Source organism: Flavobacterium sp. GW823-FHT04A11, assembly GCF_058796535.1.
This window is the reverse complement of sequence record NZ_CM179503.1, coordinates 4729060-4786730: the sequence shown is the minus strand read 5'-3', so window position 1 is coordinate 4786730 and position 57671 is coordinate 4729060. Positions and strand designations below refer to the sequence as shown.

Below are 57671 nucleotides of genomic sequence, written 5' to 3'. Positions count from 1 at the left end.
CTGATTTTGAAGGAGATCAGGCATTTATTCAAAATGATGGAAGCAATTCATTTTCATTCTTATTCGATATAATTAATCATATTCAGTTAGGAGCGGTAGTAATTTCATTAGTATCGTTTATAATCTTGATTGCCTGGGAAAAAGTTCCTTTTTTAAAGCGATTAAAATTAGTTCCGGGTGCTCTTATTGCCGTTATTTTGGGAGTAGTTCTAAACGAAATTTTTATTGCAACCGCAAGCCCATTAGCAATTGCAAAAGAACATTTGGTTTCTTTACCCGTACCAAAATCTTTTGATGAATTTAAATCGATCATTATTACACCCAATTTTAGTGCGGTAACAAATCCTCAGGTTTGGGTTGTGGCGATTACGATTGCTATTGTTGCTTCTATCGAAACATTATTATGTATAGAAGCTTCAGACAGAATGGACGTTCAAAAACGTTATACTGATACCAATGTTGAGCTTAGAGCTCAGGGAGTTGGTAATATTGTAAGTTCACTTTTAGGAGGTTTGCCAATGACATCTGTTGTAGTTAGATCTTCTGCGAATAATAATGCAGGAGCAAAATCTAAAATGTCGGCCATTATTCACGGTATACTTTTATTAGTAAGTGTTTTGGCAATTCCGGCACTGTTAAACAAAATTCCGTTGGCAACTCTGGCAACTGTTTTGATTTTAGTGGGATATAAATTGGCAAAACCGGCAACATTTTTACATTTCTGGGAAAAAGGAAAATATCAGTTTGTGCCTTTTATTGCGACTTTAGTATTTGTTGTAGCAACAGATTTACTTAAAGGTGTGGCTTTGGGAATCATCATCAGTATTATTTTTGTATTGAGAGGAAACCTGAAAAGAGCTTACAGTTTCAAAAAAGAAGAGTATGAAGACGGAGATGTTATCCATATAGATTTGGCGCAGGAGGTTTCATTTTTGAATAAAGCCGCAATCAAATTAACCTTGAGTGAAATTCCGGAAAACTCAAAAGTAATCATCAATGCACATGATACAGAATATATTGCGCATGATGTGCTGGATTTAATTCGTGAGTTTAAAGAAACGCGTGCGATTGATGAAAACATTAAGGTAAAACTTAAAGGGTTCAAAAAAGCGTATGATTTAGAAAATACGCCGGATAATAATAACCACGTTTCGATAGAACATTATTACGATGTTGCAAAAAGAGCGCTGGTTAAGAAAGAAGTTACAAAAGAAGAATTTTAAAACAATTACATAAATTTTAGGTATTTCTAAAGTGAAGAAGTATCAGAATTTAGGTAACTTTACAACAAAAGTCCTTATTGATATTTTTACACGTTAAAAATACCACTATAAATAATAATAAATTATGAGAGAATTTTATCAAAAATTATTAGACAACAACAAAGAGTGGGTTGAAAAGTCATTAGCATTAGACCCAAATTATTTCGCAGATTTAGCAAAAGGACAAACTCCGCCATTATTATGGATTGGATGTTCTGACAGCCGTGTTCCTGCAAATGAAATTATTGGTGCTAAACCGGGTGAAGTTTTTGTTCACAGGAATATTGCCAATATGGTTGTGCATTCAGATATGAATATGCTAAGCGTTTTGGATTATGCAGTAAACGTTTTAAAAGTAAAACACGTAATTGTTTGCGGACATTATGGTTGTGGTGGTGTAAAAGCTGCAATGGGAAATATGTCTGTTGGAATTATCGACAACTGGATTCGCCATATTAAAGATGAATACCGTTTGCATGATAAATACTTAAATTCAATTGAAGATGAAACGGAACGTTTTAATGCTTTTGTTGAAATTAACGCTAAAGAACAAGTTTATAACTTAGCAAAAACATCCATTGTACAGGGTGCCTGGAAAAATGGTCAGGATTTAATGCTTCACGGATGGGTTTACGGTTTAAATTCTGGTTTTGTAACCGATTTAAATGTAAACATCGCTTCGAATGATGAATTAGATGAAGTTTATCAGTTGAGTAATTTGTAAGATCAAGAATATATAAATAAAAAATCGCCTCAAAAGGGCGATTTTTTTTATTCGTTTTCGTCTAGATTTTCATTAAAAGCCGATGGCAGCATCGTTGGAATAAACTTAATTAAAATGGGTAATAATAAACTTCCGCCGGGAAGTAAAAATATAGTGAGTGACGGAATCGTTTTGCAAATATCCAAAAGCTGTTTTTTTACTTTTTTCTTTTCTTTTGCATCCAGATCTCTAGTTGTAGAATAAGCCAGCAGCACCATTAATTCTTTACTCTGAACAATTTCCTTAACCAGTCTGTTTTTATTTCTTACAATCAGTTTTACAACCGTATGCGTCATTTGATCATAAAAATGTTTCACCGGATTTGAATAATTAAAATACGGAATTTTATGTTTATGAGTCGTAATAAAATCATGCGTTGTATCGATACTTTGGGTAACAAAATCATCAGAAACACGCATCATCGATCCTAACGAATATAGAAAATAAGCTTCTTCGTTTTCGACAACACCATCGCTCCACAAAGCCATTCCGGCCATATCGATCAAATAATACTGCTCCAATTTATTACTGAAATAATCCAATTGCAAAGTTTCTAAAGTATCAACAGTAACTTTTGAAAATTTTGAATAGCGAATAGAAGCTTCAAAAAGTTTAATCAGTAAATCGTCGTGCTGTGATTTGGATGTTTTTGTTTTTAATGCTAAACCAACAATACCCAAAACCGTTTCTTCAATTCGTTTTAAATATTTTTCAGGAATTTCGCCATGTTGCAGATATTGTCTAAAAGCCAAAACATCAATAAACAACAAAGCATTGGTTACCAGATGCGAAAAGTTTTTACTAATAATACTGTCATTAGTCTGAACTCTTTCATCAATAATATTTTCTAAAGAATGGGAAGGCGTATCTTTTGGAAGTAAAATTTTAAATAAATTAAAACCTTCCGGATTCATTTTTTTATAAAACTTTAAAACTTCAGCAATAAAAATCTTCGGTTCTGAATTTCTTTTTTCCAGACAAAAAACACCATATAAAGTATTTAGTAAGGCAATTTTAGAAATTTCGGTTTTAAACCAGCCTTTTATCGGAATAGGAATTTGGGAATCAATCGAAATAATATGCCCGTAGATAAAGCCAGTTTCTCTAACTTTATAGTAAAAAGAATCTACAGTCTCAAAAGGAATTGCTTCTGAAAACTTTTGTTCGCTAAAAAATTTATCGATCCAGCCTGATGCCGATGGGTTAATCATTATTAACTTTGGTTTGAGGCTACAAAGCTATATCTTTTTCTTGTGGTATGTTTAAAATTTAAATGAAATAACCACTAAATTTTGTGAAAAAATAGTGGTTATTGTATTTTTACTTGATAATTCCCGCACAAGCAACTCTTCCGCCGGCATTTCCGGTTGGCTGTGTGGTAAAATCATCCGTTCCCTGATGTACGATTAAACCTTTTCCTAATACATTTTTGGTTTCATCTTCACAGCCTATACACCATTCGTCTGTAGTAAGCGTGATAGTTCCGTTACCGCTCGCGTCTGCAGTAAAGTTTCCAATATCACCCTTATGATATTCGCCAACTCCCCATTTTCCGTGTTTTTTAAAAGTCGGATTCCAGTGTCCACCAGCAGAACTTCCGTCAGCAGCGGTACAATCTGATTTTTCATGAATATGGATGGCGTGAACTCCAGGCTGTAAACCTGCTACTTTTGCAACAAAAGTTACTTTACCATTTTTTTCTGTAAAAGTAGCTGTTCCGGTAACGGTACTGTTACTTTTTGGTTCTAATGCAACAGTTAAAGTTTTAGCGTCATTTGATTTTGTACTTGTCTTACAACCAACAACTACGGCTGTAATTATAGCGAAAGAAACGATTATCTTTTTCATTTGAAAGGCTTTTAAATTAATTAATAAGTAAATTTAACATAAAATTACTGAAATTGTCTGAAGCCAAAAGTTAAAAAAAACCAAAACTATCGCTTATAATTGAAGGTTGCTGTAGTAAAAATAGCTAACTTTATTGTACAATTTCATGCTTTAGCAACATGAATATATTAATTAAATCTACGATATTATGATAAAAAAAGCTTTAATATTACTTGTTTTGGGAGTTGTATTAACTTCATGTAAATGCACAAAAAATGACTCAGTTTCTAAACTTGACGGAACATGGGAACTTAATTATATTTCAGGACCAAGAATTGCTTTTGATGGTTTGTACCCAAATAAAAAACCAACTATAGTTTTTGATTCTAAAGAAAATCGTGTTTCAGGCAATAGCAGCTGTAATTCTTATAACGGAAAACTGAGCGTTGACGGCAATAAAATTGATTTTACAGAACCAATGATGATGACCAAAATGATGTGTCTGGACGGACAGGGAGAGCAAACTTATATGAGTACGCTTCAAAAAATAACTTCATATGATATTACGGATGATGGCAAAACGCTGAATTTAATTTCCGGTGACGTTGCCATGATGCGATTCACAAAAAAATAGAAATCATGAAAAACAGGGTAGCGATTTTAGTATTGCTATTTTCTTTTTTTAGTTTTGATGGTTTTGCACAGGAAAAAACAAAAAAAGAATTAAAGCAGGAGAGAGAACTTCAAAAACAAAAAGAAACACAAGCATTAATTGATGCAAAGAATTTTGTTTTTGATGCCGAGAAAATTTATCCGCAAGGAGCGAGAATGATTAATCTGGATTATAATACGTATTCTTTAAAATTTAATTCGGAAAATGTAGTCTGCGATTTGCCGTTTTTCGGACGTGGTTATAATATAGGTTACGGATCTGATGGCGGAATAAAGTTTGAAGGTAAGCCGGAGAAAATTACGGTAGAACAAAAAGGGAAAAAATATACAATCAAAACAACCGTAAAAGGGGAGAACGATGTTTATGACCTTTTGTTTACTATTTTTTATGATGGCGGAACAACACTAAACGTTAATAGCAATAACAGATCTTCGATTTCGTACGATGGTCAGATTAGAGCTCCAAAAGAGAATAAGAATTAAAAAAAACGGCAGTTATTTCTAAGAAGTAACTGCCGTTTTTTTATTTTAAAATGAATTTATTTAGCTGTTTTAACTTCATAAATAGCATTTACCATTCCGTTTTTTGGACTGTCTAATGTAAGTTCCCAGAACATAATTCCGCCTAATTTTTTAGCTTTTACATATTCTGTTTTAGCTTTGATAGATTTAATATCATCTGATGTTGCAAATGTTTTTGTGCCGGCATTATACCAATATGGAGCTTGTGCTTTTTCATCATAAAAATATTTCCAGCCGTTTGCTTCGGTATAAGTTGCAGCAAAGTTTTTGAAATCAGCGCCAGGAATATGTTCTCCGGCTTGATATAAACCGTTATTGACATTCTCTACATTTTTCCATGTTCTGGAATAAAACGCTCCGCCAATAATCAGTTTTTCAGCAGGAACTCCTTGTTTTAATAAAAAAGTAACCGCTCTGTCTGTAGATTCTTCGTTTGGATTTGTACTGTATAACGGAGTATGATGTCCTGTAACTTTAGAATAACCGTTTACTAAATCATAACTCATAATATTGATGCGGTTTACCAAAGGCGCAACAGTTTTCCAGTCGATAGATTCGTCAAGATATTTTTGGAATCCACCGGCAGCAAAACTCAATTCGTATTTTTTGCCTAAAGTAGAACGTAATATTTTGATTAATTCCGTAAAATTTGCTTTATCAGCCGGTTGGTATAAATGACCCGGAAGACCTTCGATAGCAGGATATTCCCAATCAAGATCTAAACCATCCACTTTAAAATAAGTACTCACTTCTTTTACAGATTTTGCAAAAGTCAATCTTCCTTCAGCAGTAGAAAATGCAGCAGAACAAGGTTCGCAGCCGCCCCAGCCACCAAGTGATAAAACAATTTTAAGTTGTGGATTTGATGCTTTTAAAGAAACTAAGTGCTTAATTGTAGTAGAATCTTTAGATGAATCTACACTTAGTTTTCCTTCTTTTAAGTGACAAAAACTAAAGATAATCTGGTCTAGTTTTTTTACTTCGTATTCGTTAATTATTTTGTCATCGCCTGTGTAATAAGCGATAACGTCCATTTTTTTATTCTTTTGTGCGAAGATGTTTGTAGTAAGAGCACAAAATAATAAAAGGGCAATCAGGTTAATTTGTTTCATTTTTAAGCTTTTTGTTTTTTGAAATGCTAAATATAAAACATTAGAATTGAAAATTCACTATAGAAAATGTAACAGAAAAGCAATTTTAATAAAGATTTGTGAAATGATTCTTTTTAACCATATAAGTTATATAAGAAATATAGCACTATGTATAATGCTTTTCTAGTAACAATATAAGGCAATCTGTATTAGTTACTAATATCATTCAGATCGAATATTTATAAACTTATATGTGCTTAAAAAATAACCCAAACACAAAGTATATTTAATGAACTTATATAACTTATATGGTAAAAAAAAATCATGGTAAAAATAAAAAAAATAAACCCGCACTGTTTCGGATTAGTGCGGGTTTAAACAAATTAAAAGCTAAAAACTATTTTTATATTAGAAGCAGTATTCGTTTTCTGCAACTAATTTAGATGTGATAACCTCTCTTAAAGCTACCACATTTGGATTGTTTGTGTATTTTGTAAAACGTTTTAATCCCATTAACATCATACGTTGTTCGTCACCTTCGGCAAAAGAGATAATTCCTTCTTTTCCTCTTGAGTTTACAATATCAACTGCTTTGTACAAGTATAATTTTGCCATTGCAATTTGCTCCTGAACTTTATCTTCACCTTGATTTTTGGCTAATTTTTCAGTTCTAAGGATAGTACTTTCAGCCATATAGATTTCGATTAAGATATCAGAAGCAGCCATTAATAACTGTTGGTGAGAATCTAAATCCGGACCATATTTTTGAACAGCGCTTCCGGCAACCATTAAGAAAACTTTTTTCAGGTTTGCGATAATTCCTTTTTCTTCAGCAAATAGTTCAGAGAAATCAGGAGTATCAAAAGATGGAATTCCCATTAATTCTTCCTGAACTTTCATAGCAGGTCCTAATAAATCAACATGACCTTTCATAGCCTTTTTGATCAACATTCCCACAGAAAGCATTCTGTTGATTTCGTTTGTTCCTTCGTAGATACGAGCGATACGGGCATCTCTCCAGGCACTTTCCATTGGAGTGTCTTCAGAGAATCCCATTCCACCAAAAATCTGAATTCCCTCATCAGCACAAGATTGTACGTCTTCAGAAACAGCCACTTTCAGGATAGAACATTCGATAGCATATTCTTCAACACCTTTTAATTCAGCTTCCTGATGCGTAGTTCCTTCTGCTTCACGAGCAGCAATTCTGTCTTCGATATCTTTTGCAGCACGGTAAGAAGCACTTTCTCCTGCGTATGCATTAGTAGCCATTTCAGCCAATTTAGAACGAATCGCACCAAAAGATGAAATTGCAGTATTAAACTGAATTCTTTCGTTAGCATATTTCACTGCATTTGAAGTAACTCTACGTTGTGCATCCAAACAAGCCGCAGCCAATTTAATACGACCAACATTCAAGGCATTCATTGCAATTTTGAAACCGTTTCCTCTTTCAGACAACATGTTTTCAACAGGAACTTTTGTATCGTTGAAGAAAACCTGACGCGTAGAAGAAGCACGAATTCCTAATTTATGCTCTTCTTCATTCATAGAAATTCCGTTTGACGGATCGTTTTCTACGATGAAACCTGTAATGTTTTTGTCATCTCCAATACGGGCAAAAACGATGAAAACGCTACAGAAACCTGCATTCGAAATCCACATTTTTTGTCCTGTAATTTTATAATGAGTTCCATCTTCAGATAAAACAGCTTTAGTTTTTCCTGAGTTAGCATCAGATCCAGCGCCTGGTTCAGTTAAGCAATACGCACCAAACCATTCTCCGGAAGCTAATTTAGGAACATATTTTTTCTTTTGTTCTTCAGATCCATAAAGTGTAATTGGCATAGTTCCAATTCCGGTATGCGCACCAAAAGCAGTTGAGAAAGAACCTGTTGCACCAGAAATGTAATCGCAAACCAACATAGTAGATACGAATCCCATTCCTAATCCGCCGTATTCTTCAGGAACCGCAACTCCAAGAAGTCCCAATTCACCAGCTTTACGCATAGATGATTCTGTATAAGCATAATCTTTTTTCTCAAAACGATCTTTATGTGCCCATAATTCTTTGTTAACGAACTCCTTAACAGAGTCACGCATCATTAACTGCTCTTCCGAAAAATCTTCTGGTGTAAAGACATCTTCGCACTTTGTTTCTTTAACTAAAAACTGACCACCACGGGTTACGTTTTTTTCGATTGTATCTGCCATTTTTATTTTTTTTAGGTAAAAGATGAAAGAAGCAAGAAGCAAGATTTAATTTAACTTGCTTATGAAGCCTGTGGTCATCTTTTGAAATTCAATTATTTTGTTTTCTAATTTTTCTGTTTTTTCTTTGTTACATAGTCATTTTGACAAGCTATTAACAATTGTGTTTGTAATTCAAATGACGAACCTAAACTAATATTCAAATAATGTTGAAAGTGTTTATTTCCTCTGTTTGATCCTTCAGCAATATTTGAAGGCATTGAAACAGAACATCTATTCATTTGATTTACCAAACTATAAATTTCTGATTTTGGAAAAGTGGCGGTTATCTATAGATATCATTTGTAATTTCCATAGCTAAAATCCAAATCTTCAAATTCTTAAAATTGTGTCTCATGTTTTTTGAGGCAAGTTAAGAAAGAAAAATTAAAAGTAAGTTTTTTACTACTTTATAAATCTTGTTTTCAGAATTTGTATTCCATTCCAAAATTAAGTCTTGCTTCTTGCTTCTTTCCTCTTAAAAAGTCTACAATACCTCGTAAATCCCCGCAGAACCTTGTCCAGTCCCCACACACATACTCACAATTCCGTATTTACTTCCTCTGCGTTTCATCTCGTCGAATAACTGAACAGAAAGTTTAGCACCAGTACATCCCAGAGGGTGTCCTAAGGCGATAGCTCCACCGTTTACGTTTACGATATCAGGATTTAAGCCTAGTTCGCGAATTACAGCCAAAGACTGAGAAGCAAAAGCCTCGTTTAATTCAACCAAGTCAATATCTTTCAATTCTAAACCAGCTTGTTTCAAGGCTTTGGGAATTGCTTTTACAGGACCAATACCCATGATTCTTGGTTCAACACCAGACGAAGCAAAGTTTACAAGTCTTGCAATTGGTTCAAGGTTTAATTCTTTAACCATATCCTCGCTCATGATTAAAACAAAAGCAGCACCATCACTCATTTGAGAAGAGTTTCCGGCAGTTACACTTCCGTCAGCAGCAAAAACTGGTTTTAAACCTGCTAAAGCAGCAACAGAAGTTCCGGCTCTTGGACCTTCGTCTTGTTTTACAACATAAGATTTAGTTTCTTTTTTACCATTTTCATTGATGAAAGTCTGATCAACAGTAATCGGAACGATTTGTTTGTCGAATTTTCCTTCTGCCTGAGCTTTTAAGGCTTTCATGTGAGAGTTGTAAGCAAACTCATCCTGATCTTCTCTTGAAATTTTATATTGGTTGGCAACCGCCTCAGCAGTTAAACCCATTCCCCAGTAATAATCTTCGTGACCTGCAGCAGCCACTTTATAATCCGGAGTTGGTTTGTAACCTCCCATCGGAATAAAACTCATACTTTCTGCACCACCGGCGATAATACAATCTGCCATTCCTGATTGGATTTTAGCAGTTGCCATTCCGATAGTTTCAAGTCCGGATGCGCAATAACGGTTTACAGTAACTCCGGGAACATCTTCCACTTTTAATCCCATAAGAGAAATTAAACGTCCTACGTTCAAACCTTGTTCTGCCTCCGGCATGGCGTTTCCTACCATAACGTCATCGATACGTTTTTTGTCAAAATCAGGCAGTTCATCCATCATAAACTGAATGGTTTCTGCAGCTAATTCATCAGGTCTTTTAAATCTAAAAACCCCTTTTGGTGCTTTTCCTACCGCTGTACGGTAAGCTTTTACTATATATGCTGTTTTCATTTGTTTTTATTTTTTAAGATTTTAGGAAGAAGCAAGAGGCAAGAAACAAGAGAAAAGACAAAATTTTTAATTTTGAAATCTTGCTTCTTGCTTCTTTCATCTTATTATCTAGTTACGAAGTGGTTTCCCTTTAGTTAACATATACTGAATTCTCTCCAATGTCTTACGTTCTGTACAAAGAGATAAGAAAGCTTCACGTTCGATATCTAATAAATATTGTTCAGATACTAAAGTCGCTTCAGATAAATCACCACCGGCCATTACGTAAGCCAGTTTGTTAGCGATTTTTTTATCGTGCTCAGAAATGTATTTTCCGGCTTCCATTTGGTCAGTTCCAACTAAGAACATTCCAAGAGCTTGTTTTCCTAATACTTTCACATCAGTTCTTCTGATTGGTTGCGTATAACCCGCTTCTGCTAATAACAAAGCATGTTTTTTAGCTTCAGCGATCTGACGGTCTTTGTTGACTACGATAACATCTTTTCCATGTTGAAGAAGTCCGGTATCAAAAGCTTCATAACCAGAAGTAGATACTTTTGCCATAGCGATAGTTAAGAAATATTCCTGAAGAACATTCAATTCCACGTCATTTTTGCGGAATAAATCAGACGCTCTCAAAGCCATTTCTTTAGATCCACCACCACCAGGAAGTACACCAACACCAAATTCAACTAATCCCATATAAGTTTCAGCCGCAGCAACTACTTTATCAGCATGTAAGCTCATTTCGCATCCACCGCCAAAAGTCATTCCGTGAGGAGCAACCACAACTGGAATTCCAGAGTAACGAACGCGCATCATTGTGTCCTGGAACATTTTGATTGCCATGTTCAATTCGTCGTATTCCTGCTCAACTGCCATCATGAAAATCATTCCGATATTAGCACCAACAGAGAAATTCGCTGCTTGATTACCAATAACTAAACCTTGATATTCTTTTTCAGATAAGTCGATTGCTTTATTGATAGCAGCAAGAACGTCGCCACCAATAGTATTCATTTTAGACTGGAATTCTAAGTTCAAAATTCCGTCTCCTAAATCCTGAATGATTGCACCACTATTGCTCCAAACTTTTTTGCTTTCGCGAATGTTATTCAGAATAATGAATGAATCTTGTCCAGGAACTTTTACTTGTGATTTTGTTGGAATGTTATAGAAATAAGTAGCTCCTTCTTTTACAGAATAGAAACTTTCACTTCCCGAAGCCAACATTTCAGTAACCCATGCAGCAGGTTCTAAACCTTCTGCTTTCATGATTTCGATTCCGTTTGCAACACCAATCGCATCCCAAATTTCAAATGGACCATTTTCCCATCCAAAACCGGCTTTCATCGCATCATCAATTTTGTATAATTCGTCTGAGATTTCAGGAATTCTGTTTGACACATAAGCAAACATTCCAGAGAAACTCTTACGGTAGAATTCACCCGCTTTATCTTTTCCTTTCACCAAAACTTTAAAACGGTTGATAGGTTTATCAATAGTTTTTGTTAGTTCAAGCGTAGCAAAATTTGCTTTTTTGGCAGCGCGGTATTCTAATGTATCTAAGTCTAAAGAAAGAATATCTTTATCTACTTTTTTATAAAAACCTTGTCCTGTTTTGCTTCCTAACCATTTATTTTCCATCATTTTGTTGACGAAATCCGGAAGTTTAAACAATTCGTGTTGTTCGTCTGTCGGGCAGTTTTCATAAATACCATTGGCAACGTGCACCAAAGTATCCAAACCAACAACATCAACAGTACGGAAAGTAGCCGATTTTGGACGACCAATAACCGGACCTGTCAATTTATCCACTTCTTCAATCGTTAATCCCATTTCTTTCACTAAATGGAACAAACTCTGAATACCGTAAATACCAATTCTGTTTCCAATAAACGCCGGAGTATCTTTAGCAACAACAGATGTTTTTCCTAAGAATTTAGATCCGTATTCGTTTAAGAAATCCAATACTTCAGTTGAAGTTTTCGGACCAGGAATAATTTCAAATAATTTTAAGTAACGCGCAGGGTTAAAAAAGTGAGTTCCGCAGAAGTGTTGTTGAAAATCTTCGCTTCTTCCTTCACTCATAAAATGAATTGGAATACCAGAAGTATTAGAAGTAACCAAAGTTCCCGGTTTACGGAATTTTTCAATTTGTTCAAATACCAGTTTTTTAATATCCAAACGTTCCACAACAACCTCAATAATCCAGTCTACATTGGCAATTTTTGCCATATCATCAGTCGTATTTCCGGTAGTAATTCTACTTGCAAATTTCTGACTGTAAATAGGAGACGGTTTTGATTTTAATGAATTCGCCAAGTGCTCATTTACAACACGGTTGCGAACAGCTTTACTTTCAAGCGTTAATCCTTTTTTAGTTTCAGCTTCTGTCAACTCGCGTGGTACGATGTCAAGCAGTAAAACTTCAACACCAATATTGGCAAAATGGCAAGCTATTCCTGAACCCATAATTCCGGATCCAATTACAGCGACTTTTTTAATTGTGCGTTTCATAATTTGTTACTATTTGTTTTTTGTATTTTGAATTGAAATAAGCAATCTTCGTTTCTGAATTCTGTTTATTCCTTTTCTTTGTTTTCTGTTTGCTTCGCCAGTTCGCTAGCGCTCGTGTGATTAAATATGTTCTTGTCCTGAATCAATTCATTGATGATTTCAGAAACTTCGATAAAATGTTTTAGCTTTTCATCAGAAACATGTTTTCTAACTGTTTCATTAAATTTCAGAACCGTATTTTTAGATAAATCTCTTTTTTCTTTTCCAAACTCGGTCAGGTAAATTAAAACACCGCGACCATCAGTTGGGTTTTTTTTGCGAACAATCAAACCTTTGTCTTCCATCGATTTTAAAGTTCTGGTGAGGCTCGTAGCTTCCATTCCCATTCTTGGGCCTAAGGCAGTCGACGGAGTACCTTCCTCTTTGTCAATACTTAAAAGTGCAAATCCGGTCGCCATAGTAGCATCGTATTTTGCAGCTTCTTCGTTATACATTCTTGATACAGCTTGCCACGTGGCTCTTAAAATGTAATCTATCGTTTTGTCTTTCATATGTAACTATATCGATTTCAAATATAATCAAAAAATACTATGCATGCATATAATTTTTTAATAAATTTTTGGTTAGTAAAAAAATATCTCTGAAATAGAGCGGTTTAGGGTTAGTTTTTGAATTGAAATATACTATTCTTTTTTGAGATTTATACAAATTTAAGATTCTAAAAAAAGATTGTGCCTCTTAAATTCCTCTTTTATTATTCTTTATGTAAAAAAATAAGAGTTTAAATGCGAATAAATTTTACTCATCATAACGGGCTAATGCTTTTTGAAGTATTTTTTTCATTCGGTTTCGAAGATTTTCCGGACGCAGAATTTCGATTCCGTCACCAAAACCCAATAGCAAACGTTCCATTTCATAATTGGGAGAAATAAACAAATGCACAATAATACTTTTGTCCTCATTTTCCTGAATCACCCGCTGACTTTGATGCAGCGGTTTCGTTAATACATAAGGCGCATTTTCCGGATTTATCCAAAGTTCAATGCGTCTGGGCTGTAAACCAGAATTTACTGTAACCCCAATTACATTCTTGTAAAAAGAATCAGCATCAAAATCTTCTTCTAAATAAGGAAAATTAAAATCATAATCAATGGCGATAATCCTGTCCAAAGCCAAATTGCTAACAGGAGCAGAGCCTTTTCGCTTTCCAATCAAAAACCAGCGATTATTAAATTCCTTCAGTATAAAAGGATGAAAATGAAATTTTGTTTCTTCTCTTGATTTAAACGATTTATAAGTAATTACAAGCGTCACTTTTTTGATAATCGCCTGATAAATTTCATCCAGATAATGCAAACCTTTCAGATTGTCGTTTTTATCCAGATAAATAACCGGTTTTGTATGCGACTTTTCGGAGTAGATTTTATCCTCCAAACGCTGCAGTATATCAGATACATCATTAAACAAAGAAAAATCCTTAAACTGTTTCAGCATCGAAACCGTTTCCGTCAAAACATTCATATCCGTCTCCGTCAGCGGAATATCCGTAATCGTAAACTCTTCGTCTTCATACTTATAATACTTTTTATCATAGACCACAATGGGCGCATTATAACCCAGCTTTTCACTTCGCATCAACTGAATATCCATCTGAATCGTTCGTTTGCTAATGGGGTTTTCACGGCCTTCATATTCAAATAAAGCTTCAGAACAACATTCAATCAAGTCCTCCAAAGTCCATTGGCGGTATCTATTTTGTAGACATTTGTCGATCGTCTTGTACCTGATTAAGGCGTTTTTATTTTGTGACATAGTATGTTTTTTTTGGGCGTGTCCCTCCGGGTCGGGCTTTCGGCTTTATCTTTTGTTCCGTTCCACTTCACAAAAGGATATCGCCTCTATCCCTCACGCAATTTTCGTTAACAAGAAATCTCGTTTGATATTGTTATAATCTATTTTTCGTTTCCAATATTCCGTCCAGAAACCCGACAGGTTTTTAAAACCTGTCGGGTTTACCGTTGCGGACAGGTTAAAATATCTGCAATGTTTGCATTAATAATGAAATCACGTTTCTTATTAAATGAACATATTTCCATTCCAATTTTCGTTGTGAATATTAGTTGCGTAGATGCACTGCTGTGCGTCTCTACAATATACTCTCAGGTTATTATTGTCTTCAAGCAAACCCGACAGGTTTTTAAAACCTGTCGGGTTTATCGTTGCGGACAGATTTAAAATATCTGCAATGTTTGCATTAATAATGAAATCACGGTTCTTATTAAATGAACGTATTTCCATTCCAATTTTCGTTGTGGATATTCGTTGCGTAGACGCACTGCTGTGCGTCTCTACAATATACTCTGAGGTTATTATTGTCTTCAAGCAAACCCGACAGGTTTAAAAAACCTGTCGGGTTTATCGTTGCAATATGTAACCGTTAAAATGAATCAATAAAATCTGCCCGATCTGTAAAATCTGCGAGAGAAAAACTTTGCGCAATTCAATTTTTAGCTTAATAATTTTATTTCTTTCTCAATATTAAATCTCGCCTTATCTTCATATAAACCCCTGAATTCCTCCGTCTGAAAAATAAATTCATTCTCCAAAAAATGTTTCAAAGCTTTCGCCCTTCCGGGTTTGTATAAAAAATCAGGATAAATGCGGTACTCTTTCCGAATCTGTTCAAAATAGGTTTTATAATCTTCCCAATCTCTGGCGAGAATCTTCAAATCAAAATCAATCAGCCAGTTAATATCCTCATTTGCATTATGCTGATGTAATTGTGTAGCGCAAATTGCATCAAAAACCAATTGTTTATCCAGTTTGGGATTTTCGGGTAAAATCGACAAAGCAAATTCAGCACTTTTGAGTTCATTATCTTTTTTACTGCTCACATATATATAATCGTGATAAAAAATAGAAAATAATATTTCGTTAGGAAATTGAAGCCTATCAAAGTAAGTATCAAAACATTCAATCATATCTTTAATATGCGTAAGATTATGATAATGTCTTGATTTCTTGGAATATGCCTTTTCTAAATTCAACCAATTCTGCTGAATTTCCTTTTCTTCAAAACCAATATTGACAAGTAATTGAGTAAATTTTTCCTTTAGATTCATAACCTTTTTTACTCAAATATAGAATTCTTTTTTTACTGCGCAAAATAATTGCGCAGTACTTAAGAAATCTTTGTAATGTCAAAAGGGAACAACGATAGATTGTTTAATTTTAAGCTAAAAAAGAAAATTAAACCATTCCTAACATTACATCTTTTAAATTAATAACTAAAAATATATATATTAAAATGCATAAAGTAGTAAAAGCATAGTTTATCATTTCGATCACGAAGCTTTGGGAGAGAAATGACATAAAATGAGGAAAAAATCTACGTAAAATAACTGCGTACTAATACAAAACCTTTGCACCTATGAACCTTTGTCCCGATAGCTATCGGGATTGTCCCTTAAAAACAAAAAAAATGAAAACACAAATAAACGGTACAGACATAATAGAATTAGGATTCCCGGAAGGAAAAATAATCGGGATTGCCTTAAAAATAAACAGCAAAAGACACGGATTGAAACGTGATGAAATGATCGCCAATTTCAAAAACGTCTTAGAAACTCCGGAGCATTATATCGACGATAAAATCTTCAGCAAATTGGCAATTGCTTTGATCGAAAAAGCAAATGAAAAACCGGAAGATTTCATTGCTTTAAATCAAAACCCAAACGAATATTCTGCTTACGGATTAGATCAGATCGAAGACGGAGCGAGAAAACAAATGGAAGTTGCAATGAAATTGCCTGTTACCGTTGCCGGAGCATTAATGCCGGACGCTCATCAGGGTTACGGATTACCAATTGGCGGCGTTTTAGCGACCAAAAACGCCATTATTCCGTATGGTGTGGGAGTTGATATTGGTTGTCGAATGGCATTGTCGGTTTATGATATTGCGGAGGATTTTTACTTTGAAAACGAAGCCAAATTCAAAAAAGAATTAATCGCGAATTCTATTTTTGGAGCCGGACACGGATTTCACGGACAATACAAATCAGATCATGCGGTTTTAGAAAACGACGCTTTTAATATGACTCCGTTTGTGAAGAATTTGAAAGATAAAGCCTGGTCGCAATTAGGATCTTCAGGTGGTGGAAATCACTTTGTCGAATTCGGAATCATGGAATTTGCAAAAGACGATGCGGTATTGAATATCCCGAAAGGTAAATATGTCGCTTTGTTAACACATTCAGGTTCACGCGGAATGGGTGCCACAATTGCCGGACATTATACTAAAATGGCCAAAGACGTTTGTAAACTTCCTGAAGTGGCCAAGAATTTGGCTTATCTGGATATGAACTCACAATTGGGTCAGGAATACTGGATGGCGATGAACCTTGCGGGAGATTACGCTTCGGCTTGTCATGAGATTATCCACAACAAAATGGAACGCGCTTTGGGCGCAACGATTTTAGCCAAAGTCGAAAACCACCATAATTTTGCCTGGAAAGAAATCTGGAACGGCGAAGAAGTAATCGTGCATAGAAAAGGAGCCACTCCGGCAGGAAAAGGCGTGATGGGAATCATTCCGGGAAGTATGACCGCACCGGGATTTTTGGTGAGAGGAAAAGGCGAGGAGAACGCCATTAATTCGGCTTCACACGGAGCAGGAAGACAAATGAGCCGAACACAAGCCATAAAAAACATCACCAAAACCGAGATGAAATCAATCTTGCAGCATCATGGCGTAACGCTTATTGGCGCAGGTCTGGACGAAGCACCAATGGCCTACAAAGACATCAATCAGGTTATGGAAGCACAACAGGATTTGGTCGACGTAGTGGCGAAGTTTACGCCGAAGCTGGTGAGAATGGCGGATGATGGAAGCCGTGAGGATTAGTTTTCAGTCGGAGTCGCAGTTTTCAGTGTAGGGGGGGCGCTTTTAGTGCTCAGTCTCAGTGGCAGTTTTCATTGTAGAGGCGCACAGCAGTGCGTTTAACGCAAAGTATCCTCATTTTATGTCATTTCGACGGAGGAGAAATCTCCGCAAGTAGCTCCGCAACGTGAGTCCAATCTTTGTAGAGTTTCTCGGGGAGATTTCTCCCTTCGGTCGAAATGACAAATATTACGCTTAAAAAATAATAATAACCAGACCAAAGAATAGAAAACTTTGTGTCTTAATGCCTTCGTGGCAAAATAAAAAATAATTAAAAAACAGAAAGACTCAAAGAGAGAGAACCTCTGAACATTTGCCTCTTTGAGCCTTTGTAACTTTAAAAAACAATGAAACAATACATAGATATCGGAATTAATTTAACCAATAAACAATTCCACAACGACATAGAAGATGTCGTACAAAACGCTTTAGATGCCGATGTATCGCAAATGATACTTACCGGAACAAGCGTAAAAAACAGCGAAGCTTCGGCTGAAATAGCAAAAGAATATCCCGGAATATTATATGCTACAGCCGGAATTCATCCGCATGATGCGAAGAGTTTTGATGCGCAAAGCATTTCGAAACTGCGAAATTTATTAAAACACAAACAAGTCGTTTCGGTAGGCGAGTGCGGACTCGATTTTGATCGTGACTTTTCGCCCAGAAATGTACAGGAAACCTGTTACAAAGCGCAATTAGAATTGGCGATCGAAGTTCAGAAACCTTTGTTTTTGCACGAAAGAGCTGCTTTTGCAAAGTTTATGGGCATTACAAAAGACTATTTGCCACAATTGCCAAAAGCGGTCGTGCATTGTTTTACCGGAAGTTTGCCCGAAGCCAAAACCTATCTCGATAACGGATTCTATCTTGGTTTTACTGGGGCAATATCCGACAGTAAACGTTTTAATCATTTAAAAGAAGTGATTCAATACGTTCCGCTGGACCGAATGATGATCGAAACCGATGCGCCATTCATGCTCCCGAAAAACACACCAAACAATCTCCTGAAAAAATACCACGAACGCCGTTGCGAACCTGCTTTTCTGCCTTTTGTTGCAGCGACGGTTGCGCAGTTTAAAGGAGTTTCTGGGATTGTTGTTGCGGAGGAAACGACGAAGAATGCTAAAGAGTTTTTTGGGATTTAGTTAGATTTTATAAAAGATTATTTGTTGGCTTTTAAATCAGGTATATTTACTGAGTTTAAAGGCTTTTTGTTTATTTATATTTGACGATGAAGATTTTTAACTTACGGAAATCCGTAGAAGTATTATCAAAAATTAATACATCTTTGATAAAAAGTTCCTTTGTCAATTAAATAAGAACAGAAGTGAAGAATTAGATTTCTTTTAGGTACCATATAAATCTAATTTTTGGATTATATTTTAAAAAAAAAATGTATTATGATAAATCAAAATGAGAACCAGGACATTGAAGAAGAAGTAATTTCCTCAGAAGCAAATAATCTCAATCAAAATACAGAGATTGAATTGGAAATATTATCTCCGTTGGATAAAAAAGATGATCCACGAATACAAAAGTATCTTAGACATATTAAAAATGCAATCGACAATAAAGATATTAAGAATCTAGCACTATCTGGTGTTTATGGATCTGGGAAAAGTACAATAATAAAATCTTTTAAATCTCAATATTCTAATTTTGAAATTTTAAATATTTCACTTGCTTCATTTAATGAAACTAATGATTATACTACATTTAAAGATCAGATTCAACTAAATATTTTACAACAAATTATATATAGTCAAAAGGCGGAAAAACTACCTGAATCAAGAATAAGTAGAATAAGTGAATTAAATGTTTTGGATTTTAAAAATTGGATTAAAGTTAGTGCATTTTTATCACTTGCAATATCAACATATTTATTATTAAATTTTTACAGTTACCAATTGAATCCTAATAATTGGAAGCTAGCTGATAATTTTAATTTGAGTTGTTTTGTTTTAATTATTATTTCTATTGCATCTATGGCTATAATAGGTCAAATTTTCATTGAGCTATTAAAAAATTTAAGAATAAATAAAATTAGTCTTAAAGATGCTGAGTTTGGAAATAAAAGTGAAAATAAGGATTTACTAAATAAACATATTGATGAAATTTTATATTTTTTCGAGAAGATCTCAATTAATATTGTTGTTATAGAAGATTTAGATAGATTTAATACTACAGAAATATATAGAACATTAAGAGAGGTTAATTTTATTATTAACACCTATCTGTTCAATATTAATCCCAATGATCCTCGTAAAATTACATTCTTATACGCTATTAAAGATGATTTGTTTCTAGATGAATTAGATAGAACCAAATTTTTTGATTTAATTATTCCTGCCATACCATTTGTTAATTATAGTAATTCAAAAAATGTTTTAAATGAGAAATTAGATAAAATTTTTATAGACGATAAAGTTTTTAGTAAGCCTACGAAAGAATTTATAAATACAGTTTCATCTTTTATAACTGATAATAGAACTCTTGTAAATATTATTAATGAATTTATAATTTATAAAGAACAACAAAAGCTAGAAAATGAAGAGTTAAATCCAGAAAAGTTATTAGCTCTAATAATTTACAAAAATTTAAGGCCGAAAGATTTTTCTAGATTACATATAAGCAAAAGTAATATTGACTTAATGTTTTTTAATAAAGAAGAATTAATTAAAGGCTCTATTACAAGTCTGAATGATAAAATAGATTTAATTCAAGATGACATAAAAAAGATAAAAAGTGATAATATTAAGAAAATAAGCGATTTGAATACAATTTATTTGTACCATATAAAAGAGCATATTAATGAATTAAATTGTAAAGGATTGATATATAATTCGGAACGTAAAACTTTTAAAATTCTCATTAATAATGGTTTTGATCTAAATCTATTCTATAATAATGAAATAAGATATTTTAATAATACTTCCGATTATGCGGTTGGTGTAAAACTTAGTGATATTGATGGTATTACTGGCTATTCATATTCTGAGAAGTATGATTTGATTGTAAATCTAGATAAAAGAATTCTAGAAAAGGAAGATGAAATCAAAGAAAATCGCGATAAACAAAACGATTTAAATAATTGGACATTAAAGGAAATTCTTGAAAATAAAAATCTATCAAAAAAAGATTTACAAAAAGAAATTCATGTTTTTTATGAGGAAAGTGAAATACAAGAAAAAGATCGAATATATTATGATCAGCTATTGATCTTTTTATTGTTAAACGGGTATATTGATGAACATTATAAAGAATATATTTCTATCTTTCAAAAAGGAGGAATAAATGAAGCTGATCAAGAATTTAAAATTAATATTATTTCTAGAATAAGTGAGCCTAAGCCATATAATTATGAATTAACTAACATTGATGATATTATCGATGAACTCCCAATTAATTATTTTAAAAATGACCGGATTTTAAATGTTGATTTAATAAATCATATAACAGTTTTTAAATTTAATTATAAGGACAAATTCCAAGCTTTATTAGATACAATTGCAAATTGGAGTAGTAGAAGAACTAAACTTTTTTTAAGTTCTTATATATACGATGGCAGCCAAAGTAAACCATTTATTATTGAGTTAGCTAAAAGCTGGGATAAATTTTGGAATACTATAGAAAAAGACCCTAATTTTATTGAACAAGATAAAAAGAATATACTCTATATATTATTAAGTGTTGCTGATGATGCCACTCTTTTATATGTCAATAAAAATAAAGAATTAAGCTCATACATAGCTAATGATGTTAGTATGTTGTATGACTTTAATGAACAAAATTCTCTGGATAGAATTCAAGATATTTTATCCGAGAAAGTTCTAGATGTTAAGTTTAAAGCAATATTACCTTTCAATGATAAATTAAATAAGGTGTTTGATATTATTTATCAAAAAAATAGATACGAAATCACATATAACAATCTAGCAACAATTACAGAATACAAGTTGGGTATTAAATTCAATTTAGAAACTTTTAATAAATCAAATTTAACTTATATCTACGAAAGTAAGCTTACAGATATTATTAACTATTTAGAATTTGAGAATTATAATTCTTATATTAAAAATCTTTATTTAAAATTAGAAAATGATCAAAATGAAGAATCTATTTATGTTTTAAAAGTTCTTAACGATGAAAAATTACAAATTGATAATGCTGAAATATTTATTAAAAAACAAATAAATAAAGTACCAAATATTGATGACCTTGAAATTTTGGATATATATGATTTGGTAATGAAGAATAATAAAGTTGTAGCAGATTGGGAGAATGTTTATCAGTACTATAAGCAAACTGATGAGCTCTTTAATGAAATATTAACTAATTTTTTAAATGAAACGGATAATTATTTACAATTAGAGAAAGAAACAAAAATTAAAATTAGTAGTGAAAAAGTCATTCAAGATGAATTTGTTTTAAAACTACTTAGTAACGACAAATTAACAATTGACTCATATACTGTTCTTGCAAAATGCTTTTTTCAAGATTTTAATTTTGACGAAGATTTTGATTATAATTTAATAAATAAAAATAAGGTTGAAAAACTTATTGAATTTAATTTTATTCTTCTTAATGAATCCAATTTTGAAGCACTTAAAGCAATACATCCAGGATTACAAATAGATCTCTTAATCAAAGATTGGAATAATTATTTAAGCTTTACAAAAAATCACGAACTCGAAATAGAAGATATTGTTTTACTTTTAAAAGATGATTTTTTAAAAGAAGAATCAAAAGTGTATATAGTTAATAATCAGATAAATGAAGGAGATTTAATTAATAAGGAACTAGCGTTTGAGGTCTCTAGTTTTTTATTGAAGATTGAAGATACTGCTAAGAATATCAGTTCGACTTTGTCTTTTGGTAAACTTGAAGCAATTATGAAGCATAAATTTGATGATAATATTAAAGTTAGATTAATAAATAAAATGGCAAATAAATTGACTAAAATTGATATTATAAAATTAATAAAATCATTGCAAAAACCATATAATGATATTCATTTTAAATCTCAAATAATGTTAGAAGATAATGAAGTTAATTGGGAATTTATTAAAGTTTTGCAAGATAAAAAGATTGCGGGTGAAGCTAAATCAAATAAAAAAAATAAAATCCGAGTTTGGTTAAATAATTTTGTTAAGTGAATACTCTAAACTACTTAATAATAATGTAAAGAATAAAACAAAAGACAAAACAATTTAAAAAGAAACGGTATTTTAAAAGTTTTAAAAACAAAAAAAATGCGCAATTCCCATTGCGCATTTTATATATAATAAAAAAAATCCTATTTCAATTTCATCAACTTCTCTAAATACTCAACCTTTTCTTTTTCAGACTGAACCAAACGTTCATAAAGCTCCACAACCTTATCAAGAGGATTAAAAGTACAAGCATTGTGATTAGTGTTTCCATTTCCCTGACCATTATTAGCACTATTATCGTAAAAATTATTAAAGAAATTAAAAACAGATTCTTCCGAAAAGTTTTCAATAGCTTCAACCGTAACACCAAGTGCTTTTGCAATTTCTACAAGTTTTTTAGAATCAACTTCTTCGCTTCCTTCAATTCCGGAAATAGCTTGCTGGTTTGAACCAATTGCCTGGGCAAGTGCTTCTTGTTTCATACCTCGAAGTTCTCTTATTCGGCTAATATTTCTGCCAATATGTTTTGGTTTTGTTGCTGTGCTCATAATTCAAAGGTATTTAAAATTTTTATAAAAAACAGTGATCCGTAAAAAACACGGTTGATTCGGTAAAGTACGGTTTTAGTTTTTTTTGCGAAATGTAAATATACGCTTTTTCTTACTTAATTAAAGTATGTTTTTTCGCTTTAGTTAAATTTTATAAAGCATAAACAGCAGATAAAACCTTAATCAAAATTAGCGAGAAATAACATTCTCAACAGTTTTTAGTTCGCTTGCATCAGCTTCTTTAGTCTTTACAAACTTCAAATAAATCAAATATTCAACAAACGGAATAATCAGGAAAAGCGCGAAAAACAATAATTCGTGTTGCATGATTCCTTTATAGATATAATCTAAAAAAGTTTGCAGTTTATGGCTCATTTCTAACTGAATAGAGTCTTCAATTCTTTTAGGTTCGATCTTGTCGAGTTTCTGCAAAAGCAATTTAAATTCCGCATACTTTATTTTTTTGAAAGAAGCAAGATCAGCTTTATCATCAACAACTTTCATAAAGCCGTAAATAATAGCGCTGTAAACTTCAGGTTCGTATTTTTTGAGCAAATAAGCACTCGACGAATTTTTAAAATTATCAACAGAACTCATTCCGGTATTCTTATTTTTAATGTACAAAGCAATTGCTTCGGTCGTCGATTTGCTTACATTTTCAGATGAATTGGATAATTGCTGAAGCGTCGCCAAAAATGCTTTTTTATCTTTTTCTGAGGCAAATGTATTTCCAATTGTTTTCGTATAAATACTTGCCGTCAAACTTTTATTTTCTTTGGATAAAATAGAATGTGTGCCATAAAATAAACCCAGCATTCCGAAGAAATACAAACAGATTATTACGATATACGGAATCCAGAGTTTGGCAATCCAGTTGTAGTATTTTTTATCTCTCGTAAAAAAGTTTTTTCTATACAAGTACACATTTAGAACAATGCTGATAATGAGTCCCAAAACAACAAATAAAATAGTCCAGAATATAAACCAACCCATGTTTGGTAATAATATATGTTTTGAAAATTCCCAAACTTCCGACCAATTAATGGAATCAATATATTCTTTCATAATGTGTTTTTGAAGTGATAAAAATATTAAAAAAAGTATTGCTTTTACATTTTAAAAGAAAATGAAAGACAAGAATTGTAGAATTTTATATCAATTAGACTCAATATTTGTTAAAAACAATTACTTTTGCCCACGAAATGAAAATGAAATATATACATATCAATCTGTCAAAAAGACAAAATAGCGACCGTTTAGCAGGATTTGTTCCGGCTAAAGGTATCGGATGCGATATGTATTTTATAGAAGAGAAATGTAATTTGTAGTTTCAAACTCAACATACAATATATAAAAGCGTCCTAATCGGGGCGCTTTTTTTGTTTTAAGAAGTAAAAAAACACTTCAAATTCGATCAGAATAACCAAAAAATAACCCTTAACTAAAAATAATTAAAAAAATAATTGACCAAATGTTTAATGATTAGACTAAATAGCGAAATATAATCTTGAAAAGTAATCTGATGAGAGACAGTCATTTGATTAAAAAAGAGATCTGCACTAGTATGCGGACAGGGATTTTTATGGTTTTTATTTAAATATAACTAATTGATAATCAGTAAAATAATTTTAAAAATGATTTGGATAATTAATTTTTTCGACATTATCTTTGCCGAAGAAAATTTCAAAAGAGAATTTTAAAAAACGAGAATGATTTCAAAATATAATACAACATATAAAATGGCTTTTAATAATAACACACATAACAAACAACTGCTAAACCCGAGCTCAGATCTTGGATGTTTAACAATACAGGTGCATGAATACAGGCAATAGGATAATTATATCGTATTAAATCTCATGAAGCACCTTTAACCGGGTGCTTTTTTTGTGCCCAAAAATAAATGATTTCGTAGCTCAATTGGCAGAGCGCTTGACTGTTAATCAATAGGTTGAAGGTTCGATTCCTTCCGAAATCGCTCGTTCTCTAGAAAGAACTGGCTCATTGGGGTTACTGGCTAACCTTCCCGACTGTCTCTCGGGAGAAACGGGTTCAACTCCCGTATGAGCCGCTTGTTTAAGGTGCTGAGTTGCTGAGGGACTAAGGCTCTGAGGGAAGGTGCAAAGGTTAAAAAGGTAAAAATAAGCCTCTTAGTAACTCGGAACCTTAGAACCTATAAAAAAAAATCTGGGAAGATAACGGTGGTTGTTTACCCGCCTTGGACGCGGGAGGTCGCAGGTTCGAATCCTGCTTCCCAGACAAAATACAGAAATGGCGGAATGGTATACGCGGCTGACTTAGAATCAGTATTTTGAGAGTTCGTCCCGATAGCTATCGGGACTCTTCCTGAACAAAAAATAATGTTTTTATTTCTACGCAAAATAGTTGCGCAGTAAAATTTGAATATTTGCTCAGGAAATAAAACAAGTTCTTTTATAAACTGAAATTCATCAAAGGAAACTTTGATTTACAATATCAAACAAGTCCTGTTGCGTGTTTCTGTATAGCACCATTGTAGGGAACTTTTCGCGAAAGCGTATTATGTTTTTCTATGCAACTTGATTTGGAGGTTTTTGGTTGTTTTCCAAAAAACGACTTCCTCTATGGGTCATGGGTTCGATTCCCATTCGCAGCAATGCGATAGCTCAGTTCGGTTAGAGCAATAGAAATTTGCAGGTTCGAATCCTGCATCGATTTTAATCGATTGGATGAATGGTAAATCGCCAACAGACTATAAATCTGTTTGAACAGAGCGCATCACTCTTAAAAAGATGCCCATTGAAAAAACTGATTTGTCTTTGTCAGTGAAACCAGGATTTTAGAATCCAAAATTTCACACTCATGATAAAACCAGTGCAAACATAAATGTATTTTGAAACGCTCATTTTCTTTTCGGTTTGATTGTTTAAGTGATTTTTTTAGAATTTAGAATCGCTTTCACAAAACAGAATCGCAAAACAATTTGAGCAGACAAACTACAACTGTTCGTCCGTTTTTCTCAGAGGAGAGAGGCAAAGAGGTTTTTTTATTATAGATTTTAGATGCAAGAATATAGAAGCAAGAGTATAGACTGGAGAGTATAGACTGGAGAGAATTGACTTAGAGAAAAGATAAAAAACATAGTTTTTCAACGGCTTCATAACTTGAAACTTGAAACAAAGAAAACTAAAAAAACAAAAGAAAACATGATTAAGAGAATTAAAATCGAAGCGTACCAAGTAGGTTTGGTATTCGAAAACAGAAAATTAGTTAACGTATTAGAAGAAGGTTTACACTGGATTTTTGGAAACAAAAATGTAATGATTTACGATATGAATGCAGCATTTCAGGCGCCATATGAGTTGAATATTTTGTTGGAAAACGAAGTATTGGCTTCTATTCTGGAAGTTGTTGAGGTTGCCGATAATGAAATTGTTTTGCAGTTTGTAAACGGTAATTTTAAAGAAGTTTTAACTGCAGGAAGATATGCTTTTTGGAGAGGAGTTGTAAAAAATGAATTTGTAAAAGCAGATCTTTCTAAAATTGATATCACCGAAAAGATTTCGGTAAATCTATTGGAAAATGCAAGAATGAGACTTTTTACAAGAAAATTTATGGTGTCAAGCAACGACAAAGCTTTGTTGTTTGTAAACGGAACTTTTGTAAAAGAATTAAAAGCCGGAACTCATTATTTTTGGAACAATTCGATTACAATCGAAGTTAAAACGGTTGATGCCAGACAACAACAAGTAGAAATTTCAGGTCAGGAATTGTTGACCAAAGATAAAGCCGGATTGAGGATCAACTTTTTTGTAAGATACCAGGTTGTTGATATTATGAAAGCGGTGGTGGATAACAAAGACTTTGAAAAACAATTGTATGTTGCCATGCAACTGGCTTTAAGAGCTTTTGTAGGCGGATTGACTTTAGACGAATTGCTGGCTAAAAAAGACGCTATTGCCGAAGCTGTTTTGGCAGAAGTAACAACTAAGATCAACGAGTTAGGTTTAGTGATTTCTGATGCCGGAATTCGTGACGTGATCTTGCCTGGAGATATGAAAGAAATCATGAATCAGGTTTTGGTTGCCGAGAAAAAAGCGCAGGCCAACAGCATTATGAGAAGAGAAGAAACCGCTGCAACAAGAAGTTTGCTAAACACAGCAAAGCTGATGGAAGAAAACGAAATGTTGTGGAAATTGAAAGAAATGGAATACGTGGAGAAAATCGCTGACAAAATTGGAGAAATCACAATTTCAGGCGGTGGAAACGTCATTACACAATTGAAGGAAATCTTCGTGAAGTAATTAAAAAAAAACGGCTGTCAATTGACAGCCGTTTTCCGTTGGTTTGTATTATTTTGATTTATTTAATTTTGACCATATATTTTAGCGTAAAGATCTTTGTAAATTTCTTTAACGATCTTACGTTTCAATTTTAAAGTAGGAGTCAATTGTCCGCCATCGATAGACCAAACATCCGGAGTAAGTTCAAAACGTTTGATTTGTTCCCAGTGTCCAAATTTTTTGTTGATTTCCTCAATTTCAGTATCAATACGTTTAATGACTTCAGGATTTTCAGCAATTTCTTTGTTAGAACTTCCCAAAGTAATTTTATGAAGTTTTGCCCATTCTTTTACAAAATCAAAATTTGGCTGAATAAAAGCGGCCGGCATTTTTTCGCCCTCACCAATTACCATAATCTGCTCAATAAAACGAGATTGTTTCATGGCGTTTTCAATAAGCTGAGGTGCAATATATTTTCCGCCCGAAGTCTTGAACATTTCTTTCTTACGGTCGGTAATTTTAAGGAAACCTTCGCTGTCAATTTCACCAATATCTCCCGTGTGGAAATAACCGTCCTGTAAAGCTTCTGCAGTTTTTTCAGGATCTTTATAATAACCCAACATTACGTTTGGTCCTTTACAAAGAATTTCGCCATCCTGAGCAATTTTTACTTCAACATTGCGGATAACTTTTCCAACAGTTCCTATTTTGAAACCTTTATTTCTCTGATCGTTTACGGCAATTACCGGCGATGTTTCAGATAATCCGTAACCTTCCATAACCGGAATTTCTGCAGCAGCAAAAACCCTTGTTAAACGTGGCTGTAAAGCAGCACTTCCGGAAACCATTAAATCTAATTTTCCACCCAAACCTTCTTTCCATTTACTGAAAATAAGTTTGCGGGCAATTTTCAGCTGAAATTCATACCAGAAACCATTGGCTCCGTAAGGCTCATATTTCAATCCTAAATCGATAGCCCAGAAAAATAGTTTTTTCTTAATGCCGGTTAATTCGCCGCCTTTTGCATAAATTTTATCATACACTTTTTCAAGAAGCCTTGGTACCGCTGTAATTACAGTTGGCTGCACTTCTTTTAAGTTATCACTAATTTTATCAATAGATTCTCCAAAATAAACCGAAACACCATAATATTGATAGATGTACAAAATCATTCTTTCAAAAATATGGCAAATAGGCAAGAAGCTCAAAGCGGTACTTTTTCCTGCATCAAACGGAATTCTTGGTGCGCTGTCCAAAACATTCGAAACGATGTTTTTGTGAGACAGCATAACTCCTTTTGGTTTTCCGGTAGTTCCGGATGTGTAGATTATTGTCGCTAAATCATCTTCTTTGATAGCGTCTTTTTTAGCTTCAATTTCAGCCTGATTGCTTTCGTCCTGGCCTAAAGTCAATAATTCTGTCCAGTGTTTGCAGCCTGCGATTTCATCAAAAGAATAGACTTCTTTTAAAGTGGGTACATTCGCTTTTATAGCGTTTACTTTTTGCAATACTTCGCTATCCGAAACAAAACAGTAAATACTGCCGCTGTGGTTTAATATATATTCGTAATCTTCTTCGGCAATTGTTGGATAAATAGGAACGTTTTGCGCCCCGGTTTGCAGAATACCAATATCCATGATATTCCACTCTGTACGATTATTAGAAGTAATTAAAGCAATTTTGTCATCTTTCTGAACGCCCATACGCAGTAATGCTCTTGAAACGGCATTAGCTTTTGCAATATATTCCTGGCTGGATGTTTTTTCCCAAACTCCGTTTTTTTTCGTTGCCAAAGCAACCGGAAGATTGTAAGTTTCTTGTTGATAATAAGGAAAATCAAAAAGGCGTGTGATTGAAACCATGTTTAATATATTGAATTTTACTGCAAATTAAATAAAAATAAGGTACAATTTTTATTTTTATGAAATTTTATGGGAAAAATTATAGGTACTATTGAAAATCAACGAAAACGTTTTCTTTTTTGTAGTAAAATTTAGAAAAAAGCAAGAAATGTTTATTTTGATTCACTATTATTGCACGTTGTAATCTTCGTATTCCTTAACTCTTTCTCCCATCAGGAACATTCTTTTCTTGGCAAAATGGATGGAAAGCTGTGTGTAATTCCATTCTTCGCTATCGGTAACTCTGTACCAAAAAGTATACGAAGCGCTGTTAAAACCTTCTTTAAAGATCGGCACACCTTCTTCGGTACATTCAATTCCCCAGTTGATTTTGCTTTTGCTTAAATCATCATTCTGGATAACGCCCGATCCATCAGGGTTTAATACCGTACTTGGCGCCTTTTGACCTATTGGCAAATACGTTCCCTGAATAGGATAATTAAGCGTCGTAGTAATGTAACGCTCTTTATTTTTATAATTAATTATATCAATCTGATTTTGTGAATGTGATTGGGTTGCAATAAAAAATAAGGCAAAAAGAAACACTTTAAAAATTTTCATTGTATGTAGGTTTTAATGTTTTTGGGTTGCGTAAAAAAGTTTTGTGGCAGGAACTTTTTGGCGAATATAGTTCAAATTTCAATAGAAAAATAAATCGGAAATAAATATGGGAAACTTTTTTTAACTTTTTATTTTCTGAATAGTTTTATTGAATAACTATCTGATTTACTTATCATTTTTGCCAATTATGCAGATTATAAGTTCTCAAAGGCGGTTTTCCTGAGATGAAATAAAAAAAGGGTGTTTTTCCCCTTTAAGAAACAGGCAATTCCCTTATAGGTTTTTTAATTCATACCCTACTTTTACCAAATCAAAAATTGTAGGCGCAAAAGCAAATGAGCAGGATTAAAACTGCTTTTATATGGTAATGGATTTGTGTGGAACCAAATGCTCATATTAATATAAATTGCTTTAAAAAAAATCGCATGCAGATGCAGAACCCGGCCGAAGTTGCGGGAGATATATTGTTTAGCAATGCCATCGTGGAGAATCAATTTTTTGGGGAAATGCGATCGCTTCAGGGTTGTTTGCTTTAAGTGTGTCAAGTGCAAGAGTCACTTCGTAAAGGTTTAAAAAAAAAATGCCTCAGCTAATAGGGATAGTGCTGAGGCATTTTTGTTTTTTGTTTGCCGCGAATTTCACGAATTTTCACGAATTTATTATTTGTTGCTTTAAAAAATAGCCACAGATTAAAGGATTAAAATGATTTTAAAAGTTACTCATTTGCTTGCCGCCAGCAGACAATTAAAAAATTAATTCGTGAAGATTCGTGTAATTAGTGGCAAAAAAAACGCCCGATAAATTCGGGCGTTTTAATAATAAAATATATTTTTTAGTTTTTCTCAATCCATTTTCTGGCGTTGATAAAAGCTTCGTGCCAAGGCGTAAACTCGTCATTTCTGTCTTTTGGATAATGCGCCCAGTTCCATTGAAAAGTAGAACGCTCAATATGAGGCATTGTCACCAAATGTCTTCCTGTTTTGTCACACATCATGGCTACATCGTAATGAGAACCATTTGGATTTGCAGGATATCCTTCATAAGCATATTTAGACACAATGTTGTAGTTTTCTTCGCCCATTGGTAAATTGAATTTTCCTTCACCGTGAGAAACCCAAACTCCCAAAGTAGTTCCGGCCAAAGTCGATAACATAACCGAATTATTTTCCTGAACTTTTACAGAAGTAAAAATACTTTCGTGTTTCTGGCTGTCGTTATGAAGCATTTTTCCGTGAACTTCATGCTCCGGATTAATCACTTCCAATTCCATAAACAACTGGCATCCGTTACAGATTCCAACAGATAAAGTATCTTCTCTTTTGAAGAAATTATCCAAAGCTGTTTTTGCTTTTTCATTGTATAAGAAAGCGCCGGCCCAACCTTTTGCAGAACCTAAAACATCTGAGTTAGAGAATCCTCCAACAGCTCCGATAAACTGAATATCTTCAAGCGTTTCACGACCTGAAATTAAATCGGTCATGTGAACATCTTTTACGTCAAAACCGGCTAAGTACATCGCATTTGCCATTTCACGCTCAGAATTACTTCCTTTTTCACGAATAATTGCTGCTTTTGGCCTTGGTTTCGAAGCATCAATTACAGGTGCTTTTCCGGTAAAGTGAGCTGGGAAAGTATACTCTAAAACCTGATTTTTATAATTTTCAAAACGTGCTTTCGCAGTTCCGTTTTTAGATTGTTTTTGATCTAATAAATAAGAAGTTTCAAACCAAACATCTCTGTACTTCGCAATATCCAAATTGTAAATTCCAAATTCCAAACTTGGTTTGCTTTGTACTGAACCAATTTTGAAGAATTCGATATTATTAGCTTTTAATTTAGCTTCAACCGCTGCATCAGATTTTGCCTGAAATACAATTCCGATGTTTTCTGCAAAAAGAATTTTCAATAAATCTTTTTCCGCGAAAGCACTGAAATCAATTTTAGCACCCAAGTTTACATCTGCAAAACACAATTCTAAAAGAGTCGTAATTAAACCACCGCTTCCGATATCGTGACCGGCTAAAATTTGGTTTTCACCGATTAATTCCTGAATCGTATTAAAAGCATTTTTGAAGAAAGAAGCATCTTTTATAGTAGAAGTTTCGTTTCCGATTGTGTTTCTGATTTGTGCAAAAGACGAACCTCCTAATTTGAAATCATCCTGAGACAAATTGATATAATAAATAGAATCTCCGTTTTTCTGTAAAACCGGTTCTACTACTTTTCTAATATCTGTACAGTTTCCTCCAGCCGAAATAATTACCGTTCCCGGCGCGATTACTTCATCATTTGGATATTTTTGTTTCATCGAAAGTGAATCTTTTCCTGTCGGAATATTGATTCCCAATTCGATTGCAAATTCTGAACAACCTTCAACAGCAGCGTACAAACGAGCGTCTTCACCTTCGTTTTTACAAGCCCACATCCAGTTTGCAGAAAGTGAAATTCCTTTTAAACCATCTTTAATTGGCGCCCAGATAATGTTTGATAACGATTCGCCAATAGCATTTCTAGAACCCGCAACCGGATCAATCAACGCCGCAATAGGAGCGTGGCCAATAGAAGTTGCGATTCCTTCTTTACCTAAATAATCCAAAGCCATAACCCCAACATTATTCAATGGTAATTGTAACGGACCTGCATTTTGTTGTTTCGCAACTTTTCCGCCCACACAACGGTCCACTTTATTAGTTAACCAGTCTTTTGAAGCAACTGCTTCTAAGCGTAAAACATCTTGTAAATATTTTTCGAAATCTGCTTTGTCATAAGTTACAGCATCATATTTTCTATCGATCGTTTTATCGGTCATAACCGTTTTAGGAGAACTTCCAAAGAAATCTTCTAAAGCATAATCCATCGGTTTTGAACCATTTGATTTTGATTCGAATGTAAAACGGTGATCTCCCGTTACATCTCCAACCTGATACATTGGCGAACGCTCTCTGTCGGCAATTCTTTGTAAAGTATCAATATCTTTTTGACCAATAACCAATCCCATTCTTTCTTGAGATTCGTTACCAATAATTTCTTTTGCAGAAAGTGTTGGATCTCCAACAGGCAATTTATCCAAATCGATTAATCCACCCGTTTCTTCCACCAATTCAGAAAGACAGTTTAAGTGTCCTCCAGCACCGTGATCGTGAATAGAAACAATTGGGTTGTGATCGCTTTCTACCAAACCTCGAATGGCATTGGCAGCACGTTTTTGCATTTCAGGATTAGAACGCTGAATCGCATTTAACTCAATTCCTGAACCAAAAGCGCCAGTATCTGCTGATGAAACCGCAGCTCCACCCATCCCGATTCTATAATTTTCTCCACCTAAGATTACGATTTTATCGCCTTCTTGTGGTTTCTTTTTTATCGATTGATCTAATTTTCCGTAACCAATTCCACCCGCTTGCATGATTACTTTATCGTAACCAATTTTACGGTCGTTTTCTGAATGTTCAAAAGTTAAAACCGAACCTGTAATAAGCGGTTGCCCAAATTTATTTCCAAAATCAGAAGCTCCATTTGAAGCTTTGATCAAAATATCCATTGGTGTTTGGTACAGCCATTTTCTTTCTTCAACAGCATTTTCCCATTTTCTGTCATCATTCAAACGAGAATAAGAAGTCATGTAAACTGCAGTTCCTGCTAATGGCAACGAACCTTGTCCTCCCGCTAAACGGTCACGAATTTCTCCTCCAGATCCTGTTGCAGCGCCGTTAAAAGGCTCAACCGTTGTTGGGAAATTGTGTGTTTCTGCTTTTAATGAAATAACCGAATCAAATTCTTTTACTTCATAAAAATCAGGTTTGTCAGCTGTTTTTGGTGCAAACTGCTGCACTTTTGGTCCTTTTACAAAAGCAACGTTGTCTTTGTAAGCAGAAACTATATCGTTAGGATTTTCCTGTGATGTTTTTTTGATTAATTTGAAAAGAGACGTTTCTTTTTCTTCACCATCGATTACAAAAGTTCCGTTGAAAATCTTGTGACGACAGTGTTCTGAATTTGCTTGCGAGAAAGCAAAAATCTCAGAATCTGTTAACTTTCGTCCCAGTTTTACGGCAAGATTATCTAAATAATCAACTTCTTCCTGGCTTAAAGCCAAACCTTCAACTTTGTTATAAGTGGCAATATCATCGATTTCCAGAATTGGTTCCGGCTGAATGTTAATCGTGAAAATTTCCTGATCCAATTGATTGAATTTCTGAAAAAGCATTGGATCAAAATCATTGAAATCTTCCGTTGCAGGAAAAAATTCTTCAATTCTGATAATGCCCGGAATACCCATATTTTGGGTGATTTCTACAGCGTTTGTACTCCAAGGCGTGATCATTGTGGCGCGGGGACCAACAAAAAAATCCGACAGCGCGGATTTTTCGATCTTATTAGAGTTGGCAAAAAGCCAGTTTAGTTTTGAAATGTCTTGAGCTGAAATTTCGTTTTGCGTTTGTACGGCAAAAACAGTTTTGCTTTGGTTTTCAAAGAAATGGATCATTGTTTTGTGTAGTTTGTTGTATTGAGGTGCAAATTTAGTGTAAATAAATAGTAAGCGCAAATTTGGAAACCAACTCTTTTGAACTTTTTGCCACAAAGGCACGAAGGCGCAAATTTTTTTTTGTTTCACGCAGATTTGGAAGATTGAGCAGATTTATTTTTGATTGTTAAATCTGCGTAAATCTATATAATTAGTTTTTATCTGCCTTATCTGCAAAATCTGCGTGAAAAACTAAATTTTAATTCTGCACAGTAATGCGTGTTAATTGTATGCAATTTTTTTTGCAAATAATTGTTTTTAATCGAAAGTTTTATTGAATAGCGTCCAGCTTTAGCTGGATGAAAAAATATCAAATGAAAGGGCTTTAGCCAAACTAATATAGTTCGGCTAAAGCCTTTTAATTTTATTCTTAAATCTCCAGCTAAAGCTGGAGGCAATTCAAGAAATCTCTTAATCTTTGGCCTTGGCTAAAAAAGCTTTGCATTTAAAGTTAGTACTAAACTTAAATTATCTTATATAACTTATATGGTAAAACAAAAAAAGCGACAAAATTTGCCGCTTTTCAATAAAGTAAGATGTAATTTAATTAATTGATAATTATCTTTTTAACTATTGTTTTTGAATCTGTAATAATCTGAACAATATAAATTCCTTTTGCCAAATGACTTACGGCAATTGCAGGATCAGTAGTATTTTGTTTTTCGAAAACTTTTTGACCGGCAAATGAAATAATTTCGATTGAATATGTAGTTTCTAAATTATCAAAACCAACATAGAAGTTTCCATCAGAAGGGTTTGGATAAATGATGATTTCATCAGAATCTGCAATTTCTTCTTCGATTGGTCTTGCAATTTTGCTTGCGAGATTATTACAAGTATCCGTCGTGTACGAATCCCATTGAGAGCTTAAATTAAAAGTTGTTGATGGAGCCGTTACAGTCGATTTTCTTCTTAAAGTAACATCAACCGCAAAATTCGCAGTTCCGCCATTAAAAGTTCCGATGATGTCAATCAAAACACCATTCTTGAATAAACCTACAGCATCATTTCCGTTAAACATCAGCTCAGTTCCTGAAGTTGAAATATTGGCTGCGCTTGTAGAATAACAAGTTGAAGAAATGGAACTGTTTACAATTACAAACTTACTTCCCGTAGTTAAAGTTCCGCTCAGGGCTAAACCTGTGCTCCAGGAACCGGCACCATTGGTTTGTTTTTTAATTGTGTAAGCCGATAAACTCACAGAACTTCCGGTATTATTGGCAATTTCAAGCGCCTTATTATTTCCTGAGCCTTCAATATATTCAGAGAAAAGCAGGTCTGTTGCAGTTCCACCAGTTCCGCTGCTGTTTGTCGTCACGGCAATTGTGCTGCTTGATGCAGAAGTATTTCCGGCAGCATCTTTAGCTTTTACATAAATTGAATAACTGGTAGAAGCTGTTAAACCGGTAATCGTTGCAGATGTTCCCGAAACCGTTGTTTTTAAAACGCTATTCGCATAAACATCATAAGCGGTAACGGCAACATTATCTGTAGAAGCATTCCAGGCAACAGTAATCGAAGTGGAAGTTTTTGTTGTTGAAGCCAAACTTGTCGGCGCAGTTGGTGCCTGAGTATCTCCAGACGGCGCAGTGCCACCCCAAATTTGATTCACATATTCCGGATGATCGATATAGGGATTTCTATTGTTTTGACGTCCATAAACGGCATTGTTTCTGGCGATTTCTCTCGCACTTACAGGATCTTGCGCATGCCATGCTAAAAGAACATTTAAAAAAGCTGTTGTAAAAACTTTGTTGCTGGAACCGTCAAACATAGCGTATGAATATCCAGCAACCGTATTTTCATAGCGCGTTGCAAAATAAAAATACATTCTGGCAATATCACCTTTAAAAGCATTTACGGGCTCAAAAACAGTTCCTGAATATCCGGATACAGAACTTGATCCCAATTTGCTGCCGTTTTGAGAAGTATAAGTTGTAGAACTTACCGTTCCGTGTGGATAATTAGAACGCATTCCGTTTACTTTTCCGTCTGTTGGTGTAATAAAATGAGCATCGGCAACCATTGGCGACTGCTCATTAAATACTGATTGCGGAATGATGTGCTCTCTGTTGTAGCAATCGCCTTCTACAGAGTAATTTCCACAACGTTGTGTCGTTCCGGTTGTATAATTATAAGGATCTGTTCCCGATGGATTTTCAGAATACATGTCAAGAACAGTTCCGTCGTTTTCGTAGAAATTATCAACATCCGAAGTTTGATACGTCGTATACAAACCTGCATACCCATTATCTGTATGACCTTTGATGATGTTGTATAATTGTGTTTTTAAAGTATAACCTGTTCCGGTTGCGGTGTTGTAATAACCACTTGGAATCTGGCCAAAACTGACCGCAAAACATAGCAATAATAAGAATGAGTAGCTTTTTTTCATAAAATAATAGTTTAAGGTTTGGTTGAAATTGTTTAAAATCAAGTCTTCAATAAATTGATTATTAGAAACTTAATTTATAATTGTACCAAATCTACTACTTTTATGAATACGTTGCGTTAAGTGATGTTTAAATTTAGATATATTTTCTTACGGGTTGATTTTTGAACCATATAAGTGATGTAAGTTCATTTAAAATAATCTCGCAAAGTCGCTAAGACGCAAAGTTTTTCTCCAATCTTGTCATTTCGACGAAGGAGAAATCTTCGCGAGAAGCTCGATAAAGATTGGGTCTATTTTTTTTGAAAATAAAAAAATGCCAAGTTGAGGATTTTATTTTATTGTGGTTATCCTTTGAATAGCTTTTCTGTATTCTTTTTCAGATTTGGCACTTCCATCGTCAATTATTTCAATGTTATAATCAACTACTTTGTTATTTTTTATTTTATAAAATGCAGCCCAGTTTTTCCCCGAAACTACATGGCTTTCAATAATCTTATATTTTAAATTGTAACTTGGATTTTTTATTTCTTCAAAACCAATTACTCTTTTAAAATTATTTGCTTTAGAGTTGTATAAATATAAATTATAAGTCCAATTACTTCTTACATCAGAAATATTTTGAATCAAAACATCTTTTATTCCGTCATTATTAAAATCTTTAAACTCAATTTGTTGAACGAGGCTAAAAATAGAATCTTTGATTAAGACAGAATTTTTATTATTAAGCTTTTGATTAATGATTAAAATTGAATTTTTCTCACCATCGTAACCTTCTTTTTCAGTTTCGAAGTTTATAAGTTTTATTGTAATTCCTTTGTTTTTATATATAGAATCACATTTAATCATTTTTGTATTCTGAGCAAATACATTAATAAAAAATAAATGACAAATGATTAATGCAAATGTTACTTTCATCGATCTTAGATTATTTCGGAAAATCTTTACTCTGATAAGCACCCAAATCCGGTGGAGAAGTTCTCGTAACTCCAATAATATCTAACGGAATTATATATATCGGATTTCCTTTCGCGAAAGCGGCAGAAGTATTGTCAATGTTGAATTTATTCTCATTAACATTATAAAACTTAGGATTTTCATTTAGAATAATGTTATTATAATGCTCGGTATCTGTTTTAAACTGATAATCCGGATTTGATGATGAACTGCTGAATTTTAGTAAACAATTGTTTAATTGATATACAAAAGCTGCAGCTGTATTTTTGCTCAAATTGAATTCGTTGGTATTCGAACCATAAATAATACAGTTGTTGAAAGTTGCCTGAGTTAACGGATTCGTTTCCGGAGTTTTACCTGCCAGAGAATTACTTAAGTTAACCGCAAAGTGCGAACTGCTTTGCCAATTGTTGTAAAAAGTACAATGCGTAAAACTGTAATTTCCACCATAAACACAAGACAAACTCGACAAACCTGAATAATTAATGACGATGTTTTCACCATTAATGCGGGCATTTTGAGCCAGAATTCCATATTCGGCACAATTGTAAATTTGTGTGTTCTTGATTTGAAAAGTGGTCGCGTCTTCATTTTTGATATCTAAACCAATCGTTGCATTTTTTAAAGTTAAATGATTGATAGAATGATTCGTGCTTCCTTTTGCTAAAATAACCGAATTCCATTGTCCGGGAACATCAGCATATTCAGGTTCTAAACGATCGCCTTCAAAAATAACTTCGTTTTCTAAATTTTTGGTTGTAGATACATTTCCGTTAATTTGAAGTGAAGCATCATTGTCTACAAAAAGCCCTGAATTGGCATGAAAATGAACTCTCGATCCGGCTTCAAAAGTGACGGTTTTATTTTGTGGAACTCCTGCAAAACCATAAATAACATATGGTTTCTGATTGTTGAAAACCAACTCATTTCCGTTTACGGCATTATTTTCATCCAGATAAAAACCATCAACTGATTTTCCGTCAATTTCAATTTTTTCTTTAGTTCCGTCAGCATTTTGTTTTGGATACAGAAAAACAGCATCCTGAATTAAAGTAACCAGCGCCACTTCCTGAAGATTGGCACCGCTGTCAAACTGAATTTCATCGGTATATAAAAAATCGGTTGGATTTGCATCTGTAATATCAGCCGTAGTTTCTATAAAAATATACAAACTGTCTTTGGCTAAAAGCGTAACATTATTGAAAATTTTTCCGTTGTTTCCGTTCATTCCATCCACCGTCATTCGGTATTTAGAATTCAATCCTTTTTTTAACTGAATTGTCGGAATCGAAATATCGTCTTTACTTTTATTGTAAACTTTGAGTTGATACGTGCTTGAACCAATGTTTTTAAAAACAGTATCCAGATAAACGGTGTCTTTTGAAAACTTTAAATCTCCGGAACTGGCAACGGTATCAAAATCAGTTCGGCAGGAACTAAAAGCCAGAATTATTCCGAAAATGAAAAGTACAAAGTATTGACGCATTTGAATGAGGTTATTTTTTGGCCACAGATTTCACAGATTTAAATGATTTTTCCATTCTTTTTGAATGAATTTTAATCTGTGAAATCTGTGGCAAATATTTTATCGTTTGGTAAAAATAACAAAAAACTTACATGTTTGAAGATGATTTGAAATAATAGAATTGTATTTTCTAATTTGTATCTCATCTTTTCTTTAATTTTACGATTCTAAAGTCCATTTTAATGAATTACACAAAAGAACAAATCTTAGAGCGCTGCAATCAGTTTACTAAAAACACTTTGATGGAAACGCTAAAAATCGAATATATTGATGCCGGCGAAGATTTTTTAGTAGCTAAAATGCCTGTAAATCCAAGCGTTCATCAACCAATGGGACTTTTGCACGGAGGCGCTTCGGTTGCTTTGGCCGAAAGTGTGGGAAGTGCCGCCTCTTTCTTTTTTATCAACCCAAAAGAACAAGAAGTACGCGGAATAGAAATCTCTGCAAATCACCTGAAAAGCATTCGCGAGGGCTGGGTTTTTGGTACAGCGCGCATCATTCACAAAGGCAGAAGTCTTCATTTATGGGAAATTAAAATTACCGATGAAGCCGGAAATTTGATTTCGCTTTGCAAACTGACGAATATGGTTTTAGATAAAAAAGCGAACTAATTATGAACGATTTTTTTTCTACCATACGAAAACATCAGGAACAGAAATTGCCTTTTGTCATTTATTCTAAACCTAATTCGTCGAGTATTTTTGCGTTTTTACAGCAAGATGATACTTTATATACGGTTACGGATTACAGCGAAAAAGGATTTGTTTTTGCCTCTTTTGATGAAAAACAGCTGATTTTAATTCCGGAGAAACAATCTAAAATTATAAGTACAGAGCAAAAGGAAATTAAATTTGATTTTAATGAAGTTGATGATGTAAATATCGAAAGCGAAGCTAAAACGCAATACGAAGATTTAGTCGCAAAAGGAATTGACGCCATTAAAAATGAGGAATTTAAAAAAGTCGTTTTATCCAGAAGCGAAAAAGTAGATTTAACTGATTTTGATTTTGTAATCACTTTTCAGCGTTTGATTCATTTGTATCCAACCACTTTTTCATACTGTTTCTTTCATCCCGAAATTGGACTTTGGATGGGAGCAACACCGGAACAATTGCTAAAAGCAAACGGAAATGTTTTTGAAACGACAGCTTTGGCCGGAACTCAAAAAGCAAATTTGGAAGAAGAAATTCTGTGGCAGCAAAAAGAAAAAGACGAACAGCAATATGTTACAGATTTTATTGTAAAAAGATTGCGTGAAGTTGCCAATTCTGTTGTAGTTACAGAACCGTACAGTATAAAAGCGGGATCAATCTGGCATATTAAAACCGATATTTCGGGAGTTTTAAATGATAATTCAACTCTGGAAGAAGTTATAGATACTTTGCATCCAACTCCTGCAGTTTGTGGTTTGCCAAAGAAAAAAGCAAAAGCATTTATTATTGAAAACGAAAATTACGAACGAACATTTTACACCGGTTTCCTGGGCGAACTCAACAGCAGTTTTGCGCATAAAACCGCAAGTTCTGATTTATTCGTAAATTTGCGAAGTATGCAGATTGTAGAAAAAAGCGCCATTTTGTACATGGGATGCGGCATTACCAAAGAAAGTATTCCGGAAAAAGAATGGGAGGAAAGCGTCAATAAATCCATGACGATGAAAAGGGTTTTGAATATAAAAAAGAGCAGTAGCTGTTAGGAAGTATTCAGTCTCAGTTTTCAGTCTCAGTCGCAATGTATAATGAATACTGAGACTGCAATCTGAACTTGAAACTTGAAACAAAAAAACTTGAAACAAAAAAAGCAGATGAAATTAGATATATTAGCCTTTGGTGCGCATCCGGACGATGTAGAATTGGGTTGTGCGGGAACAATTTTAAAAGAAGTATCACTTGGAAAGAAAGTTGGAATCGTTGATTTAACGCGTGGAGAATTAGGCACACGCGGAACAGCAGAAACCAGAGACGAAGAAGCAAAAGCGGCAGCAAAAATATTAGGCGTTTCAGTACGCGAAAATTTAGAAATGCGTGACGGATTTTTTGTTAATGACGAAAAACATCAGTTAGAAGTCATTAAAATGATTCGTAAATACCAACCCGAAATCGTTTTGTGCAATGCAGTCGACGATCGCCATATTGATCACGGAAAAGGAAGTAAATTAGTTTCTGACGCTTGCTTTTTATCCGGATTAATGAAAATAGAAACTTCGATTGATGGAGAAGTGCAAAAACCCTGGAGACCAAAAGTGGTGTATCATTATATTCAGTGGAAAAACTTAGAACCGGATTTTGTTGTTGATATTACAGGTTTTGAAGAAAAGAAAGTAGAAGCGGTTATGGCATATAAAACCCAGTTTTATGATCCAAATTCAAAAGAACCTGCAACGCCTATTACGAGTAAAAACTTCATGGAAAGCCTAAATTACCGTGCGCAGGACTTAGGAAGGCTCGTTAACAGAGATTTTGCCGAAGGTTTTACTGTCGAAAGATGTTTGGCAGTCAATAGCTTAGAAGATTTGATATAAAAAGTTCAATATTTTTTCAATTTTTTATTTGCGGAAGTAAACATTAGTTGTATATTTGCAACCGCTAAGCAAAATGGTGGTTGTAGCTCAGCTGGTTAGAGTAGCGGTTTGTGGTGCCGCGGGTCGCCGGTTCGAACCCGGTCAGCCACCCAGAAATTTAAAGCCTTGAAGAAATTCAAGGCTTTTTTTGTACCCAAAAAATAGAAATTCCAATTTTTTTAAATTCCAAATTCCAAATCCTGATTGCCATTATAAGGAATCATATTTTCATTATAGCCCGTGGTTTCAACCACGGGGACACACGGATTATGAATTTTGAAATGTCGTGAGAATATATTGTAGAAATATATTGAAGAAATATATTGAAGAAATGTATTGAAGAAATGCATTGTGAAAATGTATTGCGTTCCAATGGTTAAAACCATTGGCTATGTTTAAATGAACTTATATCACTTATATGGTTCAAAAAAAAACGCAAAAAAACACAAAAAAAGCATGACGTTTAAATCATGCTTTAGTGGGTTTATTATATTTGGTTTGTTGTATTATCGAATTTCTTCAAAAGTAGTTCCTTGTTTAATGTCACCGGTTTTAAAACCTTTTTTAAACCAGTACATTCTTTGTTCTGATGTTCCGTGGGTAAATGAATCTGGAACAACCTGACCGCTCATTTTACTTTGAATTGCGTCGTCACCAACAGCATTTGCAGCACTTAAAGCTTCTTCTATATCTCCAGCTTCCAAATATTGCTGATTATCGTGAGCCCAAACTCCTGCATAAAAATCAGCCTGTAATTCTAAAGCAACCGAAAGTTTATTGGCTTCAGCCTCACTTTTTCCTTCTTGTTCCTCACGCATTTTTGCAGAGGTTCCTAGTAAAGTTTGTACGTGATGTCCAATTTCATGCGCAATAACGTATGCAATAGCAAAATCACCACCTTTGGCCCCAAATTTTGTTTTAAGTTCTTCAAAAAAATCTAGATCCATGTATACTATTTGATCTCCGGGGCAATAAAATGGTCCGGATGCAGAAGATGCTCCGCCACAAGCTGTTTGAACAGAACCTTTAAAAAGCACTAATTTTGGTTTCTTATAAGTCATTCCATTTTCTGTAAAAATTTTATCCCAGGTATCTTCTGTTTTAGCTACCACAGTTTTTACAAAATGTCCCATCTCTTCCTCTTCCTTACTTAAAGGCGCAGCAGCTTCAGTTTGTTGTCCGCCTTGCATTTGCTCTAATGCATTTCCTACCGTTTGACCAGTTTCACCACCAAAAACATTTAATAACAAAATAATTATACCTATAACTCCGCCCCCAGCGGCTATTTTTCCGCCAGAAACACCTCTTCTGTCTTCAACATTATCACTTTCTCTTGAGCCTATCCATTTCATAGTATATTATATTAAAAGTTATTATAAATTTTGTTGTACGAATTTATATATTTTTTTGTAAAATATGTTGTATTAATATCATTAACTTTATTATTTTATCCATTTGGATAAAGCTTCTTCAACAGTTCCGCGAATGATAGGTTTTGAGATATAATCGTTCATTCCGGCCGAAATACATTTGTTTCTTTCCTCTTTTTCTGCGCCGGCCGTAACCGCAATAATCGGAATATTTTTACCTCTCAATGTATTTCTAATTGCTTTTGTAGCTTCGTAACCATTCATAATTGGCATTTGAATATCCATAAAAACCAAATCCGGATTGATGTTTTCAATTTGATTCACAGCTTCATAACCATTTTCACATTCAAAAATGATAGTATTTAAATTAAGGTTTTTTACAATGGTTTTTAAAAGAAGCATGTTTACCTTATTATCTTCTACAATCAGAATATTCAATTTTTTCTGATTAGAATAATAACTTAAGGCATATTCAGGATTGCTGTTTTTTAGAATCTCCTTATATTTTTCATTGATACTTTTATGGCTGATATTCAAATTCAGATCAAAATAAAAAGTACTTCCTTCATTAATTTTACTGTCAAGCTGCAAACGGCTTTCCATCAAGGCAAGTAACTGATTTGAAATAGTAAGACCTAAACCTGTTCCGCCAAATTTTCGCGTTGTAGAACTATCTTCCTGAGAAAAAGCTTTAAAAATTTTCTTCTGATTTTGTTCCAATATTCCAATTCCGGTATCGACTACAGCAAAGCGCAGGATATAATTTTCTTCTGATTTTTCTTCAATTACAGAAACATTCAGTTTTATAGAACCTTCATTTGTGAATTTTATGGCGTTTGATAAAAGGTTAATCAAAATCTGTTTCAGTCGCACAATATCTGTCCAGATATATTTTGGAACATTTGGATCAACATTTAATTCAAGATCCAGATTTTTTTGGTTGGATTCAAAAATAATCAAATCGAATATCTGTCCTAATATTTTCTGAATGTCATACAAATCAATAAAAAGCTCCAGTTTTCCGGCCTCAATTTTAGAAAAGTCCAGAATATCATTAATAATCTCAAGTAAAGAATGTGCCGATTGATTTATGGTTGTCATGTATTTTTCCTGAATTTCTTCAAGATTTGTTTTCATGAGCAAATGTGTGAAACCAATAATTCCGTTTAACGGAGTTCGGATTTCATGCGACATATTGGCCAGGAAATCCGATTTAGATTTATTGGCGGCTTCTGCTAATTCTTTGGCTTTTATCGCGTCTTCACTTTCCTTAATCTTCGCCTGATTCCTATTTCGGTCTAACGCCGATGAAATATTATTAGCCAGTGTCTGAAAAATATAAATTTCATCATCAGACCATTTTCTTTCCCGTGTACAATCATCAAAACCAATAAATCCTGAAAAAACATTATTGGCATACAACGGCAAAATCAAAATTGATTTAATTTCATTTGTTACCAGTAAATTTTTAAAGTAAGTATCTTCCAAATTTCTGGTTAAGGTGCTTAAAACTTTTTTATTTTGTGAATGCCAAATGATTTCTTTTAAATTTTCTTCTGTAAAGTTTTGTAATTTAGTTATTTGACGTTCAATTCCTTCTCGTGTCCATTTGTATTTCTGGCTGATTGTATTGGTTTCAAAATCTTTTTCATAATAAAAAATGTGGTCTACTTTTGAGGCTTTTCCAATAATTTCATAGGTTTCCTGAAACATTTTCTGCGGACTTTTGCTCAATAGAAACTTCTCGGTACAAAGTGCCAATGCTGATAAGAGTTCACTTTTCAGCTGTAGTTTTTTCTCGGCTTTAAGCCTCATCTGAGATGAAATGGCCAAAGAAATCACATCTGAAATTGTTCTGGCATAATTTATATCCTCATTGTCCCATTCTCTTTTTTCTTCGGTACTTTCAAAACAGGCAACTCCGGCCAATTGTCCATTTAAAAAAATAGGAACATCCAGCATCGATTTTATTTTATTTTTGATGAAATAAATTTGCTGAAATTCTGAGGTTTCCAGTTTGTTGAATACATCAGAAGCATTTATGATGGCTTTGCTTTTTAAGGTTTCAAAATAAATAGGATAAGATTCTTTATCCAGAATATTTTTGTCGTTTAAACTTTGATTGTCACGGCTAAATAAGTTTCGGCACGTAATTGTATCATTAGAATATTTCCAGAAACTAACCCGGTTTGTTTTAGAAACCGTTGACGCTTCCTGAATTATATAATCGATTACGGTTTGCAGATCGCTGTAACCTCTAAAATCTGTTGTCGATAATTTTTTGGTTGAATTATTGTATGATTCGATTTTTTCGAGACGTCTTTTTTTCTCGTTTTCGATATTTTTTATCTCCGTAATATCCCTTGCAATTCCGGCGTAGCCATTTATTTCTCCCAAATCATTTTTGCGGATAATTACCTTTTGCGAAATCCATAATTCTTCGCCGTTTTTCTTGATAACCGGAATCTCGACAGTTGGATAATTCAATTCATTTCGCTCTAAATTTTCATAAAAATCAACAGCACTTTTGATGTAATCTTCATGGATAAAATTAGAATAATGATGCGAAATCACTTCGTCTTCAGAATAACCCAAAATCGAATATCCAAACTCATTTATAAAAGTAAAATAGCCTTCAACATTAATTTCAAAAATAATATCTGTTGCCGTCTGAATTAGGTTTTTATATTGATCCTGAACAATAATTTGTTCTGTAACATCCTGACCAATACTAATTATCAAGTCGTTCGAGAATTTTTTATCTTTCCATTGAATGTATTTGAATTCGCCGTTTTTACTTTTTAATTTCCGAATATATAATTTATTGTCTATATAGGTTTTATGATAATTTTCTCTGATAAATTCCGGATCTTCGGTAAGTTTCCAAAATTCCATTGCCATAACTTCATCCGGAGAATATCCTAAAATTGTGGTTATGGTTTCGCTGCTAAAAAGTACTTCGCCTTTTTTATTTGTGGCAATTGTTAATGAATTTCCTTTGTGAACAATTTCGTTTGTAAACCTGAAATTATCGCGATTGTTCAATAAAACCGCATAATTTACATGATTAATGATGAAGATAATAATACAGAAATTGATCAGTAAAATGGATGATTTTATTGGAATCAAATGAAAAATTACGGCGATAAATAAATAGGCAAATACGGCTCCAACAAAAGACCAGTAGAGTTTTATGGGTTTTAATACGCTGTAAGAGAAGAAAAAGGAGAGTAAAAAAGTAATAATTGGAATAACATCATTTGGGAGAACTATGATGTTGCGGGCAACATAAGAGATATAGATAAAGAAGAAAAAAATGAAAATTTTCTGAGTTCTGTCCCGTAAAAATTTAATTTTATCAGTAATCAAATAAAGCAATAAAACCGAAATACCAATAATTACATTAAAGAATAATAAACTCCTTGGCCGGATTTTGAAAATTTCGTTGATGATTTCAATAACTATAATTGCAATACCAAAGAACAAAGCGTACAATTGATACTCCCGGTGTGCGGTTTCGCTTTCGAGTTTTTTTTCAATGAAATAGCCAATTTTAGTTTTAATTCTGAAAAATTGATAAATCAATAAACTTAAAAAACCAAAGAGAGATAATCCTAAAATAATGAGTTTAGGATTGTTGTAGAAAATAATATCAGATTTAAAAACGAACCAATTTGTTACAATCGATTTCAAGGCATCACCAAAACTGGCGATTCCTGAAATCGATGGGTTTAAAAAACTATAGTTCACTACCATAGTATTCGGGGTCTGTTTGGTTTAGTAATAGCATTTTAGAGTTTTCTGAAAGAGTAGGTTAATCTCTTTTTTGATCAGAAACTTCAATTTATTCTGAATCAGATCCGATAGAATCGATTGAATTGTCGTTTTCAATGTTTAATATAGCACTGTATATAGCGTATTTTATAGAGTATGTGATTGGAATTGTAAATACGATACCAATACAACATCCTATAAAACCAATAGCCGAACCAACGCCGCCTACAAAAAGCAAAAGGATAATTACAAATGGCTGTTTGCTCACTAAAATAATACTTGATTTTATAGCATCTACTGCGTTTAAATTTCCAAAAATAATCAGAGGTATTGTTAATGAGGTAAATACAGTTATGGCAAGTGCGATAATAGTGTCGACAAAAATAATTCCTGCCATATTAAAAGCAACTGAAATTAAGCCGCTTGTAAGCGATATTAATAATGCAGCAATAAAAAGCTGTGCAAAATAACGTGAAGTATAATAACTAAAAATAGTGGAAACATTAAATTCTTCATCTCTGTCAGCACAATATGCCATTTTTAAAAAGCCAGCGGTAAACGGACTAAATATAGCGGCAATAAATGCAAGTGATAAGCTATATATTGCTAATACATAAGTTGTAGTTTGCTCGTTTTGCAGATTTTTTAAGAATTCTTCGTTGAAGTATTGTACACCGTATATCGCTGCAAAAAGTCCTCCGCCTAAAAAAACAGCCAAAATTGAAAATACCAAAAGTATTAATCCGGCATAAAGCGCAATTTTTTTATAGTTTTCAAAAGCATGGTTAAAAACATTAGAAAAGTCCAGAGAATAGCCATTATTTTTAATGTCCTCAATTTGATCAAGTGTAGATTTCATTTTTTTAAAAGTAGAATTGTTTTATATCTGTGGTATTTAATTATTGAGACGTAAATATAATATTTTTAATCAGATCCTTATAAAAATCTAAAAAACATTACGAAATTCTTGTAGTATTTATATCCAGTCTAATAAACGTTTGATTGAAGCCAGTTTATCTTTGTAAGGCGCATAACGCATAGGCAAATCAATCCAGTTGCCTTTTTTGACAACTCCTTTTTGGTGTGTGAAAATATCAAAGCTTAATTTACCATGATAAGCACCGATTCCACTATGGCCAACTCCGCCAAAAGGCAGTCTTTTATTAGAAAAATGTACCACTGTGTCATTGATGCAACCGCCTCCAAAAGAGTAAGTTGTGATTAATTTTTTGGCAAATGATTTATTTTCGCTAAAAATATAAAATGCAAGGGGTTTCTCATAACGGCTTACAATATTTTTAATCTCATTTTCTGTTTCATAAGTGAGAATTGGCAAAATCGGACCAAAAATTTCCTCTTTCATAACAGGACTATCCAAACTTGGTTCTTCGATAATCGTTGGAGCAATATAAAATTTATTTGCATCTGTTTGACCTCCAAAAACAACTTTTTGAGATTCTAGCATATTCGCCAATCGCAGCCAGTTTTTAGTATTTATGATTCGGGCAAAATCTGGTGATTTATCCATTTTTTTTCCATACGCTTTTGTGATTTCTTCCATCAGAAAACTAATGAAATTGATCTTCATGTTTTTCTGAATCAGAATATAATCGGGGGCAATACAGGTTTGACCCGCGTTGATGAATTTTCCCCAGACAATTCGTTTTGCTGCTAATTTCAAATCGGCACTTTCATCAATAATACAAGGATTTTTTCCGCCAAGTTCCAAAGTTACTGGCGTTAAGTTTTCTGCAGCGGCTTTTGCCACTATTTTTCCAACAGCAACACTTCCTGTAAAGAAAATATAATCCCAGCGTTTGGTCAATAAATGAGTTGAAACATCGGCACCGCCCTGAACCACTTCGACATGTTTGATATGAAAAGCCTTTTCGATTATTTTTGCAATGATGGCAGAAGTATTTGGCGTAAGTTCCGAAGGTTTTAAAACCACTCTGTTTCCTGCCGCAACAGCAGAAATTACCGGACATAATGCCAATTGAAAAGGATAATTCCACGGAGCAATAACCAAAACTTTTCCGTAAGGTTCCTTATAAATATAATCTGTAGATGGAAAGTTGAGAAGTGAGGGAAAAACGCGCTTGGGTTTTGCCCATTTATGAATGTTTTTAATCGTGTCTTTTAGTTCCGAAATGACGTAATTAGTTTCGGTAAGAACAGCTTCGAATTCAGGCTTTTTAAAATCATCATATAAAGCTTTTACAATTAGATCTTCGCTTTTCTGAATGTTATATAATAATTTTTTCAGCGTTTCTTTTCGGTATCCGATGTCATTTTTATAGTCCATTTTGCGATCAGCTTGTTTTTTCGTCCCTGCAAGTTAATCGATAAAATTTAAAAAAATAAGAAAATAATCATAAAATCATAAGGCATTCCAAATGGTTTCATCAGGAGTAGGAGCAATTATAGTAATATTTTCTTTTGAAACCGGATGTACAAAAACTAATTTTCTGGCATGAAGATGAATTCCGCCATCAGGATTACTTCGGTCAAAACCATATTTTAAATCTCCTTTTATAGGAGAACCAATCGCAGCTAATTGCGCGCGAATTTGATGATGACGCCCCGTATGTAAGTTGATTTCCAGCGCCACATAATTCTGAAGTTCTTTAAAAACAGTATAATCCAGACTGGCAATTTTACTATCGGGAACTTCTTTTAAATGTGCCTTTGAAGTATTGTTTTTTTCGTTTCTTTTCAGATAATGAACCAATTTGGCAGTTGTTTCCAGAGGTTTATTCTTCACAACTGCCCAATAGGTTTTTTGCGTTTCGCGATTGCTGAACAATTCGTTCATTCGCGTTAATGCTTTACTTGTTCTGGCAAAAACCACGATTCCGGTTGTAGGCCGATCCAGACGATGAATCACGCCCAAAAACACGTCGCCAGGTTTATTATATTTGTCTTTAATGTATTCCTTTACAACATCCGATAAGGGTTTATCGCCTGTTTTATCTCCTTGAACAATATCGCCCACACGTTTATTGACTACAATAATATGATTGTCTTCGTGTAAAACCTGAAGATTGTTTTTATCTGAAATAATTTTATTAGACAAGGTAATTTTTTTTAGAGAGAAACTGAATACTTAAAACTGAGACTGAAAACTAATTAGTATTGTTCATTAGCATTAGGAAAATCACTAGATTTCACATCCGTCACATACTGACCAATTGCAGAAGTCATTTCCTGATAAAGATTTAAATAACGACGTAAAAAACGCGGGCTAAATTCATTATTCATTCCTAACATGTCGTGAATAACCAAAACTTGTCCGTCAACGCCGCCTCCCGCACCAATTCCGATAACCGGAATGGAAATACTTTTAGCTACTTTTTCAGCTAATTCAGCAGGAATTTTTTCTAAAACGATTCCAAAACAACCAATTTTTTCAAGCAGTTTAGCATCTTCGATTAGTTTTTCTGCTTCTTCTTCCTCTTTGGCGCGAACGCTGTAAGTTCCGAATTTATAGATAGATTGTGGTGTTAAACCCAAGTGTCCCATAACAGGAATTCCTGCGTTTAATATTTTTTTGATAGATTCTTTAATTTCTTTTCCACCTTCCAGTTTCACTGCGTGTCCACCGCTTTCTTTCATGATTCTGATGGCAGAACGCAACGCTTCTTTTGGGTCAGACTGATAACTTCCAAAAGGTAAATCAACTACAACCAAAGCTCTTTCGATAGCGCGAACTACAGAAGATGCATGGTAAATCATTTGGTCTAAAGTAATTGGCAAAGTCGTTTCATGACCCGCCATGACATTTGATGCTGAATCTCCAACCAAAATCACATCGACTCCGGCAGTATCAACAATTTTTGCCATTGTATAATCGTAAGCCGTAAGCATAGAAATTTTTTCTCCGTTGCTTTTCATTTCGATTAACGACTTTGTAGTGATTCTTTTATAATCTTTTTTAGCTACTGACATTTTGTGTTTTTTATTTTTTTTGTGAATGTAAAAGTATTGAATAATTATAGATTGAAATCAGCAATAGAAGAATATTTCAACGAAAAGAAGCTTTCCGTCCTTAAATTCTATTCTAAATATCAATAATAATGTAATGTTTTTATGAAGCTATAGTGTAGTTGGTTTTTTCTGCCACGAATTCCACGAATTTTCACGAATTACTATTTTTAAGCATTCTCATAAATAAAAATTAGTGGAAATTAGTGTAATTCGTGGCAAAGCTTTTTAACAATCCGCCATGTTTACGGCAATTGCAAGTCCGCCTTCTGAGGTTTCTTTGTATTTTGAATTCATATCTTTTGCCGTTTGCCACATTGTATTGATGACTTTATCTAACGGAACTTTTGCATTTTTAGAATCGGTTTCAAGAGCTAATTCTGCTGCATTTATTGCTTTGATCGCGCCCATTGTATTTCTTTCGATACACGGAATCTGAACCAAACCGCCAATTGGGTCGCAGGTTAAACCAAGATGATGTTCCATGGCAATTTCGGCAGCCATTAAAACCTGGGCAGGAGTTCCGCCCATTAATTCGCAAAGTGCCGCTGCCGCCATTGACGACGAAACGCCAATTTCGGCCTGACAACCGCCCATTGCTGCAGAAATTGTAGCTCCTTTTTTAAAGATACTTCCAATTTCTCCGGCAACCAATAAAAATTGTTTGATTTCTTTTTCGCCCGCATCATGGTTTTCAATTACCAGATAGTACATTAAAACAGCCGGAATTACACCCGCACTTCCGTTTGTAGGTGCCGTAACAACACGGCCTAAAGATGCATTTACTTCATTCACGGCAAGTGCAAAACAGCTTACCCATTTCAGGATTTGGCGAAATTTAACCTCGGTTTTTCTGATTTCTTCCAGCCACGATTGCGGATCTGAATAATTAGATAAACCAATTAAATTCTGATGCATATCAAAAGCTCTTCTGCGCACATTTAAACCTCCGGGAAGTATTCCTTCAGAATGACAGCCGATGTACATGCATTCTAACATCGTTTTCCAGATGCGCATTAATTCGGAATGAATTTCAGCTTCCGGGCGCATTGATTTTTCGTTTTCATAAACAATCTCTGAGATCGATTTGTTTTCTGAAATCGTATAATTTAAAAGCTCAACCGCATTTTGAATCGGAAACGGAAAAGCACATTTTATTTCTTCTTTTATTTTGGCATTCGTGCGTTCTTCTTTCACTACAAAACCACCTCCGATAGAATAAAAAGTAGATTCGTATTCAGAATTATCCGCTTTGTAAGCCGTAAATTTTAAGCCATTGGCATGGAAGGGAAGAAATTCTTTATTGAAAATAATGTCCTGAAGAAAGTAAAACGGAATCGTAATCTGGTTGCCCAAAACGATTTCATTTTTGGTTTCGATAGATTTAATGATTCCGGCAATATCATCAATGGGAATATATTCAGGATCCTGACCGCTTAAACCCAGCATAACCGCGAGATCAGTTGCGTGCCCTTTTCCGGTCAATGAAAGTGAACCGTATAAATCGACCCTGACTCTGGTAATTTGTTCTAAAATAGATTCGTCTTTTAACTCTTTTAAAAAACGTTCTGCAGCGCGCCAGGGACCCAATGTGTGGGAACTAGACGGACCAACACCAATTTTAAGCATATCAAAAACAGAAATACATTCTTCCATTGTTCAATTTTTATTAAGACAAAGATAATTGAATAATGCAACGGACGTGAATATTTAATTGTTAATGTTGCGGTTTTGTTAAAAAAGATATTAAATTTTAATAATTTGACAATGAAACAAATTTAATTCCTTAATATGCGGTTTTCATAAAGAGTTCGTGGTTTTTTTAGGTATTTTTGTAATGAAGCATTTACTGAAGAATCTGGTTTTTTTTCACCTTAAATTAAATCGGATGAATAATACCTTCTGAGATTGTATTTTGATTTTTTAGAACTCTTTTTACGGAAAATAAAAATACCACAAAGAAGATAAAATTACATTATGATAGAATTTTTCAAGCATTTTTTACAAGAATTCGAATTACCGCTTAGCAACCCAGTATTAATTTTTTCGTTGATACTTTTCATTATTCTGCTGTCTCCGATTTTACTTAAAAGAATAAATATTCCCGGCATTATTGGTCTTATAATTTCCGGTGTAATCATTGGGCCTCACGGACTTAATATTCTGGCAAAAAACTCTGCTGTTGATTTATTTTCAACCATCGGACTTTTATATATTATGTTTATTGCAGGTCTGGAACTCGATATGAATGAGTTTAAAGCCAATCGAAATAAGAGTTTACTTTTCGGATTTTTCACTTTTATTTTTCCGTTATCCATTGGTTTTCCCGTTTGTTTTTATTTGCTGCAATATGATTTTAATGCCAGTTTTTTAACGGCTAGTATGTTTGCCACGCACACTTTGGTAGCGTATCCAATTGTGAGCAAAATGGGAATTGCAAAAAATCAAGCAGTTGCTATAACCGTTGGAGGGACTATTTTAACCGATACAGCGGTTTTGATCATTCTTGCTGTCATTATGGGAAGCTCTCAGGGTAATCTGAATCAGGCTTTCTGGATAAAATTAGGCATTTCATTAGCCATATTTTCTGCGATTATGTTTTTGGTTATTCCGAAAATTGCAAAATGGTTTTTTAAGAAACTGGAAAGTGAAAAACACGCCCATTATATTTTTGTACTTTCAGTTGTATTTTTCGCTGCATTTTTGGCTCAGGTAGCAGGAGTAGAGCCTATTATTGGGGCTTTCGTTGCCGGTTTGGCATTAAATCCGTTAATTCCGCAATCATCAGCTTTGATGAACAGAATTGAGTTTATTGGTAATTCATTGTTTATTCCGTTTTTCCTGATTTCTGTGGGAATGCTGGTTGATATCAGCGTGATTTTAAGTGGACCAACGGCTTTAATTGTAGCCGGAACATTGAGTGTTGTAGCTATTTTTGGAAAATGGATTGCCGCATTTTTTACCCAAATCGTTTTTAAATACACCAAGACCGAAAGACAGCTTATCTTCGGATTGAGCAGTGCGCATGCGGCAGCTACTTTGGCTGTAATTTTAGTTGGTTTTAAAGCTAAAATTCTGGATGAAAATATCTTGAACGGAACTATTATTTTAATTTTGATTACTTGTATTGTCGCTTCGTTTGCAACAGAAAAAGCGGCTAAAAAAATTGCAATCTGCGAAGAAGAAGTTTCACATGAAGATACAAACCGAGATCATATTTTAGAAGAACATATTTTGATTCCGCTTGCAAAAACATCTGCAACAGCGAGTTTGTTAGATTTTGCTCTTTTGATAAAGGATAAGAAATCTACAAATCCGGTAACGTTGTTAACGATTGTACCGAATAATGACCAGGCTGAAAAAAACATTTTAAGATATAGAAAAGCCGTTGATAAATTTGTAATTCAGGGTTCGGCTTCAGAAGTAAAAATCAATACGATTGCCAGAATAGATCATAATCCGGCGAGTGGAATTGCGAGGACTTCAAAAGAAATTATGTCTGATATTGTAATTGTAGGCTGGCCGAGAAAAACAGGTTTCTTAGATAAAATTTTCGGAGAAAACGTTGATTCAATCATTAATAATGTAGACAAGAGTTTATTTATTTGCCGTTTTGAAAGACCATTTATAGAAGAAAAAAGATTGGTTTTTATTTGTCCGCCATTTTCAGAAAGAGGAGTTGGATTTCAGCTTTTATTGCAAAAAATCTGCCGTTTATCTCAGGAATTAAGCATTCCGATTATGATTTATGCCGAATATAAAACACATCAGGCTATTCAGCAAATTGCCAATAATCTAAAACTAAATGCTAAATTAGGATTTAAGAGTATTTTGGACTGGGATAATTTTGAAGCGATTTCAGACGAAATTAAAGCAACTGATTTAATTGCTTTTAATTTATCCAGAAAAGGTTCAGTATCCTATCATTCCATCTTTGATAAATTGCCTCAGAAATTCGAAAAATCATTCGAAGACAACAACTTGATTTTAGTGTATCCGCAAGACGATAATAAAGTAACTTCTATGGATGCTTACGAAGATTTTACCGCAACACCATTAACAAAAGGTCTTGAAGCCATTGAGCAGATTGGTCGAGGTTTGGGAAGTATTTTGAAGAAGGGGTAAAAAATAATTTTCTATTATGAAAAATTCTGAGAAAATCGATCAATTTATTAATAGTAATAGTGAATCAACTATTAAAGACTATCATGATAAATTATTTGAAAACTTAAAAGTATTAAATGAAAAGGAAGATAGGCTTGTTCTTTGGCAAATAGTGGTAACTTTTCTTTATATTTTTGCTAGTAATCTTAAAGTTAGCAATTTTAGTATAGGACCAATATCAATTAATGATGCGTCATTAATATTAAAACTAATACCTCTTGTATTTGTCTATGTACTATACGATTTGCATTCAGTAAGTCAACAAAAGCAAGAAATTTTGTTAGCATTTGATATCATATCAAAAAATAGATTTGATAAAGGTTATAAAAAAGAGGATTATAATACTTATTTGGTAAGGATTTATAGACCATATGCATTTTCAAGTTCAATTATAAAATTGATTAGGGAAAAACCACATTTTGTAGAACTAATTATTGGTGTAATTGTACTTCTTCCAATAATTATAATTGGAATTCTACCTTATATTATTACATTTTCAATGTTAATGGACATTTGGAGAAATCATATGAACGACTTCTTAGGTAAATTATCTTTTTTTTGTAGTTTATGGGTTGCAATTATAATAATTTATCAATTGATAGTTAGAATATTGATATACCGCCAAGGGAATTAATTATAAATTATATTCTTTAAAAGTATGCAACACAACATCCAATCAATCCGTCCCTTCATCGGCGCTAAAAATTTCGAAATCTCAAGAAGTTTTTATCGTGACTTAGGTTTTGAAGAAACAGTTTTAGATCCAAAATTTTCTGTTTTTAAAAGTGATACAATTGCCTTTTATCTTCAGGATTATTATGCAAAAGAATGGATCGAAAACACGATGATTTTTCTTGAAGTAGATGATACCGATCGTTATTATAAAGAATTATTAGCTCTAAATCTTCCCGAGAAATATGAAGGTGTAAAACTAACTCCAACGCGACATTTAGAGTGGGGAAGTGAATGTTTTCTACACGATCCTTCTGGTATTTTATGGCATTTCGGAACTTTTAAAAAGTAAAATGCCACGAATTCACGAATTTTTTATTCACATTGGCTTAAAATCCAGTATATCAATTTGTGAAAATTTGTGAAATTTGTGGCAAAAAAACCTTATAAATTAAAATCTTGTAAATGAATCGTATTACTTTTTCTCTGATACCAATCATTAAAGACTAATTCTATTTTATCAACCGTAAATTCACCAAAATCATAGTCGCGAAACTCATTTGTAATTTCAATTAGTTGTTCCGGATTTTGAAGTTTCTCCTGAAAACGCATTACGGTCGAATGCGCCGTTGCAATAGCATAACGACTATCAATACTTTGTTGTAAAGTCGATTTTTTAAAATTGTCACGAAGCTTATTTCGCAAAATATTCAAACTTTCATCAGCAGGAAATCCCTGAATCATTATTGCCGAATTTGACGCTGTTATACCTCGAAATTCAATTTTAATTTCTCCCGAATTTTCTAAACTTTTCTGAATGATTTCAATATAATCTTCAACATTAATGTTATCCAGAGAAAAACCTTCATAACAAGAAATAATCGACATGACGGTAATATGAATATCAGAATCCGGATAATAATATTGTGCAGGTTCAATTACTTTTAATTCGTCTAAAAAGAACTGAATTTTAGCTTTTGTTTTTTCGCTTGGGCGAATGAGTAACGTAATGCCAAAACGAGAATCTGACGCATCATTTATTTGAGAATCTAAATTATAATTTCCTGCTAAAATGCTTTCCGCAGATTTTTTATAAAGTTGGTTGTAATGCTCATTTAAATTCATTGAAAGTTATTTCTTTTTTGCTTTTTGCAGATTTTCTTTCACTCTGAATTTTACAATTTTGGTAATCAAATCAAAAGGCATTGGTTTATCCAAAGGAAATTGCACAGAACCTTTTCCTGATTTATATTTCGAAAGTGCCTCTTTAAATTCTTCGTGACCGCTTGGCAACGCATATAAACCAATATGATTTTTGAAAGCGGCAAAATACACTACAATTCCGTTTTGCTCAAAAGCCGGCATCGAATAACTGATTTTTTCTTTGGCATCCGGCGCAGCTTTTTGAATCACGGCTCTTATTTTTTCTAAAATTTCCTGAACATCATTGGGGAATCCGCCAATGTATTCGTCGATATTTTCGGGTTTCTTAGTTTCCATGATTTTCTTTGTTTTGTTCAGGTTTCAGGTTTCGTTGCGAACTTGAAACAAATAAACCTGAAACTTCAAACCCTTTTTACGCAAGCCCTTTTGGGAATCGGTCTAAAACGAGATTTAGTAAAATATGGTGTTCCAGATATGCTTTTGCCCCGGCTAAAACCAAAGTAAAACCTTCGGTAGAATTTCGAACCTGATCGATTATTTTATCCGTATCGCCTTTAAAACCCGAATTAGTAACGCTTACAAAAGTTTCATTTTCATCTAATGGTGTAAAAACCCATTCGACAAGAGTGCTTTCGTCGGGATTTCCCCATTCGACCACTATT

44 protein-coding genes and 4 tRNA genes (2 of these 48 only partly in view) are annotated in these 57671 nt (G+C 33.7%); 18 read left to right on the top strand and 30 right to left on the bottom strand.

Going from position 1 to position 57671, the window contains the following annotated elements; genetic code table 11:
* Positions 1–1223, top strand: the 3' portion of a protein-coding gene (locus tag AC3QL1_RS20445) for a SulP family inorganic anion transporter (protein WP_492493972.1). Its footprint begins 427 nt before the window's first position; the window shows 1223 of its 1650 coding nt (coding positions 428–1650); its start codon lies beyond the left edge, outside the window; it ends in the stop codon at positions 1221–1223.
* 124 nt (positions 1224–1347) lie between these two features.
* Positions 1348–1986, top strand: coding sequence for a carbonate dehydratase (can, locus tag AC3QL1_RS20440; RefSeq protein WP_042563110.1), 639 nt, complete (start codon positions 1348–1350; stop codon positions 1984–1986).
* A gap of 47 nt (positions 1987–2033) precedes the next feature.
* Here can and AC3QL1_RS20435 read toward each other — a convergent pair whose 3' ends face one another.
* Both AC3QL1_RS20435 and AC3QL1_RS20430 read right to left on the bottom strand, forming a co-directional pair.
* Positions 2034–3236, bottom strand: a complete 1203-nt coding sequence (locus AC3QL1_RS20435) for an LETM1-related biofilm-associated protein (protein ID WP_492493971.1) — start codon at positions 3234–3236, stop codon at positions 2034–2036.
* A gap of 109 nt (positions 3237–3345) precedes the next feature.
* Positions 3346–3873, bottom strand: a complete 528-nt coding sequence (locus AC3QL1_RS20430) for a superoxide dismutase family protein (RefSeq protein WP_492493970.1) — start codon at positions 3871–3873, stop codon at positions 3346–3348.
* 187 nt (positions 3874–4060) lie between these two features.
* Between AC3QL1_RS20430 and AC3QL1_RS20425 the strand changes: the two genes are divergently transcribed.
* The gene (locus AC3QL1_RS20425) at positions 4061–4486 is read left to right on the top strand and encodes an META domain-containing protein (RefSeq protein ID WP_492493969.1); all 426 of its coding nucleotides are present in this window, start codon (positions 4061–4063) and stop codon (positions 4484–4486) included.
* A gap of 5 nt (positions 4487–4491) precedes the next feature.
* Positions 4492–5007 (top strand): DUF4251 domain-containing protein, encoded by a 516-nt coding sequence (locus tag AC3QL1_RS20420; RefSeq protein ID WP_492493968.1) that lies wholly within the window; start codon positions 4492–4494, stop codon positions 5005–5007.
* Between the two features lie 56 nt (positions 5008–5063).
* Here AC3QL1_RS20420 and AC3QL1_RS20415 read toward each other — a convergent pair whose 3' ends face one another.
* The 9 genes from AC3QL1_RS20415 to AC3QL1_RS20375 form a co-directional block, all read right to left on the bottom strand.
* Positions 5064–6158: a glycoside hydrolase family 18 protein gene (locus tag AC3QL1_RS20415; protein WP_492493967.1), complete on the bottom strand. Its 1095-nt coding sequence runs from the start codon at positions 6156–6158 to the stop codon at positions 5064–5066.
* A 387-nt stretch (positions 6159–6545) separates the two neighbouring features.
* On the bottom strand, positions 6546–8351 hold the full coding sequence (locus AC3QL1_RS20410; RefSeq protein WP_492493966.1) for an acyl-CoA dehydrogenase FadE: 1806 nt from the start codon (positions 8349–8351) through the stop codon (positions 6546–6548).
* Positions 8352–8455: 104 nt separating this feature from the next.
* The gene (locus AC3QL1_RS20405; RefSeq protein ID WP_492493965.1) at positions 8456–8629 is read right to left on the bottom strand and encodes a four helix bundle protein; all 174 of its coding nucleotides are present in this window, start codon (positions 8627–8629) and stop codon (positions 8456–8458) included.
* A 245-nt stretch (positions 8630–8874) separates the two neighbouring features.
* A complete protein-coding gene (locus AC3QL1_RS20400) occupies positions 8875–10056 on the bottom strand; it encodes a thiolase family protein (protein ID WP_065450543.1) in 1182 nt (393 codons plus the stop codon).
* Between the two features lie 108 nt (positions 10057–10164).
* Positions 10165–12555, bottom strand: coding sequence for a 3-hydroxyacyl-CoA dehydrogenase/enoyl-CoA hydratase family protein (locus AC3QL1_RS20395; RefSeq protein WP_492493964.1), 2391 nt, complete (start codon positions 12553–12555; stop codon positions 10165–10167).
* 65 nt (positions 12556–12620) lie between these two features.
* Positions 12621–13106: a MarR family winged helix-turn-helix transcriptional regulator gene (locus AC3QL1_RS20390; protein ID WP_492493963.1), complete on the bottom strand. Its 486-nt coding sequence runs from the start codon at positions 13104–13106 to the stop codon at positions 12621–12623.
* 247 nt (positions 13107–13353) lie between these two features.
* Positions 13354–14367, bottom strand: coding sequence for a helix-turn-helix transcriptional regulator (locus tag AC3QL1_RS20385; protein WP_492493962.1), 1014 nt, complete (start codon positions 14365–14367; stop codon positions 13354–13356).
* Between the two features lie 264 nt (positions 14368–14631).
* Complete coding sequence (locus AC3QL1_RS20380) at positions 14632–14853, bottom strand: hypothetical protein (RefSeq protein WP_492493961.1); 222 nt, start codon at positions 14851–14853, stop codon at positions 14632–14634.
* 209 nt (positions 14854–15062) lie between these two features.
* Positions 15063–15677, bottom strand: coding sequence for an HD domain-containing protein (locus AC3QL1_RS20375; protein WP_492493960.1), 615 nt, complete (start codon positions 15675–15677; stop codon positions 15063–15065).
* Positions 15678–16036: 359 nt separating this feature from the next.
* On the opposite strand from AC3QL1_RS20375, the gene AC3QL1_RS20370 reads away from it, so the two are divergent.
* The 3 genes from AC3QL1_RS20370 (at position 16037) to AC3QL1_RS20360 (ending at position 22653) form a co-directional block, all read left to right on the top strand.
* Positions 16037–17458, top strand: a complete 1422-nt coding sequence (locus tag AC3QL1_RS20370; RefSeq protein WP_492493959.1) for an RtcB family protein — start codon at positions 16037–16039, stop codon at positions 17456–17458.
* A gap of 383 nt (positions 17459–17841) precedes the next feature.
* Entirely contained in the window at positions 17842–18642 is an 801-nt protein-coding gene (locus AC3QL1_RS20365) for a TatD family hydrolase (protein WP_492493958.1), read from the top strand.
* Between the two features lie 255 nt (positions 18643–18897).
* Complete coding sequence (locus tag AC3QL1_RS20360) at positions 18898–22653, top strand: YobI family P-loop NTPase (RefSeq protein WP_492493957.1); 3756 nt, start codon at positions 18898–18900, stop codon at positions 22651–22653.
* A 140-nt stretch (positions 22654–22793) separates the two neighbouring features.
* Here AC3QL1_RS20360 and AC3QL1_RS20355 read toward each other — a convergent pair whose 3' ends face one another.
* Together AC3QL1_RS20355 and AC3QL1_RS20350 are read right to left on the bottom strand one after the other, a co-directional pair.
* Positions 22794–23198 (bottom strand): helix-turn-helix domain-containing protein, encoded by a 405-nt coding sequence (locus tag AC3QL1_RS20355; RefSeq protein WP_492493956.1) that lies wholly within the window; start codon positions 23196–23198, stop codon positions 22794–22796.
* A gap of 189 nt (positions 23199–23387) precedes the next feature.
* The gene (locus AC3QL1_RS20350) at positions 23388–24263 is read right to left on the bottom strand and encodes a hypothetical protein (RefSeq protein ID WP_492493955.1); all 876 of its coding nucleotides are present in this window, start codon (positions 24261–24263) and stop codon (positions 23388–23390) included.
* 840 nt (positions 24264–25103) lie between these two features.
* Here AC3QL1_RS20350 and AC3QL1_RS20345 point away from each other — a divergent pair.
* The 4 genes from AC3QL1_RS20345 (at position 25104) to AC3QL1_RS20330 (ending at position 27481) form a co-directional block, all read left to right on the top strand.
* Positions 25104–25176: transfer RNA gene (locus AC3QL1_RS20345), tRNA-Asn, on the top strand.
* A gap of 20 nt (positions 25177–25196) precedes the next feature.
* A tRNA-Asp gene (locus tag AC3QL1_RS20340) sits at positions 25197–25269 on the top strand.
* A 116-nt stretch (positions 25270–25385) separates the two neighbouring features.
* Positions 25386–25457 (top strand) — tRNA-Pro (locus AC3QL1_RS20335).
* A 926-nt stretch (positions 25458–26383) separates the two neighbouring features.
* Entirely contained in the window at positions 26384–27481 is a 1098-nt protein-coding gene (locus tag AC3QL1_RS20330; protein ID WP_492493954.1) for a slipin family protein, read from the top strand.
* A 62-nt stretch (positions 27482–27543) separates the two neighbouring features.
* Here the strand turns inward: AC3QL1_RS20330 and AC3QL1_RS20325 are convergent, their stop codons facing one another.
* The 6 genes from AC3QL1_RS20325 to AC3QL1_RS20300 all read right to left on the bottom strand — a co-directional run bounded on the left by AC3QL1_RS20325 (position 27544) and on the right by AC3QL1_RS20300 (position 39282).
* Complete coding sequence (locus tag AC3QL1_RS20325; protein ID WP_492493953.1) at positions 27544–29322, bottom strand: AMP-dependent synthetase/ligase; 1779 nt, start codon at positions 29320–29322, stop codon at positions 27544–27546.
* Positions 29323–29490: 168 nt separating this feature from the next.
* The gene (locus tag AC3QL1_RS20320) at positions 29491–29922 is read right to left on the bottom strand and encodes a hypothetical protein (RefSeq protein ID WP_492493952.1); all 432 of its coding nucleotides are present in this window, start codon (positions 29920–29922) and stop codon (positions 29491–29493) included.
* 832 nt (positions 29923–30754) lie between these two features.
* Positions 30755–34408: a phosphoribosylformylglycinamidine synthase gene (gene purL / locus AC3QL1_RS20315; RefSeq protein ID WP_492493951.1), complete on the bottom strand. Its 3654-nt coding sequence runs from the start codon at positions 34406–34408 to the stop codon at positions 30755–30757.
* A 586-nt stretch (positions 34409–34994) separates the two neighbouring features.
* A complete protein-coding gene (locus AC3QL1_RS20310; protein ID WP_492493950.1) occupies positions 34995–36842 on the bottom strand; it encodes an endonuclease in 1848 nt (615 codons plus the stop codon).
* A 330-nt stretch (positions 36843–37172) separates the two neighbouring features.
* Positions 37173–37757 carry an XAC2610-related protein gene (locus tag AC3QL1_RS20305; RefSeq protein ID WP_492493949.1) on the bottom strand — a complete coding sequence of 195 codons (585 nt, stop codon included), beginning with the start codon at positions 37755–37757 and terminating at the stop codon, positions 37173–37175.
* A gap of 10 nt (positions 37758–37767) precedes the next feature.
* Entirely contained in the window at positions 37768–39282 is a 1515-nt protein-coding gene (locus AC3QL1_RS20300; RefSeq protein ID WP_492493948.1) for a hypothetical protein, read from the bottom strand.
* Positions 39283–39503: 221 nt separating this feature from the next.
* Between AC3QL1_RS20300 and AC3QL1_RS20295 the strand changes: the two genes are divergently transcribed.
* The 4 genes from AC3QL1_RS20295 (at position 39504) to AC3QL1_RS20280 (ending at position 41992) form a co-directional block, all read left to right on the top strand.
* Positions 39504–39932, top strand: coding sequence for a PaaI family thioesterase (locus AC3QL1_RS20295; RefSeq protein WP_302097002.1), 429 nt, complete (start codon positions 39504–39506; stop codon positions 39930–39932).
* Between the two features lie 2 nt (positions 39933–39934).
* Complete coding sequence (locus AC3QL1_RS20290) at positions 39935–41017, top strand: chorismate-binding protein (RefSeq protein WP_492493947.1); 1083 nt, start codon at positions 39935–39937, stop codon at positions 41015–41017.
* A gap of 108 nt (positions 41018–41125) precedes the next feature.
* Positions 41126–41842, top strand: coding sequence for a bacillithiol biosynthesis deacetylase BshB1 (gene bshB1 / locus AC3QL1_RS20285; RefSeq protein ID WP_492493946.1), 717 nt, complete (start codon positions 41126–41128; stop codon positions 41840–41842).
* A 76-nt stretch (positions 41843–41918) separates the two neighbouring features.
* Positions 41919–41992, top strand: a tRNA-His gene (locus AC3QL1_RS20280).
* 68 nt (positions 41993–42060) lie between these two features.
* Here the strand turns inward: AC3QL1_RS20280 and AC3QL1_RS20275 are convergent.
* The 8 genes from AC3QL1_RS20275 to AC3QL1_RS20240 form a co-directional block, all read right to left on the bottom strand.
* A complete protein-coding gene (locus AC3QL1_RS20275; protein WP_492493945.1) occupies positions 42061–42267 on the bottom strand; it encodes a hypothetical protein in 207 nt (68 codons plus the stop codon).
* 120 nt (positions 42268–42387) lie between these two features.
* Positions 42388–43233: a KPN_02809 family neutral zinc metallopeptidase gene (ypfJ, locus tag AC3QL1_RS20270; RefSeq protein ID WP_492493944.1), complete on the bottom strand. Its 846-nt coding sequence runs from the start codon at positions 43231–43233 to the stop codon at positions 42388–42390.
* A 90-nt stretch (positions 43234–43323) separates the two neighbouring features.
* A complete protein-coding gene (locus AC3QL1_RS20265) occupies positions 43324–47007 on the bottom strand; it encodes a response regulator (RefSeq protein WP_492493943.1) in 3684 nt (1227 codons plus the stop codon).
* Positions 47008–47095: 88 nt separating this feature from the next.
* A complete protein-coding gene (locus tag AC3QL1_RS20260; protein ID WP_492493942.1) occupies positions 47096–47884 on the bottom strand; it encodes a DUF2189 domain-containing protein in 789 nt (262 codons plus the stop codon).
* A gap of 117 nt (positions 47885–48001) precedes the next feature.
* A complete protein-coding gene (locus tag AC3QL1_RS20255; RefSeq protein WP_492493941.1) occupies positions 48002–49330 on the bottom strand; it encodes an aldehyde dehydrogenase in 1329 nt (442 codons plus the stop codon).
* Between the two features lie 75 nt (positions 49331–49405).
* The gene (locus AC3QL1_RS20250) at positions 49406–50101 is read right to left on the bottom strand and encodes an RluA family pseudouridine synthase (protein WP_492493940.1); all 696 of its coding nucleotides are present in this window, start codon (positions 50099–50101) and stop codon (positions 49406–49408) included.
* Between the two features lie 53 nt (positions 50102–50154).
* On the bottom strand, positions 50155–50973 hold the full coding sequence (gene panB, locus AC3QL1_RS20245; protein ID WP_492493939.1) for a 3-methyl-2-oxobutanoate hydroxymethyltransferase: 819 nt from the start codon (positions 50971–50973) through the stop codon (positions 50155–50157).
* A 264-nt stretch (positions 50974–51237) separates the two neighbouring features.
* Positions 51238–52665 carry an L-serine ammonia-lyase gene (locus tag AC3QL1_RS20240; RefSeq protein ID WP_492493938.1) on the bottom strand — a complete coding sequence of 476 codons (1428 nt, stop codon included), beginning with the start codon at positions 52663–52665 and terminating at the stop codon, positions 51238–51240.
* A 321-nt stretch (positions 52666–52986) separates the two neighbouring features.
* Here AC3QL1_RS20240 and AC3QL1_RS20235 point away from each other — a divergent pair, with 321 nt between their 5' ends.
* The 3 genes from AC3QL1_RS20235 to AC3QL1_RS20225 are packed head-to-tail and all read left to right on the top strand — an operon-like array spanning position 52987 to position 56197.
* The gene (locus AC3QL1_RS20235; protein WP_492493937.1) at positions 52987–55134 is read left to right on the top strand and encodes a cation:proton antiporter; all 2148 of its coding nucleotides are present in this window, start codon (positions 52987–52989) and stop codon (positions 55132–55134) included.
* Between the two features lie 16 nt (positions 55135–55150).
* Positions 55151–55807 carry a hypothetical protein gene (locus tag AC3QL1_RS20230; RefSeq protein WP_492493936.1) on the top strand — a complete coding sequence of 219 codons (657 nt, stop codon included), beginning with the start codon at positions 55151–55153 and terminating at the stop codon, positions 55805–55807.
* Positions 55808–55831: 24 nt separating this feature from the next.
* A complete protein-coding gene (locus AC3QL1_RS20225; RefSeq protein WP_492493935.1) occupies positions 55832–56197 on the top strand; it encodes a VOC family protein in 366 nt (121 codons plus the stop codon).
* Between the two features lie 92 nt (positions 56198–56289).
* On the opposite strand, the gene AC3QL1_RS20220 is transcribed toward AC3QL1_RS20225, so the two are convergent.
* The 3 genes from AC3QL1_RS20220 to AC3QL1_RS20210 all read right to left on the bottom strand — a co-directional run.
* On the bottom strand, positions 56290–56970 hold the full coding sequence (locus AC3QL1_RS20220; RefSeq protein ID WP_492493934.1) for a 2'-5' RNA ligase family protein: 681 nt from the start codon (positions 56968–56970) through the stop codon (positions 56290–56292).
* A gap of 6 nt (positions 56971–56976) precedes the next feature.
* Entirely contained in the window at positions 56977–57345 is a 369-nt protein-coding gene (locus AC3QL1_RS20215) for an iron chaperone (RefSeq protein ID WP_492493933.1), read from the bottom strand.
* A gap of 76 nt (positions 57346–57421) precedes the next feature.
* Positions 57422–57671 carry the 3' portion of an SRPBCC family protein gene (locus AC3QL1_RS20210; protein WP_492493932.1) on the bottom strand. It continues 218 nt past the right edge of the window, so the window shows 250 of its 468 coding nt (coding positions 219–468); the start codon falls outside the window, past its right edge — the gene reads right to left on this strand; it ends in the stop codon at positions 57422–57424.

Excerpts from the sequence above, each read along its gene's own strand:
- AC3QL1_RS20320 (WP_492493952.1), bottom strand. The coding sequence starts at position 29,922 with ATGAAAATTTTTAAAGTGTTTCTTTTTGCCTTATTTTTTATTGCAACC.
- AC3QL1_RS20310 (WP_492493950.1), bottom strand. The coding sequence starts at position 36,842 with ATGAAAAAAAGCTACTCATTCTTATTATTGCTATGTTTTGCGGTCAGT.
- AC3QL1_RS20255 (WP_492493941.1), bottom strand. The coding sequence starts at position 49,330 with ATGGACTATAAAAATGACATCGGATACCGAAAAGAAACGCTGAAAAAA.
- AC3QL1_RS20260 (WP_492493942.1), bottom strand. The coding sequence starts at position 47,884 with ATGAAATCTACACTTGATCAAATTGAGGACATTAAAAATAATGGCTAT.
- AC3QL1_RS20385 (WP_492493962.1), bottom strand. The coding sequence starts at position 14,367 with ATGTCACAAAATAAAAACGCCTTAATCAGGTACAAGACGATCGACAAA.
- AC3QL1_RS20305 (WP_492493949.1), bottom strand. The coding sequence starts at position 37,757 with ATGAAAGTAACATTTGCATTAATCATTTGTCATTTATTTTTTATTAAT.
- ypfJ (WP_492493944.1), bottom strand. The coding sequence starts at position 43,233 with ATGAAATGGATAGGCTCAAGAGAAAGTGATAATGTTGAAGACAGAAGA.
- AC3QL1_RS20395 (WP_492493964.1), bottom strand. The coding sequence starts at position 12,555 with ATGAAACGCACAATTAAAAAAGTCGCTGTAATTGGATCCGGAATTATG.
- AC3QL1_RS20290 (WP_492493947.1), top strand. The coding sequence starts at position 39,935 with ATGAACGATTTTTTTTCTACCATACGAAAACATCAGGAACAGAAATTG.
- AC3QL1_RS20380 (WP_492493961.1), bottom strand. The coding sequence starts at position 14,853 with ATGGAAATACGTTCATTTAATAAGAACCGTGATTTCATTATTAATGCA.
- AC3QL1_RS20240 (WP_492493938.1), bottom strand. The coding sequence starts at position 52,665 with ATGGAAGAATGTATTTCTGTTTTTGATATGCTTAAAATTGGTGTTGGT.
- AC3QL1_RS20415 (WP_492493967.1), bottom strand. The coding sequence starts at position 6,158 with ATGAAACAAATTAACCTGATTGCCCTTTTATTATTTTGTGCTCTTACT.
- panB (WP_492493939.1), bottom strand. The coding sequence starts at position 50,973 with ATGTCAGTAGCTAAAAAAGATTATAAAAGAATCACTACAAAGTCGTTA.
- can (WP_042563110.1), top strand. The coding sequence starts at position 1,348 with ATGAGAGAATTTTATCAAAAATTATTAGACAACAACAAAGAGTGGGTT.
- purL (WP_492493951.1), bottom strand. The coding sequence starts at position 34,408 with ATGATCCATTTCTTTGAAAACCAAAGCAAAACTGTTTTTGCCGTACAA.
- AC3QL1_RS20355 (WP_492493956.1), bottom strand. The coding sequence starts at position 23,198 with ATGAGCACAGCAACAAAACCAAAACATATTGGCAGAAATATTAGCCGA.
- AC3QL1_RS20435 (WP_492493971.1), bottom strand. The coding sequence starts at position 3,236 with ATGATTAACCCATCGGCATCAGGCTGGATCGATAAATTTTTTAGCGAA.
- AC3QL1_RS20420 (WP_492493968.1), top strand. The coding sequence starts at position 4,492 with ATGAAAAACAGGGTAGCGATTTTAGTATTGCTATTTTCTTTTTTTAGT.
- AC3QL1_RS20225 (WP_492493935.1), top strand. The coding sequence starts at position 55,832 with ATGCAACACAACATCCAATCAATCCGTCCCTTCATCGGCGCTAAAAAT.
- AC3QL1_RS20365 (WP_492493958.1), top strand. The coding sequence starts at position 17,842 with ATGAAACAATACATAGATATCGGAATTAATTTAACCAATAAACAATTC.
- AC3QL1_RS20370 (WP_492493959.1), top strand. The coding sequence starts at position 16,037 with ATGAAAACACAAATAAACGGTACAGACATAATAGAATTAGGATTCCCG.
- AC3QL1_RS20215 (WP_492493933.1), bottom strand. The coding sequence starts at position 57,345 with ATGGAAACTAAGAAACCCGAAAATATCGACGAATACATTGGCGGATTC.
- AC3QL1_RS20330 (WP_492493954.1), top strand. The coding sequence starts at position 26,384 with ATGATTAAGAGAATTAAAATCGAAGCGTACCAAGTAGGTTTGGTATTC.
- AC3QL1_RS20375 (WP_492493960.1), bottom strand. The coding sequence starts at position 15,677 with ATGAATCTAAAGGAAAAATTTACTCAATTACTTGTCAATATTGGTTTT.
- AC3QL1_RS20400 (WP_065450543.1), bottom strand. The coding sequence starts at position 10,056 with ATGAAAACAGCATATATAGTAAAAGCTTACCGTACAGCGGTAGGAAAA.
- bshB1 (WP_492493946.1), top strand. The coding sequence starts at position 41,126 with ATGAAATTAGATATATTAGCCTTTGGTGCGCATCCGGACGATGTAGAA.
- AC3QL1_RS20390 (WP_492493963.1), bottom strand. The coding sequence starts at position 13,106 with ATGAAAGACAAAACGATAGATTACATTTTAAGAGCCACGTGGCAAGCT.
- AC3QL1_RS20265 (WP_492493943.1), bottom strand. The coding sequence starts at position 47,007 with ATGGTAGTGAACTATAGTTTTTTAAACCCATCGATTTCAGGAATCGCC.
- AC3QL1_RS20295 (WP_302097002.1), top strand. The coding sequence starts at position 39,504 with ATGAATTACACAAAAGAACAAATCTTAGAGCGCTGCAATCAGTTTACT.
- AC3QL1_RS20235 (WP_492493937.1), top strand. The coding sequence starts at position 52,987 with ATGATAGAATTTTTCAAGCATTTTTTACAAGAATTCGAATTACCGCTT.
- AC3QL1_RS20275 (WP_492493945.1), bottom strand. The coding sequence starts at position 42,267 with ATGGTTTTAACCATTGGAACGCAATACATTTTCACAATGCATTTCTTC.
- AC3QL1_RS20220 (WP_492493934.1), bottom strand. The coding sequence starts at position 56,970 with ATGAATTTAAATGAGCATTACAACCAACTTTATAAAAAATCTGCGGAA.
- AC3QL1_RS20350 (WP_492493955.1), bottom strand. The coding sequence starts at position 24,263 with ATGAAAGAATATATTGATTCCATTAATTGGTCGGAAGTTTGGGAATTT.
- AC3QL1_RS20425 (WP_492493969.1), top strand. The coding sequence starts at position 4,061 with ATGATAAAAAAAGCTTTAATATTACTTGTTTTGGGAGTTGTATTAACT.
- AC3QL1_RS20430 (WP_492493970.1), bottom strand. The coding sequence starts at position 3,873 with ATGAAAAAGATAATCGTTTCTTTCGCTATAATTACAGCCGTAGTTGTT.
- AC3QL1_RS20360 (WP_492493957.1), top strand. The coding sequence starts at position 18,898 with ATGATAAATCAAAATGAGAACCAGGACATTGAAGAAGAAGTAATTTCC.
- AC3QL1_RS20230 (WP_492493936.1), top strand. The coding sequence starts at position 55,151 with ATGAAAAATTCTGAGAAAATCGATCAATTTATTAATAGTAATAGTGAA.
- AC3QL1_RS20325 (WP_492493953.1), bottom strand. The coding sequence starts at position 29,322 with ATGGTTTCAATCACACGCCTTTTTGATTTTCCTTATTATCAACAAGAA.
- AC3QL1_RS20300 (WP_492493948.1), bottom strand. The coding sequence starts at position 39,282 with ATGCGTCAATACTTTGTACTTTTCATTTTCGGAATAATTCTGGCTTTT.
- AC3QL1_RS20410 (WP_492493966.1), bottom strand. The coding sequence starts at position 8,351 with ATGGCAGATACAATCGAAAAAAACGTAACCCGTGGTGGTCAGTTTTTA.
- AC3QL1_RS20405 (WP_492493965.1), bottom strand. The coding sequence starts at position 8,629 with ATGAATAGATGTTCTGTTTCAATGCCTTCAAATATTGCTGAAGGATCA.